Origin of the sequence: Paenibacillus sp. BSR1-1 (assembly GCF_030403775.1) — a bacterium.
Taxonomy (GTDB): domain Bacteria; phylum Bacillota; class Bacilli; order Bacillales; family Cytobacillaceae; genus Neobacillus.
In genome coordinates this window covers 229807-287477 of the sequence record NZ_JAQMWQ010000005.1, presented here as the reverse complement: position 1 = coordinate 287477, position 57671 = coordinate 229807, and the positions used below count along the sequence as shown (strand labels likewise).

65 protein-coding genes (2 of these 65 only partly in view) are annotated in these 57671 nt (G+C 38.1%); 13 read left to right on the top strand and 52 right to left on the bottom strand.

The genetic code is table 11. The annotated features are described in order from the left end of the window. A protein-coding gene (locus PH210_RS11535; RefSeq protein ID WP_289985475.1) for a DUF4397 domain-containing protein crosses the window boundary here: on the top strand, positions 1-41 show its 3' end. It extends 706 nt beyond the left edge of the window; 41 of the gene's 747 nt are visible here — the last part of the coding sequence; its start codon lies beyond the left edge, outside the window; its stop codon occupies positions 39-41. A 29-nt stretch (positions 42-70) separates the two neighbouring features. Here PH210_RS11535 and PH210_RS11530 read toward each other — a convergent pair whose 3' ends face one another. The 6 genes from PH210_RS11530 to PH210_RS11505 all read right to left on the bottom strand — a co-directional run bounded on the left by PH210_RS11530 (position 71) and on the right by PH210_RS11505 (position 6039). Continuing rightward, entirely contained in the window at positions 71-649 is a 579-nt protein-coding gene (locus PH210_RS11530) for a YpmS family protein (protein ID WP_289985473.1), read from the bottom strand. A 5-nt stretch (positions 650-654) separates the two neighbouring features. After that, positions 655-1479, bottom strand: coding sequence for an SGNH/GDSL hydrolase family protein (locus tag PH210_RS11525; protein ID WP_289985471.1), 825 nt, complete (start codon positions 1477-1479; stop codon positions 655-657). A gap of 109 nt (positions 1480-1588) precedes the next feature. Continuing rightward, positions 1589-2167 (bottom strand): SCO family protein, encoded by a 579-nt coding sequence (locus PH210_RS11520; RefSeq protein WP_289985469.1) that lies wholly within the window; start codon positions 2165-2167, stop codon positions 1589-1591. Between the two features lie 79 nt (positions 2168-2246). Continuing rightward, on the bottom strand, positions 2247-3404 hold the full coding sequence (locus tag PH210_RS11515) for a Ger(x)C family spore germination protein (RefSeq protein WP_289985467.1): 1158 nt from the start codon (positions 3402-3404) through the stop codon (positions 2247-2249). Next, positions 3388-4509, bottom strand: a complete 1122-nt coding sequence (locus tag PH210_RS11510) for a GerAB/ArcD/ProY family transporter (RefSeq protein ID WP_289985466.1) — start codon at positions 4507-4509, stop codon at positions 3388-3390. The genes PH210_RS11515 and PH210_RS11510 overlap by 17 nt, the downstream gene beginning before the upstream one ends. A gap of 12 nt (positions 4510-4521) precedes the next feature. Continuing rightward, on the bottom strand, positions 4522-6039 hold the full coding sequence (locus PH210_RS11505; protein ID WP_289985465.1) for a spore germination protein: 1518 nt from the start codon (positions 6037-6039) through the stop codon (positions 4522-4524). Positions 6040-6227: 188 nt separating this feature from the next. Here PH210_RS11505 and PH210_RS11500 point away from each other — a divergent pair, with 188 nt between their 5' ends. Beyond that, complete coding sequence (locus tag PH210_RS11500) at positions 6228-7115, top strand: MBL fold metallo-hydrolase (protein ID WP_289985463.1); 888 nt, start codon at positions 6228-6230, stop codon at positions 7113-7115. Positions 7116-7457: 342 nt separating this feature from the next. Here the strand turns inward: PH210_RS11500 and PH210_RS11495 are convergent, their stop codons facing one another. From PH210_RS11495 to PH210_RS11465, 7 genes are all read right to left on the bottom strand, one after another. Further along, on the bottom strand, positions 7458-8300 hold the full coding sequence (locus PH210_RS11495) for a DegV family protein (RefSeq protein WP_289985462.1): 843 nt from the start codon (positions 8298-8300) through the stop codon (positions 7458-7460). Positions 8301-8424: 124 nt separating this feature from the next. Further along, entirely contained in the window at positions 8425-8676 is a 252-nt protein-coding gene (locus tag PH210_RS11490) for a DUF2535 family protein (protein ID WP_289985506.1), read from the bottom strand. A gap of 368 nt (positions 8677-9044) precedes the next feature. After that, entirely contained in the window at positions 9045-9908 is an 864-nt protein-coding gene (locus PH210_RS11485) for a hypothetical protein (RefSeq protein WP_289985461.1), read from the bottom strand. Positions 9909-9969: 61 nt separating this feature from the next. Next, a complete protein-coding gene (locus PH210_RS11480; RefSeq protein WP_289985459.1) occupies positions 9970-10620 on the bottom strand; it encodes a TasA family protein in 651 nt (216 codons plus the stop codon). Positions 10621-10687: 67 nt separating this feature from the next. Next, positions 10688-11221, bottom strand: a complete 534-nt coding sequence (locus PH210_RS11475) for a TasA family protein (RefSeq protein WP_289985458.1) — start codon at positions 11219-11221, stop codon at positions 10688-10690. A 78-nt stretch (positions 11222-11299) separates the two neighbouring features. Next, on the bottom strand, positions 11300-11863 hold the full coding sequence (gene sipW / locus PH210_RS11470; protein WP_289985456.1) for a signal peptidase I SipW: 564 nt from the start codon (positions 11861-11863) through the stop codon (positions 11300-11302). 29 nt (positions 11864-11892) lie between these two features. Further along, the gene (locus PH210_RS11465) at positions 11893-12357 is read right to left on the bottom strand and encodes a hypothetical protein (RefSeq protein WP_289985455.1); all 465 of its coding nucleotides are present in this window, start codon (positions 12355-12357) and stop codon (positions 11893-11895) included. 397 nt (positions 12358-12754) lie between these two features. Here PH210_RS11465 and PH210_RS11460 point away from each other — a divergent pair, with 397 nt between their 5' ends. Continuing rightward, positions 12755-13102 carry a helix-turn-helix domain-containing protein gene (locus PH210_RS11460; protein ID WP_289985453.1) on the top strand — a complete coding sequence of 116 codons (348 nt, stop codon included), beginning with the start codon at positions 12755-12757 and terminating at the stop codon, positions 13100-13102. 54 nt (positions 13103-13156) lie between these two features. Here PH210_RS11460 and tatC read toward each other — a convergent pair whose 3' ends face one another. Together tatC and tatA are read right to left on the bottom strand one after the other, a co-directional pair. Further along, positions 13157-13888 (bottom strand): twin-arginine translocase subunit TatC, encoded by a 732-nt coding sequence (gene tatC, locus PH210_RS11455; RefSeq protein ID WP_289985452.1) that lies wholly within the window; start codon positions 13886-13888, stop codon positions 13157-13159. A 111-nt stretch (positions 13889-13999) separates the two neighbouring features. Then, a complete protein-coding gene (gene tatA / locus PH210_RS11450) occupies positions 14000-14194 on the bottom strand; it encodes a twin-arginine translocase TatA/TatE family subunit (RefSeq protein WP_289985451.1) in 195 nt (64 codons plus the stop codon). A 353-nt stretch (positions 14195-14547) separates the two neighbouring features. Between tatA and PH210_RS11445 the strand changes: the two genes are divergently transcribed. After that, positions 14548-14748, top strand: coding sequence for a hypothetical protein (locus tag PH210_RS11445; protein WP_483312098.1), 201 nt, complete (start codon positions 14548-14550; stop codon positions 14746-14748). Positions 14749-14798: 50 nt separating this feature from the next. On the opposite strand, the gene PH210_RS11440 is transcribed toward PH210_RS11445, so the two are convergent. The 3 genes from PH210_RS11440 to PH210_RS11430 form a co-directional block, all read right to left on the bottom strand. Next, complete coding sequence (locus PH210_RS11440) at positions 14799-15287, bottom strand: dihydrofolate reductase (protein WP_289985450.1); 489 nt, start codon at positions 15285-15287, stop codon at positions 14799-14801. Positions 15288-15320: 33 nt separating this feature from the next. Beyond that, on the bottom strand, positions 15321-16265 hold the full coding sequence (locus tag PH210_RS11435; protein ID WP_289985449.1) for a thymidylate synthase: 945 nt from the start codon (positions 16263-16265) through the stop codon (positions 15321-15323). A gap of 202 nt (positions 16266-16467) precedes the next feature. Then, on the bottom strand, positions 16468-17352 hold the full coding sequence (locus tag PH210_RS11430) for a LysR substrate-binding domain-containing protein (protein WP_289985447.1): 885 nt from the start codon (positions 17350-17352) through the stop codon (positions 16468-16470). A gap of 192 nt (positions 17353-17544) precedes the next feature. On the opposite strand from PH210_RS11430, the gene PH210_RS11425 reads away from it, so the two are divergent. Then, positions 17545-18513, top strand: coding sequence for a YeiH family protein (locus PH210_RS11425; RefSeq protein ID WP_289985503.1), 969 nt, complete (start codon positions 17545-17547; stop codon positions 18511-18513). Positions 18514-18631: 118 nt separating this feature from the next. Here the strand turns inward: PH210_RS11425 and PH210_RS11420 are convergent, their stop codons facing one another. The 22 genes from PH210_RS11420 to PH210_RS11315 form a co-directional block, all read right to left on the bottom strand. Beyond that, a complete protein-coding gene (locus tag PH210_RS11420; RefSeq protein ID WP_289985446.1) occupies positions 18632-19333 on the bottom strand; it encodes an anthrax toxin lethal factor-related metalloendopeptidase in 702 nt (233 codons plus the stop codon). 238 nt (positions 19334-19571) lie between these two features. Further along, the gene (locus PH210_RS11415) at positions 19572-20150 is read right to left on the bottom strand and encodes a TerD family protein (RefSeq protein ID WP_289985443.1); all 579 of its coding nucleotides are present in this window, start codon (positions 20148-20150) and stop codon (positions 19572-19574) included. Between the two features lie 13 nt (positions 20151-20163). Further along, complete coding sequence (locus PH210_RS11410; RefSeq protein ID WP_289985442.1) at positions 20164-20778, bottom strand: TerD family protein; 615 nt, start codon at positions 20776-20778, stop codon at positions 20164-20166. A 19-nt stretch (positions 20779-20797) separates the two neighbouring features. After that, positions 20798-21901 carry a toxic anion resistance protein gene (locus PH210_RS11405; protein ID WP_289985441.1) on the bottom strand — a complete coding sequence of 368 codons (1104 nt, stop codon included), beginning with the start codon at positions 21899-21901 and terminating at the stop codon, positions 20798-20800. 3 nt (positions 21902-21904) lie between these two features. After that, the gene (locus PH210_RS11400) at positions 21905-23545 is read right to left on the bottom strand and encodes a YceG family protein (protein WP_289985440.1); all 1641 of its coding nucleotides are present in this window, start codon (positions 23543-23545) and stop codon (positions 21905-21907) included. 432 nt (positions 23546-23977) lie between these two features. Then, positions 23978-24784 carry an HAD family hydrolase gene (locus tag PH210_RS11395; protein ID WP_289985439.1) on the bottom strand — a complete coding sequence of 269 codons (807 nt, stop codon included), beginning with the start codon at positions 24782-24784 and terminating at the stop codon, positions 23978-23980. After that, a complete protein-coding gene (locus PH210_RS11390) occupies positions 24781-25902 on the bottom strand; it encodes a cysteine protease StiP family protein (protein WP_289985438.1) in 1122 nt (373 codons plus the stop codon). The genes PH210_RS11395 and PH210_RS11390 overlap by 4 nt, the downstream gene beginning before the upstream one ends. Before the next feature lies 1 nt (position 25903). Next, positions 25904-27250 carry a phosphoribosyltransferase family protein gene (locus tag PH210_RS11385; RefSeq protein WP_289985437.1) on the bottom strand — a complete coding sequence of 449 codons (1347 nt, stop codon included), beginning with the start codon at positions 27248-27250 and terminating at the stop codon, positions 25904-25906. Then, positions 27192-28388 (bottom strand): HpcH/HpaI aldolase/citrate lyase family protein, encoded by a 1197-nt coding sequence (locus PH210_RS11380; protein WP_289985436.1) that lies wholly within the window; start codon positions 28386-28388, stop codon positions 27192-27194. The genes PH210_RS11385 and PH210_RS11380 overlap by 59 nt, the downstream gene beginning before the upstream one ends. 77 nt (positions 28389-28465) lie before the next feature. Continuing rightward, positions 28466-29245, bottom strand: a complete 780-nt coding sequence (locus PH210_RS11375) for a TerC family protein (protein ID WP_289985435.1) — start codon at positions 29243-29245, stop codon at positions 28466-28468. A 78-nt stretch (positions 29246-29323) separates the two neighbouring features. After that, complete coding sequence (locus PH210_RS11370; protein WP_289985434.1) at positions 29324-29905, bottom strand: TerD family protein; 582 nt, start codon at positions 29903-29905, stop codon at positions 29324-29326. Positions 29906-30010: 105 nt separating this feature from the next. Further along, on the bottom strand, positions 30011-30604 hold the full coding sequence (locus PH210_RS11365; protein ID WP_289985432.1) for a YpjP family protein: 594 nt from the start codon (positions 30602-30604) through the stop codon (positions 30011-30013). Between the two features lie 134 nt (positions 30605-30738). Further along, on the bottom strand, positions 30739-31512 hold the full coding sequence (locus tag PH210_RS11360) for a class I SAM-dependent methyltransferase (RefSeq protein WP_289985430.1): 774 nt from the start codon (positions 31510-31512) through the stop codon (positions 30739-30741). Positions 31513-31566: 54 nt separating this feature from the next. After that, positions 31567-32001 carry a BrxA/BrxB family bacilliredoxin gene (locus tag PH210_RS11355; RefSeq protein WP_289985429.1) on the bottom strand — a complete coding sequence of 145 codons (435 nt, stop codon included), beginning with the start codon at positions 31999-32001 and terminating at the stop codon, positions 31567-31569. Positions 32002-32073: 72 nt separating this feature from the next. Beyond that, complete coding sequence (locus PH210_RS11350) at positions 32074-33210, bottom strand: conserved virulence factor C family protein (protein WP_289985428.1); 1137 nt, start codon at positions 33208-33210, stop codon at positions 32074-32076. A 234-nt stretch (positions 33211-33444) separates the two neighbouring features. Continuing rightward, positions 33445-35334, bottom strand: a complete 1890-nt coding sequence (locus PH210_RS11345) for an ABC-F family ATP-binding cassette domain-containing protein (RefSeq protein ID WP_289985426.1) — start codon at positions 35332-35334, stop codon at positions 33445-33447. After that, positions 35331-35972, bottom strand: a complete 642-nt coding sequence (locus tag PH210_RS11340) for an HD domain-containing protein (protein WP_289985424.1) — start codon at positions 35970-35972, stop codon at positions 35331-35333. Before PH210_RS11340 ends, PH210_RS11345 begins: the two co-directional genes overlap by 4 nt. A gap of 73 nt (positions 35973-36045) precedes the next feature. Continuing rightward, positions 36046-36201, bottom strand: a complete 156-nt coding sequence (locus tag PH210_RS11335; RefSeq protein ID WP_289985423.1) for a hypothetical protein — start codon at positions 36199-36201, stop codon at positions 36046-36048. Between the two features lie 60 nt (positions 36202-36261). Next, positions 36262-37110: a DegV family protein gene (locus tag PH210_RS11330; RefSeq protein ID WP_289985422.1), complete on the bottom strand. Its 849-nt coding sequence runs from the start codon at positions 37108-37110 to the stop codon at positions 36262-36264. A gap of 195 nt (positions 37111-37305) precedes the next feature. Then, the gene (locus PH210_RS11325) at positions 37306-37797 is read right to left on the bottom strand and encodes a glutathione peroxidase (protein WP_289985419.1); all 492 of its coding nucleotides are present in this window, start codon (positions 37795-37797) and stop codon (positions 37306-37308) included. A 3-nt stretch (positions 37798-37800) separates the two neighbouring features. After that, complete coding sequence (locus tag PH210_RS11320; protein WP_289985418.1) at positions 37801-38337, bottom strand: hypothetical protein; 537 nt, start codon at positions 38335-38337, stop codon at positions 37801-37803. A 14-nt stretch (positions 38338-38351) separates the two neighbouring features. After that, positions 38352-40034 carry a formate--tetrahydrofolate ligase gene (locus PH210_RS11315; protein WP_483312097.1) on the bottom strand — a complete coding sequence of 561 codons (1683 nt, stop codon included), beginning with the start codon at positions 40032-40034 and terminating at the stop codon, positions 38352-38354. Between the two features lie 226 nt (positions 40035-40260). Here PH210_RS11315 and metA point away from each other — a divergent pair, with 226 nt between their 5' ends. Both metA and PH210_RS11305 read left to right on the top strand, forming a co-directional pair. After that, positions 40261-41169, top strand: coding sequence for a homoserine O-acetyltransferase MetA (gene metA / locus PH210_RS11310; RefSeq protein WP_289985414.1), 909 nt, complete (start codon positions 40261-40263; stop codon positions 41167-41169). A gap of 80 nt (positions 41170-41249) precedes the next feature. Continuing rightward, positions 41250-41462 carry a DUF3892 domain-containing protein gene (locus tag PH210_RS11305; protein WP_289985412.1) on the top strand — a complete coding sequence of 71 codons (213 nt, stop codon included), beginning with the start codon at positions 41250-41252 and terminating at the stop codon, positions 41460-41462. A 29-nt stretch (positions 41463-41491) separates the two neighbouring features. Here PH210_RS11305 and mntR read toward each other — a convergent pair whose 3' ends face one another. From mntR to PH210_RS11290, 3 genes are all read right to left on the bottom strand, one after another. Continuing rightward, a complete protein-coding gene (mntR, locus tag PH210_RS11300; RefSeq protein ID WP_223593366.1) occupies positions 41492-41914 on the bottom strand; it encodes a transcriptional regulator MntR in 423 nt (140 codons plus the stop codon). A 94-nt stretch (positions 41915-42008) separates the two neighbouring features. Continuing rightward, positions 42009-44177, bottom strand: coding sequence for a DNA topoisomerase III (locus PH210_RS11295; protein WP_289985411.1), 2169 nt, complete (start codon positions 44175-44177; stop codon positions 42009-42011). A gap of 136 nt (positions 44178-44313) precedes the next feature. Next, a complete protein-coding gene (locus PH210_RS11290; protein ID WP_289985409.1) occupies positions 44314-44571 on the bottom strand; it encodes a hypothetical protein in 258 nt (85 codons plus the stop codon). Positions 44572-44780: 209 nt separating this feature from the next. Between PH210_RS11290 and cspD the strand changes: the two genes are divergently transcribed. After that, positions 44781-44981, top strand: coding sequence for a cold-shock protein CspD (gene cspD / locus PH210_RS11285; RefSeq protein ID WP_026563856.1), 201 nt, complete (start codon positions 44781-44783; stop codon positions 44979-44981). Between the two features lie 44 nt (positions 44982-45025). Here the strand turns inward: cspD and PH210_RS11280 are convergent, their stop codons facing one another. Both PH210_RS11280 and PH210_RS11275 read right to left on the bottom strand, forming a co-directional pair. After that, on the bottom strand, positions 45026-45214 hold the full coding sequence (locus PH210_RS11280) for a zinc-finger domain-containing protein (RefSeq protein WP_289985402.1): 189 nt from the start codon (positions 45212-45214) through the stop codon (positions 45026-45028). A gap of 21 nt (positions 45215-45235) precedes the next feature. Then, complete coding sequence (locus PH210_RS11275; RefSeq protein ID WP_289985401.1) at positions 45236-45892, bottom strand: reverse transcriptase-like protein; 657 nt, start codon at positions 45890-45892, stop codon at positions 45236-45238. Positions 45893-46040: 148 nt separating this feature from the next. Here PH210_RS11275 and PH210_RS11270 point away from each other — a divergent pair, with 148 nt between their 5' ends. Further along, the gene (locus PH210_RS11270; protein ID WP_289985398.1) at positions 46041-46457 is read left to right on the top strand and encodes an RNase H family protein; all 417 of its coding nucleotides are present in this window, start codon (positions 46041-46043) and stop codon (positions 46455-46457) included. Further along, entirely contained in the window at positions 46454-47374 is a 921-nt protein-coding gene (locus tag PH210_RS11265) for a DMT family transporter (protein ID WP_289985397.1), read from the top strand. The genes PH210_RS11270 and PH210_RS11265 overlap by 4 nt, the downstream gene beginning before the upstream one ends. Before the next feature lie 57 nt (positions 47375-47431). Here PH210_RS11265 and PH210_RS11260 read toward each other — a convergent pair whose 3' ends face one another. Then, positions 47432-47701, bottom strand: coding sequence for a DUF6123 family protein (locus PH210_RS11260; protein ID WP_289985396.1), 270 nt, complete (start codon positions 47699-47701; stop codon positions 47432-47434). Positions 47702-47741: 40 nt separating this feature from the next. Then, the gene (locus tag PH210_RS11255) at positions 47742-48233 is read right to left on the bottom strand and encodes a divergent PAP2 family protein (protein ID WP_223593380.1); all 492 of its coding nucleotides are present in this window, start codon (positions 48231-48233) and stop codon (positions 47742-47744) included. Positions 48234-48316: 83 nt separating this feature from the next. Between PH210_RS11255 and sspL the strand changes: the two genes are divergently transcribed. Continuing rightward, positions 48317-48454, top strand: a complete 138-nt coding sequence (gene sspL / locus PH210_RS11250) for a small, acid-soluble spore protein L (RefSeq protein ID WP_289985394.1) — start codon at positions 48317-48319, stop codon at positions 48452-48454. Between the two features lie 50 nt (positions 48455-48504). On the opposite strand, the gene PH210_RS11245 is transcribed toward sspL, so the two are convergent. The 5 genes from PH210_RS11245 to PH210_RS11225 form a co-directional block, all read right to left on the bottom strand. Further along, on the bottom strand, positions 48505-49401 hold the full coding sequence (locus tag PH210_RS11245) for a 5'-3' exonuclease (protein WP_289985393.1): 897 nt from the start codon (positions 49399-49401) through the stop codon (positions 48505-48507). A gap of 70 nt (positions 49402-49471) precedes the next feature. Beyond that, positions 49472-50299, bottom strand: coding sequence for a sulfurtransferase (locus PH210_RS11240; protein WP_289985391.1), 828 nt, complete (start codon positions 50297-50299; stop codon positions 49472-49474). 21 nt (positions 50300-50320) lie between these two features. Beyond that, the gene (locus PH210_RS11235) at positions 50321-53986 is read right to left on the bottom strand and encodes a dynamin family protein (RefSeq protein ID WP_289985389.1); all 3666 of its coding nucleotides are present in this window, start codon (positions 53984-53986) and stop codon (positions 50321-50323) included. Between the two features lie 1121 nt (positions 53987-55107). Continuing rightward, positions 55108-55677: an isoprenylcysteine carboxyl methyltransferase family protein gene (locus tag PH210_RS11230; RefSeq protein WP_289985387.1), complete on the bottom strand. Its 570-nt coding sequence runs from the start codon at positions 55675-55677 to the stop codon at positions 55108-55110. After that, positions 55678-56766: a type III polyketide synthase gene (locus PH210_RS11225; protein WP_289985385.1), complete on the bottom strand. Its 1089-nt coding sequence runs from the start codon at positions 56764-56766 to the stop codon at positions 55678-55680. It abuts the gene before it with no gap. 659 nt (positions 56767-57425) lie between these two features. Between PH210_RS11225 and PH210_RS11220 the strand changes: the two genes are divergently transcribed. Next, complete coding sequence (locus PH210_RS11220; RefSeq protein ID WP_289985383.1) at positions 57426-57575, top strand: cytochrome c oxidase subunit 2A; 150 nt, start codon at positions 57426-57428, stop codon at positions 57573-57575. A 20-nt stretch (positions 57576-57595) separates the two neighbouring features. Beyond that, positions 57596-57671: the 5' portion of a cytochrome c oxidase subunit II gene (locus PH210_RS11215; RefSeq protein ID WP_289985381.1), read on the top strand. The gene runs 401 nt beyond the window's last position; only the first 76 of its 477 coding nucleotides appear in the window; its start codon is at positions 57596-57598; its stop codon lies beyond the right edge, outside the window.

Sequence of the window (57671 nt, the reverse complement as noted above, 5' to 3'; positions counted from 1 at the left end):
AAGATTCTGAACTACAATATATTACTTTAAAAGATGAATGAACAAAAAATAAGGTGCCCTCGCAAGGCACCTATTTCACGGGAACTAATATCGTAAAGGCGATATCATCCTTTTTTAAATTGAATTTTTTCACTTTAATTTTGAGATCACTCTTAAGCTTCAAATTTTGCATGTTCACATACACTTTTTTTTCATTGGGGCGAATGTCTACTCCCATTGGCAGTTTATAGTTTTCACGAATAAAGTTCAGCACATAGGAAATAGGGAGATTTAAGCGTCCGATCGACATCGTCTTTTGTTTTAAGACTAAGTCACCATTATTAAGCGACTTCGGTTCAAAAGTTAATTTCAAATTAATTTCTTCACTAAAAAATGGCAGGATTCCGTATAACTCCACTTCATCACCCAACACAACCCGATAATCTATCCGAGAATCGGCTGCTTCCTCCTGCAAGTAATGATTGATCAACCGATTTAAATCATTTTTGTTTGAATTGACATGGAAAGAAACATAATCTCCACTTGGAACCTTTAATTTTCCGTTCTCCTTATCATCTGGCGGAATCATTATCAGCGACAGCACGATAATGGCGCACAGAAGGTTAATTCCTAACAAGAGGAGAAAACCTATTTTCCATTTATTTTTCATAAAATCTAATTCTCCTCTGTACTAACCATATAAGGCTTCTTTTCAAGGTCAGGGATAACTTGTTCACCGAAGGTTTCGTTCAACCTTTCGGCAATCAATTCATAGCCTTTATCATTTGGATGAAAATTATCAGTATACAATAAATTTTCATCTGCATTTAAAAACACATCTTCAATGGGAACAAAATAGGCATTGGGATAATGAGTAATTACCGTTCTTCCAGCATTATTCCAATCAGAGACAATCGTATCCATTTCTTCAATATCAGGAAACCATTTTGAGAAGGGATTATATAATCCGACTAACACAATTGAGGCATTCGGATTCTCCTGGACAATGGTTTCGAAAATTTGGGTTAAATGCTTCTGATATGATTCTTTTTCCTTATTAAAAATAGAAAGCTGCAGGTTGGAAAGATTGTCCCTAACCACTTTCATAACATCGTTTCCGCCAATCGTAATAACCACCACATCTGCCCTTTGCAGAACCGACTTCATTTCTGGTGATTGAAGCCTCTTTAACAATTGGGTAGTACGATTGCCTTTGACACCATAATTATAGAAATCCACTTCTTGTATTCCTTTTTCTTTTTCCAGTAACGTGTCTAAATAGGGCAGGTAACCACCTTGCTTTGTACTATCCCCGACACCTTGCGTTAGTGAATCACCAGCTGACAGCACCGTTAATTTCCGCGGTAAAAAATTAGCAGGAACAGGCTCAAAGACTTCCGCCGCGGTTTGCTTAGCCGGATGGAGTGTCATATGATTAGACCCAGAACATGAAGATAAAAATAAGGCCGAGAGAATTAGAGGGGTGAAAAACTTTTTCATCTTTATTCACCTTCCTTCTAAATTATTGTTATTATAACACGATGAGAAAAATTCAAAACAAATATGCCTAATTTCCTTTTACGGCATAAAAATAGACCTCCTTAGAGATCTATTGCAATGTTTTGATATTATCGATGATTTCATCATATGGAACATCCTTAAAACCCGAATACGACTTTTTAATCTTTCCATCAGGCCCCACTAGGTAAAAATAGGTTTGATGGATGACCTGATCACCTTCTACTGGTTTTTTTACTAATGTCTTAAAGGTATTCATGGCATATTTCTCAATATAATCTTGAGAATAACCTGTTAAGAGCGTCCAGTTATTTAGGTCCGCTCCATATTGTTTTGCATAATTAGCAAGCTTTTCAGGTGTATCCACCGTTGGGTCTACACTAAAAGAGACAAACTCGACATTTTTTAAGCCTTCGTCTTTAACCATTTTTTGCAGCTTGGTCATATTGGCGGTCATTGGCGGGCAAACATCTGCACAATTCGTAAACACAAAATCCGCAACCCAGATCTTCCCTTTTAAATCCTTCAAACCAAAGGACTTATTGTCATGGCTGGTAGCAGAAAAATCTTTTACTGGCCAATTAACAGCACCCTCTATTTCTTTTTTCCCACATGCTGACAGTAAAAACATAAAAACAATTAGAACGATAACCGATAACTTGAGCTTCATTATTTCACCTACAACCTTTTCTTTTCCATTACGTGAATAGTTTAACAAAGAATAGAAAAAGAAGAAAGGAAAAGGCGCATTAATCGATGACGCCGGTTTTAACAATCCTATTTTTTACTTGCACATCAAAGCTTGCTCGCTTATATATTTCTCTCCATTCCTTTTTGGAAAGATTTTTCCCGCGTAAATGGGCCTTATATTCATTTCCAATTCCAACCGGATCAACGTCTAGTTTTTGAAAATACTTCATTAATCCGTTAATGTCCTTTTCCATCGCCTGATTTAATTTCTTTTCAATAAACTTAATCGAGGATGGATTGGAATAATCTAATGGTTCAGTCGATTCTAGCAAGCGTGAATCAAGTTTTACCTCTACCTTAAATTTTAGAGTTTTCTTGTCTATCAATTTGAGCTTAGCATGACTGTTGATACTATCAATGTCAATAAACAATTTGCTGTAAACATCTCGAATCGAGTGCTCTCCTTTTTTCAATCGAATCCTTTCAAAATCTGAACGTTTAAATCCAAGTTCATGTGTCCCTGCGTTGAACTTATCGGATAAAATTTTTAAATAAAAGTGCTCTTTTGGGCCAAGCTCGGCAATATATTGGTCATCCTTAAAAAGGGCTAAACCTTTAATGATTACATCACGATTTTGAACTTTTAAAACAGGCAGCACCGGGTCTTTCCCGATATCATAATAATTATGATTGAATTCCTGCAGGGTGGGTGAAAGAATTTGCTCACTTTCAACATTTTGTTTGATTAAATTATACAGGTAGGTTCCGAGGCTTATTTTAGAATTTGTTTTGTCGATATCCATTATCTCTTTAGCGGAGCCATCCGCTACTGTTAAATAAACCATATTTCCGACGGTAGAGTCACGATTGAGTGCATCTACTAGCTGAATGACTCCTTTCTTAGCGAGTTCTTTACTATAGATAACACATCGCATTTGTCCTGTAACAAGCTTTTGATTGGATTGCAGATTCTGACCTTGTCTTAAACCTCTACTCGTATTCGCTGTTGTGGTAATCATCTTTGTAATGTTTTGTGCCATTGGATCAAACTGATGAACGACCACCGTCCCTCTAATCACATTTTTCTTTTCCAAATCATAACCTACCGCTGTTACGAGGCCCAATTTTTCAAGCTGTTTTTGCTCAACACAGCCAGGAACAAATAAGACACATAAAATCAAGACGGTGAAGAAAATTCGTTTACGAACCTTGAGCATTAGCCGCCTTCCTCCTCATAAACCTTTTCTTCATTAATACGATGGCAGACAGCATCACCGGATAACAAAATGCCAGGACAAATCCCATTTTTGCGACATAATCTGTCACAGTATTCATTTGACTCCGAGTATGAACAAAAAAAGCCAGAGCCCAGCCAAGAATACCAATGATCCAAATTCCATGTTTCTGCTTCATTTTGATGACCCTGCTAAATCCTTTTGATGCCGCCCAAAGGTACGCACTCATATTGGGTAAAATAATTAACATCCAAAAGGAAACGGCAATAAATTCAAATCTCTCTAAGTTAGGTAGGCGTACAATTTTAAACATCGATAAAACAGGCCAAATGGTACGTGCCAAACTATCTTCTGCAAAGAACATAATGGAAACTAGAGTAACAACGGTAAAAAGGATGGTTGTATATAAATTTCCTATTTGCGCATACAGCAGAGTACTTTTTTTATCCTTGATAAAAGGATAGAAAAACATTAATAATTCAAATCCCATCATTGATAGGGAGGAACCGTATATGCCTTTAATTAGGTGCTTTACATCAATATTTAAAATAGGAAATAAGTGCGTCGTATCAGCATATTTCATTGGTACAATGAGAATGGCGCCAAGCCACAGGGTACCTAAAACACCCAAAAAAGCAAATCCGATCACAATTCTAACTCCTCCTTGAACGGCATAAACAGACAAAGCAATTAGGACAAGAGAGAGCTGCCAGGTTGGCAAATTAGGAAAGATCCACACCTGGACAATCTCGATATAATTCATAAAAATAGTGAAAAAACAGGCCGATAAGTAGATCATATAAACGATGTTCAAAAAGTTGCCGATCCATCTTCCATATATGTCAACTTGAATTCCATATAAATCCGCACTGTCATATTGTTTAAGCATGATAAACATGGCCCAAATGACAATGCCCGTAATCACCCCCGCGAGAAACACGGAAATCCAGGCATCATGTTTAGAATCTAAATAAACAATTCGCGGAAGTCCAACAACTCCCACCCCGGTTTGCACTTTATGAATAAAAAACATAAGGAGATAGGCATTAAATAACAGGCCTAATCTTGGATGTAAATCTACCTTCATTTTGTACCGCTCCTATTCATCTACATCCTTTTTTTCTTTTGCCTTTTTGAAAGGAAACCGATCATTATCTTTGGGCTGATTTGTTGCTGGCCTTTTGGAGAGATACTCAAGGGGATACCTGAACATACTGTAACCTAAATCCGAAAGTCTTAGTGGATAGGCTGGAGATAAATAAGGCCGTCCCAACGAGTCTAGTTTTAATAGATGAATCATGAAAAAACAAAAGGCAACCATTATCCCAATCCCACCCCAAAAACCGGCCATAATAATAATCGGAAACCGGATAATCCGAATAGCCGTACCCATTAAATAACTAGGTGTTGTAAACGATCCAAGGGCACTAAGGGCAATAATAATAATTAAAATATTACTCGTAAATCCCGCATCCACTGCCGCCTGCCCGATGACGATACCACCAACAATACCCATCGTCTGACCCACTTTAGTAGGCAGCCTCGCTCCCGCCTCTCTTAACATCTCGATAATAAATTCCAGCAATAATGCCTCAAATACAGGCGGGAAAGGGACATTGGCCCTTGATTGCCCTAAAGATACAAGCAATGGAGAAGGAATGACTTCATAATGGTACGTTAATACGGATACATATGCCGGCGTCAAAAGCACGGATAAAAAAATAGCTGTTAGACGGAGCATCCGCAAGAAAAAAGCCATATTCCAGCGCATATAAATATCTTCGGTTGATTCAAAAAAGGTAAAAAAAGGCGTAGGTCCATAAAGGGCTGCAGGACTGCGATCCATTAGAACCGCTACTTTACCGCTTAATAAACCAATCGAAATTCGATCAGGCAATTCAGTTGTCATTAACTGCGGAAATACCGACCAGCTATTGTTTTCAATCAATTGGCCAAGAACCGTGGTATCTGGAATATAGTCAACCTTTAAATTTGAAATTCTCTGTCTAAAGGTTTCTACATTGTTTGGATCAGCGATATCCTTAATATAAACAATCTTAATTCTTGCTTTTACTCTTGTACTAACTTCAATATCCTCAAAGCATAATTTCGCATCCTTAACATTACTCCGCAATATATTCACATTAATCGGAAGGGACTCTGTAAACGATATTTTGGGACCATAAACCAGTGCTTCTGTTTCGGCCTTTTCCAGGGACCTTTCAGCTGTCTTGCTTACGTTTGCCAGCAGTCCACATGGTTCACCCTCAACATAAATGTAGACACTTCCTTCGATAATAGACTCGACAATTTCTTTTAGTTGATTGGAAGCAGATAATTGAGCAATCGGAAGAATTTGCGCTACCTCTTCTAACGTCATATTCTTTGTAAAGTTTGTTTGCAACGATTGAAGGATAAATTCATCAAGGCTGGATTTATCAATTAAACTACTTAAAAAACTTGTTAATATCTTTTTCCCATCTTTTTTTATCGTTCGAAAACTGATATCAGAACAGGAGGCAAGTTCCTCTTCTAATTGTTTTTTTAGTTCATCGACATTTAAACTATGCGATTTATGTTCCTCTGCCTGCTTTCTATCTGATCTCCATTTGAACATAGTCAACACCTTTAGTCCGTCTGTTTTTTTTATTTTTACCAAAAAAACAAATTATACCCAAAAGAAAACCGATGATACATTTCATGAGTTAGAAAGGTTTCATTCAGAAAATGGATATGGTATTATGAATGAGTATTCATTCATGTTTTTGGAAAATTGGAACCTTTTCACTAATGGAGGTGTTAATCATGAAGCGTTTTGGACCAATCATGGTTTTAGAAGGCCCAAATACAAGCAAGGTCCCTTATTCCCGAAGCTTATTCATCAATGATTCCGAAAAGCTTTTGATCGATACCGGAGCAGACCCGAACCTTTTAAAAGAGATTTATGAGGATTACGGACTGGACTTAATTATCAATACGCATTACCATCCCGATCACACTCGCTTCAACCACGTTTTTACGGACATCACAAAATGGATTAACCCCATCGAATATGAAACGTCACGGTCTATTGAAGGAGTGGCGAAGGCGAATGGCGTTTATCAAGAATGGGGTCCGATTGGTGTGGAGAAATGGAAAAAGAATCTCCCGCAGGAATGGGTGAAAAACCTCGGAGAAATATCGGGGACCTATGATTATGAAGTAGAATATCGCTTTGGAAAAGTAAAGATACATTTTCTTCATACACCTGGTCATACAAGCGGGCTTTCGTGCCCTTACTTCCCGGAGCATGGCGTTGTATTTACGAGTGACTATGACATGACTTCATTTGGTCCATGGTATAACGGTACGGATGGGAATATTGAAGATTTCATCGCTTCCGGTAAACGATTGCTGTCCCTTGATGCTGACACCTATATTACCGGCCATCAAAAAGGGATTTTTTCTAAGCAGGACTTTCAAGCGGCGATGGATAAATTCCTTGCCATAATTGACCGGCGCGATCAAACCATTGAGAAATATGTACGGGAAGGACTTTCGTTTGAGGAACTCACAAGCATTGGAATTTTCTACCCCAAAAAAAGTTTGGAAAATACTATTTTTAAAACATGGGAACGAAGCGGGATACGGAAACATCTGGACAGATTAGGGTTGACGGTTCCTGAAGCTTCTGAAAAAGTGGTAAATGGTTGATTGATTTTTCATTGTGGCGCTAGGATGGGTTGGGTTGGTAACATTAAGATTCGATTCGCAAATAAAATTCGAGTTTTCGCAAATATTACTGGATTATTCGCAAATAAAAGTTTTTCTGGTGAGATCTTAACGGTTTTTACATGCAAATTTCATATTTTTTAATCCATGAAAAATGATATCGGCGAATTTTTCGTATTTATCAGCGGTTCTGGCCACTTTATCAGCGAATTTACAAATTTATCAGCGAATCTAGCCATTTTATCAGCGAATTAAAAAATCTAGCATCTAGTACCAAATAAAGAGTATGTCAAAAAAGCTAAGCTTTTTTGACATACTCTTTTATTATTCATAATAATACATTAACGCAAGAGCACCTGGGCCGGTATGGGTACTAACAATTGGGCCGGTATAATCTATTTCTATATCGTGATAACCAGTTAATTCAATTATGCTATTTTTTATTTTTGTAGACAGTTCATGTGCTTCTGCATGAGCAATTCCAACACCGCGAATCGTCTTCCCTTTTACATCCTCGGCAAACTGCTTGACCATAAATTTGACAACCTGGGAATGACTGCGCACTTTAGTTACGGGGTTATATTCTGCTCCCTCAAGTGAAGCAATAGGTTTGATATTTAAGAGAGAGCCAATGAATGCCTTTCCTTTGCCAATCCGGCCGCCTTTCACCAAATTCTCTAGCGTATCTACCATTATATATAACTTCGTATGCTCGCGAACCGATTGTAAACGTTCAAGGATTTCCTCCACACTTTTACCCTGTTTGGCCATTTCGGCAGCTTCTTTTACTTGAAAGGATAAAGCCTTGGAAATAAATTGCGAATCGACCACCGTCACTTTTGCCTCTGACATCTGGGCCGCACTTTCTGCTGAGCGAACCGTGCCGCTCATTTTTCCTGTCATGTGGATGGATATGACTTCATAGCCTTCTTTCCCAAGATGGTCGTATACCTCTAAAAAGGCACCTACTGGAGGCTGCGAACTTTTCGGCAATTCATTTGCATCGCTCATATTTTCAATAAATTCAACCGGATCTAATTCCACCCGATCTAAATACGTTTCTCCATTAATCGTTATCGATAACGGCACAATGACAATCCCTAGTTGTTCGGCCGTTTCAGTGGAAATGTCTAACGTTGAATCGGTTACAATTTTAATCTTGCTCATTTGTTCACTTCCCTAATGTTACTGCTTTGTATTATACAGGTTTCGGGGATTGATTGGAACAAAATCACGGGTTTTATGTTGTTTTGACACAAAAAGAACACCGGTTACCCGATGCTCCCTTACATTAAGCATTATTCTTTAATTCTGGCACGTTAAATAATTGTTCATAATCCGGCCATTTCATGACCTTCTTCATGTAGTCTTTAAAGGAATAGCATTTTTTCGGGCTTGGCTCCTTGTAGATTGACGTAATATACGTCTGTAAACGGACTTGGATCATAAATTTATAAGTGCTATCTTCCCCCAATACAGGAATTTCGACAACTTTAACCTTCTGTCCAATATCATTTTTGAACTCTAGGCTTTTGAATAACAAAATATCAATCCTCTTTTTCACCCGTTTGACTATATTATACATCTTTTACATCCCGAAATGTGTCTAATTATGCTTGGGCAGAAAAATAATTTGTGAATTTTTCAAATGTGATTTGTTTTAATTAGGAATAATGGAGGGGTGTTATTACGGTGACGGTCTGCATCTAGGAGCTTGGCTTTGGTGAGGTCTTGATTGCAGTAGGGACAGAGCCATTTGCCGGAGTCCAAGCTGCTGAAGGAGGGTTTGCGGCATTTTGGGCAGATTTTTTTATACATTTTCGGCAGCTCCTTTTCTAGTTTCTAAAGTGATATTAATATCCTATTAAATTATTGATACAAATAAGACCTTGAAATTAGATTCAAGGTCTTCTATGGTGCATTTGAACGGTTACCATTTTGTAACACTTGGAAGGTTTTTTTACAATATTCTTTGTTATCCACATAAACTGTTGCTGTATACCATTGATCATTCACTACTGGATAATCAAAGGTGGAGAAGCGAGCATGGTAATGTGGTGGGTTAACCTTTTGGAAATCTAACGATCCATCTTTAGGAACAAAAACATACTTAAGTACTCCGCCTTTAGAAGAAGGACCAGTCACCTCTAATCGAACATTTTGTAATAGTTCTTCTTCTAAATTTCCATACTCATCTCTCAAATGAAATTTAATGGGAACAGTTGATTTTTGTTGAAGAGTAAAATTCCGATTTGAGAATGGAGGTTCATAACATTGATCCCCTATTGGTATCTGTTCTTCATGGCCAATTGCTGAAAAATCAAAAGCTACTTTTGTAGACTTTCCCTGAAGTTCATTTCCTGTATCAATCGGCAATTCGGCAGTAAATGTTAAAGAATCATTACCACCAATTTCTATAGTCCCTAGAGGAAAACTAAGAAATCCTTTTAATGTACCTTCATAAAGACGCCCGTCACTATCAGATACCTTTAACAAAATCTTATTATATAAATCTACGTCTCCAGATTCCTGTCTAGAACTCACTGAATAGTTGAAGTCTAGGTTACCATTATTGTTTACTTTTAGAATCGAAGTCTTCTTATCACCTGGTGCCATATTTTCCGCTATAAGAAAACCTTCTGCAGGTGTTGTGGATATATCGACATTATATTCTGTTTCATTTGCTTGAGTGCCTCTAACATGTATTAAAGATACAATGAGGATTGTAATTAGTATAATTATTATTCCAGAAAGTATATATTTGTAATTTCTCATAAAAGTCCCTCGCAATACCTAAACCGCGAATAAATTATCCGCGGTTCATACTAGGATTCTATTAATTATTCCTTAGCTGTTCAGCATAAAAAGAAAAATCAAAAACGAAAGTTTGCCCCATAATATCATTATCAGCAGATTCATCTAATGTCGCTTCAAATGTTATATTTGCAGGTCCACCAGGATAAATTGCAAATGGTGCTGAAATGTTAACCCACCCATTTAACAATCCACTTAAAGGACCGTTATAAAGAACTCTATTCTGAGCTGGATACATTATTTTAATATTCATTTTATTAATAAATTGATTATATCCGACGCCACTATTTGTTGCACCAGTACTAATATCGGCCTTAAGTTTAGTTACTTTTGCATCTAGGGAACCTTTATTAAATAAATTCATTGCACGTAAAACATGGTCACCAGGTGCCCAACCTCCGACAGCATCACTTCCTGGTGGTGCTAATGGTACTCCAGATTTATCATAGGGATATTTCCCTGTTGGATCTGAAGTTGATGAATAAAACATAGGGCCAGGAATAGTATCCCCTAAATCACGAGTTTGATCTAAATCAATTGTTCCAGAAGTAAAGTTATTGTTATTATTTGTAGCGGAATCTGTAAAAATTGCGTAAGTTGCGCCACCAGCAATTAAACTTATTCCTAGCAAACCACTTGCCGAAAATAACGCTAGTCTTCTTTTTAGATTCATTATTTTCACCTTTCTAAACAATAAGAGTGGCTATGCCACCCTTATGATTTGTTTGGTAGTTTTAGAATTAATTATTTCTAGTTTGCTCGGCTGCTACAGAGAAGTCATAGGTGGCAGATTTAGCTTGATATGTGTTTCCTGCATTAATCGGCATTTTATACTCAACAGTAAAGGTTTCAGATGCACCACTATTTAATACTCTATCAGTTAGTTTTGTCACTTCTGCTCCTGTGCTATCTTTTAAAGTTACTGCTAAAGGATTAGACTCTCCTGGATCTGCTACACTATCATTATCTGGATCATTACTTGCTAAGAACCCATTTAAAGCTTGGGTAATATTATAGCGAAGTTGTAATGAACCATCATTTTTTACTGTAATTGTTTTAGTGCCTTCATCACCCGGGGCGATATCCGTAAGACTAACATGTTTTGCACCAGAATAAGCTGAATCAGTTAAATTAATATCAAGTGTTCCTGATGTGAAAGTGTTTTGGGCATTTGTTGCTGAATCACTAAAAATTGCAAATGTTCCTCCACCGATTAATGCTGCTCCTAAAGCAGTTGTTACTAGTGCTGCACCCATTTTTTTCTTTAAACTCATTTCGTTTTCCTCCTCTTTCTCCTACCCTGTTATGTATAGGGTTAATAAAATTTTTATGTGAACTCCTTAATTGGAGATTCAACCAGCTGGGGTTTGTTTTTTTGTTTCGATTTTGGAAATTGCTCTCCAGATGCTGAAGACTGACCAAAGAACCATAAGAACTCCAGGAACAATTAATAGATAGATAGCACCAGTTTTTGATTGAATAAAAGCCATTATTTTTCCTATAATCGGGATTGTGAATCCTTTATACTCGGCAACCACATTTCCTGCAGTTACTGGTGATGGATCTTTTGAATCGTTGTTATCACCTTTTGTAATGTATTGAACTGTTGTATCTACTTTTTGAACGTCAATAATTCTATGGGTGATTAATGTATTCGGATTATCCGCTGCTTTAAAAGTGATGACATCACCTTTTTTAAAATTAGTTGGGGCACTTACTGGCTTTACTGCAATTATTGAACCTGTTTTTATCCCAGGTTCCATGGATCCTGATAATACCGTCATAATTTCATATCCGAAAACCTTTGGAGTTCCACCATTTATTTTTGCGGATATGACTGCTATAATCATGCAAATTAATAAACCATAAATGATAACCGATGAAATTCTACTTGCCCATTTTTTTAATGACTTCATTCTGTTGAACCACCTTACTTTATTAAGTTTTATTTATTATTTACATTGATTTTCTGGCTAACGGTTACAGGTCTTCCTTCTATTAAAAGTTCACTTCCGTTTTTAACAGCTTCATGGTTCTGGAAAGCAACAAACATGTAAAACCCTGATTTTAATGGTTTTGTAGAAGAGTATGTAAGCTTGACAGCTGATCCTTTGGATACCATTTTTGGAATGACACCCGTTGCAAAAACTAATTCACCAGTTTCACCTTGAGGACTCACAGGGTTACCATTAGCGCTATAGTAAACATAATACTTTGAGGCTACTGCCATATTTTCTGAACCGACATTCTGGATATAAGCATAAATTCCATTACCATCCCCACCAACTTCTGTAAATGAGAGTAAACTTTTATCGAACCATGTACCTGCCTTGAAGCTAGATTTATTTTGTGCCTGACTGATGAAGAGTGCATTAGTGGTTGTGGAAGGTAAGTTTAGCGTGGTGAACATAAATAAATACCAAACCAGCCCTACATTCCAAACTACCAGAAGTTTCTTATGCTTCTTTCTTAATTTCCTTAATCGAGTAGATCTAATGGTTCTCCCTCCCTTATCATCCGTTCTTATAACTTTATTAATTAAGAAGTCCCTAACTTAGTTATTCTGAACGATTCGGGATTTTTTCGTTCTCAGTAGCGAACTTATAAATTGAGTATATGACAAAATACCCAACTTGAAAAACCCCAAATTCGCCCATTTTCCCTTAATAACGAACGATTTTCCAGCTTTTTCTTTTAGTTTCTCGAAATATCTCACTTTCTTGTACTTTATAAAGTAAAATACATTCTTTATAATGTACTTATACATCAAGATTAAAATTAGATTAAAAATCAAAGGGGAATAAAAAATGATCGGGATTAAGATTAAGGAGATGAGGCAGGAAAAGGGTTATTCTATTAGTGAGCTAGCGAATTTAGCAGATGTATCAAAATCGTATTTAAGTCATATTGAAAGAGGATTGCAGTCCAATCCTTCTCTCCAATTCTTATACAAGGTCGCAAAAGCATTGGGGACGAATCTTGAATATTTATTGGAGAAGGGACAAACAGAAGATGATGCCCCCATTGAATTAGATGATGAATGGGTCGTACTAATAAGAAGTGCTGTGGAGGATGGACTAAAAAAAGAAGACTTCCGGGAATATCTTAACTATATTAAATTTCAATCCTGGATGAAGGAACAATTGAACGAGTAAAAGACGTAAAAAAGACCTTAAGAGAGGAAATCCACTCCCTTAAGGTCTTTTGATTTATGCTTCTACTAATTCTTCTTCCTGCAGCTTTTTCAACCGTTTACGGTGAACAAACTTGGATAAATTGATACTGACTTCGTAAAGCAATAATAGTGGCAGTGTTACCACAAAGTCAGACATAAAGTCAGGCGGTGTGATGACAACCGCAATAATAATTAAAACGAAATACGCATACTTTCGGATTTTTGAGAGCACAAACGGATTGATGATTCCTAATGAAGTTAAGAACATAACCACCACTGGTAGCTCAAACAAAACTCCAAAAGGAAGAGTCATATTCATAATAAAACTAAAATACCGTTCTGCAGTAAAATTCGTGACAAACATGCCCTGCCCCATATTCACGAGGAATTCTAAAACCATCGGGTAGATGACAAAATAGCCAAAGGCCAGTCCACTAATAAATAAGAAAAATAATGCAGGTACATACGATAATGTAACCCTTTGTTCATTCGGTTTTAGCGCAGGTTTTACAAATAACCAAATTTGTAATGCTAAAACAGGAATCGTCGCAGCAACAGCCACAACTGTTGCGAGCATAAAATAAATCCACATGATGTCACTTGGTCCAAGAACCTGAAGTTTTTGATCCCCGACAAACCATTTATAGATATCATCTACGTAAATAAAGGCACCAATAAAAAAGACCGCAAAGGCTACTACCGTTATGATAATCCTTTTGCGCAATTCCTCTAAATGGTCTACTAAGTGTAATTCTTTATCTTCCATGTACTTCCCCTGCCAATTTCAAAGGTAAATATGATTACTTATTACGGTTTCACTCATACATATAGTTATAATTATCGAGAAGAAAAAGGTGCAAGACGCATATCTTACACCTTATTTTGATAACTTTTCTTTTTCGTCCGTAATATCTTCCATTACATCTTCTGTTAATTCACGAGTTGATTTTTTAAATTCTTTAAGTGTTTGTCCAAAAGCACGACCAATCTCAGGTAGTTTCTTTGGTCCGAAAATAATCAGTGCTAACACTAAAATTAAAATTAGTCCTGGAACTCCGATATTTGAAAACATGGAATTACATCCCCTTTAACTTTTGTAATTACTACTACGATTATAGTATTGAAAAATCGATTTGGGTAAATTTTATGCAATATTTCATATTAAATTCACAATATCCAAAAAAATATTGTATTTGTGATAATTACCATTTGCTAAGCTTAAAAAAGCTCTCCTTAGACAATTTAACAATAACCACTTTTATAGTCAATGGCATTTTACTTAATAGAATTTTTAAAATATTTTGTCAACTATATTTATTTTGCATATAATCTGAGCAATAGGAACATATACTATTGGAAATTTGTATGGGAATGGATGTGAGTTGGTTGGAATTTTCACTTTGTAGTTTTGACGGGGCTCTCCCAGTGGAAGTAACTATTGATGATGACAATGGAAGATACACGATTCGTAAAAGCGATCGCAGTGGAGAATATTTTAATAGCTCAAAAGAATTAATCGCCTGGGTCAAAGCACATTTCCGTGAAGAAGAATTTTGCCATCCACATGAATTTAGGGGTATGCTTTCAAAAATGACAGAGTATGAAGTTAATGGATCTTATTTTTAAAATAATGGTCAGAAGAAAGCACCAGCGTTGAGCTGATGCTTATTTTTATGCTATTCTTTTCTGTCATAAATCCGAAATTCATAATCGTAAGGATTTTTTTCATCCCTCATCCCTTTTTCACAGGAAATAAGTTCCCACTGTTCATGATCGAATTCAGGGAAAAAGGTATCCCCGGCAAATTCTTCGAAAATATGGGTGAGATATAGTCGGTCTACATATGGAAATGTCTCGTTAAATATTTCCGCCCCGCCAATAACAAAAATTTCATCACTTTGTTCACGGCAGTATTTAACAAACTCGTCGACTGAGGTAAAAACGGTACACCCTTCGGATTCGTAACCTTTTTGACGGGTGATGATGATATTCTCCCGGCCGGGAAGTACCCTGCCGATGGATTCGTGCGTTTTCCTGCCCATGGCAATCGGGTGCCCCATCGTAACCCGCTTAAAAAACTTTAAATCCTCCGGCAGATGCCAAGGCAATTGATTGTCTTTGCCGATTACTCTATTTTCGTCCATGGCAACAATAAATGAAATCAAGTGCTGTCCCCTCCTTTGTTATTGATAATCATGTTAAACAGCAACCTCAGCTTTAATATGTGGATGCGGATTATAACCTGTGATTTCAAAATCTTCAAGTTTATAATCGAAAATCGATGACGGTTTAGTGAGAATCCTTAATTGTGGTAATTCTCTTGTCTCACGGGATAATTGTAACTTGGCCTGATCTATATGATTAAGATACAAATGTACATCTCCACCAGTAAAAATTAATTCCCCTACTTCGAGGCCGCATTGCTGGGCAACCATATGTGTTAACAGTGCGTAACTTGCAATGTTGAAGGGAAGACCTAGGAAGGTATCGACTGATCTTTGCTGCCACATACACGATAGCTTGCCTTCTGCTACATAAAATTGAAAGGCATAATGACAAGGAGGCAGTTTCATATCATCCACTTCACCAGCATTCCAGGCATTGACAAGCAGCCGTCTAGAATTTGGGTTTTGTTTAATCTCGTTTACGACCTGTTCAATTTGATCGACAATCTCTCCGTTCTTCTTTTCCCATTTTCGCCATTGGGATCCGTATACTGGGCCAAGCTCTCCATATTTTTCGGAAAACTGATCATCCTCTATGATTCGTTTCTTGAAATTTTCCATCTCTTGTTCATACAGTTTTTTAAATTCCTCATCATCTTGACTTCTTATTCCAAAGTCAGTCATATCAGGTCCTTGGTATTCATCGCTTTCAACCCATTTCTTAAACGGCCATTCATTCCAAATATTATTGTTGTGTTCAAGTAAATAACGGATATTGGTGTCCCCTTTTAAAAACCATAATAGTTCACTAGCCACCAATCGAAAAGGCACACGTTTAGTTGTTAAGAGCGGGAATCCTTTGCTTAAATCAAATCGGATTTGCCGGCCAAATACAGACAAAGTACCAGTTCCTGTACGATCCCCTTTTTGCACACCATTTTCTAGTAAATCTTCGAGTAACTCTAAATAATCTCTCATTCATAAATTCCCCTCTGTATGTAATTTTCATTTTTTTATTGAGTTAATATATCTTTCAGTAAAAAATTTTATATTAATGATATTAGATTATTAACCGGAATGAATTCAAGATAAATGTATAAAAAAAGAGAATACATTTTGAAACAAAGGCCTAAAAAATAAGACAAACCCCAGTAACAAAGGCTTCATCCGTTGATTATTATTAATTTTTTAAATAATTTTCTATTAACTCAATAAACAAATTCATTGATTTTGTATGCAATTCAGTAGATTCAGTTATAACCGAAAAATTCCTCTTAATTGGTGTTCCTTTTACCAATAATGCTCGAATGGTACCCATTAATCTTTCTTTTTTAAAAGTAAGTTCAGATAAGTAACTAATCCCAAGCCCTGCTTCAACTGCTTCTTTAATGAGCTGAGTGCTGCCAAATTCCATCAACGTTTGAGGAGTTATTTGTAAAGCTTGAAATAATTTTTCTGTTGCATCTCTTGTTCCAGAACCCTCTTCACGGACAATCCAATTTTCTTGTTCCAACTGTTCTAGTGAAACTTCCAAATTGGAGAAATTATGATGATTCCCACTTGCCACGATATACATTTGATCTGTTGAAACAGTTTTAATAGCTAAATTCCGCTGGGATATTTCCCCTTCCACAATCCCTACATCAATTTCGTGACCGATGATTGCTTTAGCAATATCTCTTGTGTTGCCAATCTGAACTGAAGGGATGATATTAGGAAATAGATTCTTCATTCTTGCAAGTATATGTGGTAACACATATTCTCCAAAAGTATAGCTCGCACCGATTTTTAATGGTCCCGTTGGCTCGTTATTTAATTCATTCACAAGCATCGTCATTCGTTTATATAAAGCATTTATTTCTTTTGCATGTCTGTAGACAATGTTTCCGGCTTTAGTAAGCTCCACACTTTTATTTGTCCGCAGAAGGAGTTTTGCTCCGATATATTTTTCTAATTGTTGTATTTGCTGACTGACAGCAGGCTGGGTCATATGAAGCTCTTCCGCTGCTCGGGAAAAATTTCTTTTATCAGCTACAGAGATAAATACAGCTAATAGTTGATCCACTTTGTTTCCCCTCCTTTATATCGTATTTACTTATTATAACTATAATAATCATTTATTTTCCTTATTGTAAATCATTCGATACGATAATATTAGAAAATGTAAATAAGGGGATGAAAATAATTGGAACAAAAGTCTATAATCAGTTCCAGTCCTAACAACTATAAAAAAGCTGAAAAGAAGCTATACGTTTCAATGATATTAGGAATTGGTTTTACATTTATCATAGCCGTGGTTGGTTTCATTTTGGCAGGACTGCCAGGTCTAAATCACATTGGACCACTTGCGTGTGCCATTTTACTTGCTGTGGTTTATCGACAGGTTTTTGGATATCCGGAAAGGTTAAGAACTGGTATTCAATTTTCATCAAAAAAACTATTACGCTTGGCCATCATCCTTTATGGTTTAAAGCTTAACATGGTCGTCATTTTCCATCAGGGGTTACCCCTTTTGCTAAGAGGCACCGGAACGATCATTTTTTCCATTGTAGTAATGATGATCCTTGCAAAATGGCTGAAAGCAGATTTAAATCTATCTTTATTATTAGGTGTTGGAACAGGGATTTGTGGTGCTGCTGCGATTGGCGCTGTTTCGCCAATAATTAAAGCAAAAGAAGATGATACCGCCATGGGGGTTGGCATCATCGCATTAGTTGGCACAGTATTTTCAATTATCTATACGGTATTAATTCCTTTAATATCTATGAGTCCTATAGACTACGGAAATTGGGTAGGAATCAGCCTCCATGAGATTGGCCATGTAGCTTTAGCCGCAGCCCCCGCAGGCCAGGATGCACTGGCTCACGCATTGCTTGCCAAACTCACACGCGTATTCTTATTAATTCCGGTTTGTTTTATCCTTTTGCTTTGGATGAAAAAGAAGGGAAAAATAGAGAGAGAGGCAAAATTCGAGTTTCCATGGTTTTTAATTGGGTTTATCCTTATGAGTTTTGTGGGGAGCTACATCATTGGCCAAGAAATTTTACAATCTAAGAAGGTAATGTCTGATATTGCAGCTGTCACGTCATTTCTTTTAACCATGTCTATGACCGGCTTAGGATTAAATATTAGCTTAAAAGAATTACGTACGAAAGCCATCCGTCCATTTATTGCCACTATTATTACTTCTTTTCTATTGTCTTTTCTAACGTATATGTTAGTTTAGATTTTTATGGAGACAACAAGAAAAAAGCAAAACTAAATAATTCTTTGATAGGAAAATAGAAGCACGAACTTATCCAAGGTTTATGCTTCTATTTCTATTCAATTTTCATTTAAAAAAATTAGTTTAAATTCTTTATAAAATGATACGTTTCTGGAGCTTTGAATCGAAGGAGCTCTTTCGTCTTATTGTTTAAATAGTACATTGCAAAGCTTTCAGCAAAATATTCTTCCGGGTATAGGAAATAGCTGTTGCCAGGAAAAATCAGATTGTGTTCCTTTTCCCATATATCATGAAATTTGGTGGTGCCGCTAATGTCATTGTAAACATATCGGTCAATGGAATGGGCCATTTCATGGAGCTCTAGGTTAACTGATCCATGTCCTTTCCCCTTTTCGCTTGCCCCAATCTTCACCAGAACAACTTTTGAACCGCCGATTCCAGGGACGTCATCCCACGTAACGTTGTTTTGATAGCCGCGTGGTGTCTGCCCCGCCAAATAGCTTGCTGTAGGGTTGTCGGTTAGTTTCCCTGTGAACAGCTTAAGATTAATGCCTTGGTTATTGATTTTATCTAAAATAGTAACTGGAAGCGAACCCATTCTTGTTATGATAGCGGAAGCTTCTTTTTGGTCGAATGGCTGTTTCGGAAGTATGATAATTTGATTTAATTGATCTAATGATTTATTTGTTGTAAGAGATTGATAGAGGATAGAATTTTTCGGATAATCCACAAGTCTAACACCGTCAATTGCCGCCTGGGATGTGGTATTTATGGATAGGAACAAGCACATCATGATGATAGCAATAATCCATTTACGCATGCAAATTCCCCCAATATGTCTATTATTGTTATTAGTTGAATTATAACATGGTAAATAGTTTGCTAGATTCGGAATTTTATAGGTAAAAATAGGGATTATTACGATTATAAGTTTTTATGGGGAGGGATAGTTCATTAACCGTAATAGCAAAAATTTAGTCCCCGCGGGCAATGAACCGCCATTCATCATCTAAAAAAACAAAAAGCCGCCAAATCGGCAGCTTTCCATCTCAATAAAATTAAACTTCCAACCCAAAGTTCCGGCATAGTGCAGCTAGTCCACCAGAGAAGCCGCTGCCGACTGCGTTGAATTTCCATTCGCCGTTATGGCGGTAAAGCTCACAAATGACGACAGCCGTTTCTACGGAGAAATCCTCGCCAAGGTCGAAACGCAGGATCTCGCGATTCGTTTCTTCATCGACTACGCGGGCAAAGGCATTGCTGACCTGCCCGAAGTTCTGGTTCCTTGCTTCGGCATCATGGATAGTGACCGTAATCGCAATCCGGCTAACATGCGTTGGTACCTTGCTAAAGTCAATCTTGATTTGCTCGTCGTCGCCATCGCCTTCACCAGTGCGGTTATCGCCGGTATGTTCAACAGAACCGGAAGTGTGAACTAAGTTATTGTAAAAAATAAAATCTAAATCCTGTGTCACCCTGCTGTTTGCATCTGTTAAAAACGCTGAAGCATCCAAATCGAAATCATGGCCGCCATGATAACGGTTCGTATCCCAGCCAAGACCGATAATGACCTTCGTTAAACCCGGATTTGTTTTCGTTAAATCAATTCTTTGTCCTTTTGATAAGTTGATGCCCAAAAGTATCACCTCATTATGAATATGAACGAACTACTTCGCTTAGGCTGGCTGCATTTGTGCCGCTGCCGATTGCCGCAAACTTCCACTCATTGTTGTTGCGGTAAATTTCACCTGTAACAAGGCATGTCAGACCGCTATAATTATCGGATAAATTATATTTGATTAACTCTTGATTGTTGGTTGGATTTACAACTCTGATAAAAGCATTGCGGATCATGCCAAAATGCTGTTTTCTTTTTACGCAGTCGTAAATATTTACTACGAAAACCAGCTTTTGAATATGAGAAGGTACTCTGCTTAAGTCGATCATGATTTGCTCGTCATCGCCATCGCCGGCACCAGTCAAGTTGTCGCCGGAGTGCTGAACGCTGCCGTCATTGCTTTTTAAATTGCCAAAATAAATCACATCTTTATTGTTTTGCAATTTGTCATTGGCACCAAGCATGATCACAGATGCGTCACAGTCCACGTTAGCAGAACTGCCTCCGCCTCCAAATAAGGAGCCTAACAGACCACCGCCGCCAGAGCTTTGCACAGGGTCCCAGCCTAATCCTACCATGATTTTCGCTAGTCCTGGATTCCCCTTTGTTAAATCCACCCTTTGACCTTTTTGTAAATTAATTGCCATATCAATCACCTCATAAAAATTATTGTTGTTTCATTTTCTTGAAATTATCTTGAAGCTGCTCTAACCGCTTTGTTCCCTCTATACGCATGCGTTTGTTTTCTTCTTCAATCGCCTTTGTTTCCTGCATTCCCTTGATGATGATGTTCCACGATTCTTCGATTGTTTCAATTTTGATGCTCGGGCCGCCGGCAAGCCTTGCGATATCCGTGCTTTGCTGCGAAATGTTTTGTGCGTTTTTCAGGAGCATTTCATTGGTGCGGCGGTCCAACTCACTCATCGAATCAGCTACAAGCTTTTGCCTTTTTGCCGCCACGGCCTGAATTAAGCCATTTTTAAAAATTGGAATCGTTGTCACAAAGGCTGAATTGATCTTTCCAATCAGTTTCGTATTACCCCTTTGTAATAACCGGATTTGCGGTGCCGTTTGCAACGCTACCATTTTAGCCATTTCTAGATCATAAACACGCTGTTCTAAAAGCTCGATGGCATTCCGAAGAGAATCTAGCTGCATGGAAGCCAGCTGATCTCCTGCGGCAGCGCGGGCTTCAAGCTGTGGCAGCTGGTTATTTTTCAGTTCCTCTACCTTGATTTCCCCAGCCACGACGTATTTTTCAAGCGTTAAGTAAAATTGATAGTTTTGTTCATACATTTGTTCGAGCATTGTGGTCGATTCGACCATTTCTTGGCGGTATTTTGAAATTTCAACATAGACCTTATCAATTTCCGATCCCATGGTTTGATATTTGCCAAAAATCTTCTCGATCATCTTTTCGCCTTTTTTGAACAGCTTACCAAAAAGACCGGGAGATGATTTTTGAAAATCTTTAGGATCAAAACGGTCCATGATACGGCCCAACTGTTTGAGCAGCTCCCCGGAATCCTCCACCTTTGTTGTCCGCATATTGGCGAGGATTTGATCGGAAAAGCGTGAGACTTGTACCGCTGGCTCTTTCCCAAACTCTAAAACTTGAATCTGGTCGCGTTCATCAATGGTGCGTGCCAAATTTTGAATTTCAGGCTCTTTGCGAAGAGCGAGCTTAATATCGGATACTTTTGTTTCTGTTAATACGTCTTCGGCGGTTGCCGGCGTTAAGCCGCTTGAAGGATTTGGCGATGAATTCACTCATTAATCTCCCCTTAAATTTTTTAAGATTCCTTGAAATAGACCTTTTTTAAAAAGAGAAGGCTCTTTATATTCCAAATCAAATACCATGTCTTCGAGCCAGTGTTTATCAAATAATCGGTCATCGAGATAATTTTCGATATCATTGTGCCCAGTGGGATTATACAAAACAATATCTACCCCAAATTGATTAAGTAGAAGTAATAAGGCTGCATCAGCTCTTGAAAGCATACCAGTTAATTCATTGTTGAAAATAATTATTTTTGGAACATGCTGGGAATAGTCAAACTTCTCCAATAACTGAATTACGTTCTTCGGGATAAACATTGCCTGCGTAAACAGAAAAATTTTAACATCTTCCATGCTTTCCATTGGCAAAGGCTTTAAATCAGGCTCATGGCAGATTTCACGGATTGCATTTGCCATTCCTTTTTGCAGTCCTGTTGGTAAAAAAGAATAGGGCCAGTAATGGGATTGCATCACCATATCCGGGCTTATTAAGCCATCCCGGCCCATTGCGTTTCGGTAATGGTAGCGAAAATCGCTATTGTTTGAGGTCGCAATAGGCAGCTGGCGAATAAGAAGACTGTGGTCGAATTGGCTAAGCGATTGTATCCGTTCCCAATATTCTTTTCGATTTTTACTAACACCAAGGACTTTGGCGAAAACGGACGGGATTATGACCTGTCCATTTTCGACTGAAAAATCTGGGCGGATCATTGCCAGTTCCTTACTAAGGATAAACAATTCATCATAAGTCGTTTTTAGCGTAATGGATGACGGAGTATACTCCCTTAACTGCCAAGGCTTATAAAGACCCGATCCCTCTTGATTCAGGATCGTTTCAATCTCTTTTGAAGCCCGGTATGCAATGGTCGTTTTCCGGCTCCGTTTTTCTTTTGGAAACGGTTCTGCAGGCTGCTGGTTTGGATATTGATGGGTGAAGACTGGTTCCTGAATCATACCACCCAATACATCTTTACCTTCTGGATGAAAAATTACAATGTCACAGCCTAGCTTTGCTAAATAAAATAAAAAATATTGATGACTCTTTTTAAAATCGCCGTACCACAAAAACTTTGGCATTTCTTTTTCGGGATTGGCCTTTTCGAGAACAGGCTGCAAATGATTAACAGACCATTTGACCACATCTACGAGAACCCGCCTTAGCTCGTGATTTTTCAATCCGTCATTCTCCATACCTGCGTATAATTCCAGCATTGCGATCATGGCTTCTCTCAGCTTTCGATGAATAGCTGGGTCCATTGATTTTAGTAAAAGCTGGTCTCCATCCATAAAAGCGGTAAAACGATTGATCGAAAGCTTCTGTTCTTGATGAATATTCAACACTTTTTGAATCGCCTGAAAGTGGACATTGTTGATGGATTTATCAAGTGAGTCTTCACTTAACAACTGCAAGCCCCAATCATGCACATTCACGTATTCAAAAAGCTGGTTATAGTATTCATCTGTATCAATGGGTACGCCAAGGAATTTCGCTAGGACCTGCCCAATTTGAATCGTTCCATTTTCTAATAAATATTCCGGCCGTTCCGGTAACATTTTCTTTAATAATCCGTGCCAATTTTCAAATGAAAGGGCCCCAATTGGTCGGACGATTAACTGATTGTATGATGGGTGCATTCATGATCCCTTCCTCTGAAAGCGAAAGATTTTTCAAACTTAGCAAATTATGTAAGGTTACTATTTCATCATATCACAGTTATAAAAATGGTTCATTTCTTTATACGAAAGTGTTCGAAAAATGTTTCATTTTTAGAGCAATTTCCACCTTTTTCACCTTTTTCCTTGTCCCTACATATTATTTGAGTACTCAAACTTAAGTAGGTGACAGTATGCGTTTTTTATATAAGCGGCCGAAGATAGAACTAATCGATGAGGAAATCAATGACGTCCTCGAAGTGATGAGTGCAAGCGCTTTTATTTATCTAGATTTACTTGTGTTCAGTTTAATCTTTACGCTTCTGCTTGTTCCTGTACTTCATTCGATAGGACTGTCCATAATATTTTTTATTTCTTGCTTTAGTCTTTTTTCTTCCCTCTATTATTTTGTTTTCACTCGGATATTAAAGTAAAACAGCGCTTTAAAAACTGATGGAGAATTTCTTCCCCCGCCAATGCACCAGAGTTTGTGGTTAACGTTAGTCCGGTTTTCTTGGACACGCAGGCTACTTCACCATGATTAGGGACAAATCGATATTGGCAGATATCTAAAAAGTCCAAATCTAAAAGCGAGTCACCAGCGCCGGCAATCGCCTTCATTCCTTCCCGCTGACAAATATATTCAAGGGCTGCGCCTTTTCGAATGGCCATTGGCATAAAGTAAAGCTTCTTCCCTTGCAAGGAAATTCTCCAGCCATATTTTGCGGCCAATTCATTTAATTCACTTTTGGCAAAGGAATCAGGGAAACTATCTAGTATGTAATAGAAAAATAGATTTTCCACTTGCTTTAATTGCCCTTCGAAATGGTACCCCTCACGCTGAACAACCGCTAACAATTCTTCTAGAGAAGCCGAATCCATTGCTAACTTTTGAAAAATATGTTTTGACCATTCCTCTAATTGTTCCCCTTGATGTAAAATAGTGGCACCATTTGTGGTAATCGCATATTTCAGCTGGAAATCTTCGGTAAAAATCGTAAATCGATTAAATTGTTCTGTCGTTCTTGTGGTCACGGGGATAAATACACTATGACGGATAAGCTCTTTTAAAGTGGAAAAAGAGGATTCCGTCATATAGGCAACCCACCTGCCATCTTTTTTTTCGACAGGTTTAAGACACATTCCTTCGGGAATCCCAAGCTCATCAAGCGCTCTTTTTGAATAAACAAGTGTCCGGTCAAGATCAGATGCAAAAATCATCTGTTTTTCTCCTTCACTGATTTGATTAGACCGCAGCATAAATAGTTCAAGCCAGGGTATTCGACTACTTCGACACCCTTTTCTTTTGCCAACATGAGAATATGCTGGACGAAAGGGCTGGATGAATCACGCATCAATATTTTCCATGGCACCCTTCTAAGCAATACCCTGGTCGTTTCGCCAACTCCTGGTTTAATATAATGGGTGCTTTCAATCGCAAATTCAGCCTGGATTTTCTTTACATCCTTCATCCCTAAAAAACCGGCATCCATATTTTCCTGTCTCTTTTTCAATGAGAGTTCATGCGCTTCTTCAGAAATACTCGTAAATTCATCATCTATTAACCTAATAAATTCATTTGATACGTCCTCTGCTTGAAGCTCCTTGTAAAATTTTACCCCATGAAAATCTTCTGGACCAATGTATTGATCATTTAAAACCGTTCGGCTTACAAGACCCGATACCGTTGAATTTAAACAAGCGCTCGGTATTAAAAAATCCTCTCTTGTTCCAAAAAGCTTGGTGCAATAACCTGGGTCGGCCATGACCGCAAGCGTATCATCAAGGGCAATTCCATATTTTTGCTCAAAATCCTGACAGGCCTTTGTCAGTTCGATTGAAATCGCGCCTTTTCCGGTCCAGCCATCCACAAATTGAATGATTCCATCCGGATGTTCGTTAAGGATATAGTGAATGGCATTTTCGTCCATTCCGCGGTCACGAATAATCGATATACTATAATGCTTAAGAGACACATTGTAACGCCTTTTTAGATACCGCTTAATGAGAATTCCGACTGGAGTTCCTGCACGTGCCAGAGAAACGAGAACCGTTCTTTCTCCCTTTAATTCGTAGATTAGTTCCGCTACAATGCCAATACACAACGCTACTTTCCGTTTATACTCATAGAGGGTTTTCCAAAATAAATCAACATACTCCTTTGGCGGCTGGTACTCGATTGGCAATGATTCACTATAATGACCGCCTGATTGTATCCTAACTTCCCGGTTTTTGGTCGAATCCTCAAGCTTAATGGCACTTAAATCCTTTAATAAGAAAAGAACATCATCTTCTCGATAAGTTCCAATAACCGCTGGCTTTTTAATCGTTTTCTGCATGTTATTCACCTCTTGCATTAGAAAAAAAGACGACCTTCACAGACTCAATTTGTAATGGTGCTAATCCGTCCAAGAACGGCTGAAGATTCTTTAATTCTATTTCTCTTTCAAAAAATATAAATAATTCATCATAAAATCCAGGCGGGATATTATAGACAAAATGGGTGACATCCCAATCTTCAGGATTAGGAAAGGTGAGACCAAATCTTGCTCCATACCCTTCTTGATTTTTGATATAAATAGGGCTCCTGGTAGTGGATTGATAGGAAATGCCCTTCCCCATACCCGCTGCTAATTTCATGGGCAGATACATGAATTCTCCTGTTCCGAGACAAAGCGTGTTTTGACCTGAGCGTTTATCTTTTAAAAATTTTGCTGCTTTGGCCATTTTTTGTTGATTCCTAAGTTGTTGGGCATTGTTTAACCCGAATCGTCCTGTATCATTTATATATGGAACATTTATTCTGTCATGAAAAGGGCTTGGTTTAAAATATTGGGCTAATCGTACCTTCTCAATCGACATCTCGATTTGATTCTCCCGATTAAATTCATGCGATTGTTCCTCCAACCCCTTCAACTGATGGACCAGTACGGTTCCGGATAAAAGACTAACCACCTTAATCTTAATATCCAGTTCTTTCTCTAGCCGAAAAAATTCCGCTTTGTTCTCGTCTGAACGCCAATCCAAAATCGATACAACTGTGTATTCCTTACGTGGAAATTGTTCGTGAATCGAGCGAATAATATTAATGGCTGTCTTTCCTGTCGTCATTTCATCATCAACAAGAATGATCTCCCTATTATTTTGAAGAAGTTCCGGAGCAACATAACAGCGGTGTGAAGTTGCATGTGAGTGCTCTTCTTCAAAGGTAATCCCAGGTGTTTGATTTTCTATCTCTTCTCTTGTCGTATGGAAATAATCGGCATTTTGAAAGCAAGAAAAAAATGCGTGTCCTAGGGCAGTCGCCGTTTCCGCAAACCCTATCACAATCGGATTAATATGTGGCGGAATAAATGGCTGATCTATGAACTCCCCCCCCTGTTGAAAGGAGAGTAATAGACGTTCCTTCTCCCGGCATTCCAAACCTTTTATTGATTCTAAAAATCTAACCGCTAGAAGTGCCGCTGTGGTCAACCCCTTATTGGCATCAATAGGCAAATGTTTTCCAAGCACTTTGCTTACAAACAAAAACGTGCGTTTTTTATTAATCCTTGCTGCCATTGTAAAAAGATCGTCAATAGGTAATTGATATGGATTTTCTGTAACTTCAATTTCCACATTAATCGAGTCAAGGATGTGAAACGTATACTTCTTTTTTGATAAGGTCAATGTTTGTGAATTCTTCATGTAACACCCCGTAAAGCTGTGATTTTAATAGGATTTTCTTGGCCCAATAAAAATGAGGTTTAATCTCGTTCATTTTATTAGCAAACTCGCTTTTCATGACCCCAATTTCACCCGTTGCCGCCTTTACAACATTACTCGCATCAATAAACTCCTCGTAGGTAACCACATTTAGCGCTTGGACAATCTTGATATGAGAGGGATGAATAATTGTTTTTCCTGTTAAGCCGTTGGCGATATCCATAATGGTTTCCCTAATTAGTCCATCCAAATGATTATCGATTAATTTAGCTCTCCATTTAAGCCCTTCATCCCCATAGCGTTCACGAAATGGGGTTTGTCTGAGCTGAGGTTTCAGCATTCTATTTTTAGCCGAAAAATATTCCCAAACAGGGCCAGAAACAACATATGGATTGTCAAAACGTTCAAAAACATTAATAATATCAGTTATGCAATCTCTTAATACCGCAATATCGTAAACTGTCGTATCAGCACTCCGGCGGATCCCATATAATCCACAAAAATCAGTCGCTCCAATCCGAATATTTAAAACATTTTCCTTATAGCGGTCTACCTGCTGTTTTATCGATAATAATTCTTCCATCCTTGTTTCTTTTTGAATAATCCTTGCTGTTTCAAGTATGGGCATAGCGTAAAATGGATGCTCCCCAGAATGAAGCCGCTGCACCTCGCTTAATAATTCTTCACCATTCTCAGCATTAAATTTGGGGAGTACAACACCTGTTAGAAGTCGAATGGCATCGCCCAGCTGTTCCGTTACACGTTTGAGCTGCTCAAGATCCCTAATCCGTACAAACATAAGCGGCAAATCTTCAAAGTTTAAAAAACCTTTATAAAACTCTCCGAATAAATTTAACAGCTCCCTAATCAGCAGTTTTTCAGCACGAAGTACTTCCTTGTCCCCTACCGCATCCTCAAGGTCAATCACAAGTGAAGTTAACCCGTTGTGCTTCTTTGAGAGAATTTCTTGATGTATATTCGGCCGTGTTGCAGGCATATAGAGGGTGGCACCCAGACCATAGGATAACAGCTCACGCCTTGAATACTTGCTAAAGCTTTGCGGCTTTAAATAAAAATACTGTTCCATTTCATTTTCATAAAAATATGTAAAAAATCTCATTAGTTAATACCTCTCTTTAAAGGTAAAAAATAAGGGAGACGGACTCTCGTCAGCTCCCTAATATTAAATCAACTATGTTATGAATTACGTTCTTTGGTGCCTTCTTTATTCTTATTCATGAAGTGTACAATAAATGTCGCTCCAAATGTTACCAGTAAGATGATAAAGAAGTAAAGTGACTCAATATGAATATCAAAGACACCGAGGAACATCTTAATGGAAATAATAAGAATTAAGATATAAGCGGATGTTTCCAGCTCAGGTACTTTATCAATTAGGGTTAAGAATACACCGGCCACACCCCGCATCATTAACACACCCAGCATACCGCCAACTAATAATACCCACACTTCGTTACTCACTCCAAATGCGGCAAGGACGCTGTCAACGGAGAAGGCAATATCCATTAATTCAACAGAGGCTACTGTTCCCCAAAAGGTACCAAACATGCGGATCAATAACCCTTTTTGGTTAATTCCTTCTGCCCCCTCTTCACCGTCATCTTCTCCACCCTTTTGTTTATCAATAAAATACTTAATTGATAACCATGCAAGGTATGCGGCGCCAAGGACCTTCACCCACCATAGCTCAATGAGGTAAACCCCGATTCCAATTGCGATAAAACGGAAAATATAAGCCCCAATTAAACCATAAAATAATGCCTTTTTCCGCTTCTCAGGCGGCAAATGCTTAACCATGACGGCTAAAACAAGGGCGTTATCCGCTGAAAGTAAACCTTCTAAAATAATAAGAGTACCAATAAGTCCCCAGCTGACTGGATCGGTTAATACTTTTCCCCACATATCCAAATCAAAAAATTGAGCATATGTGTCAATTATTCCCTGCAAAACTGACATTAAAGAAATTCCTCCTAGTAAGTAAACAAAATTTTGTAAAAAGACCCAGCCGGGCGCCGGGTCTCTTCATTTTTAAATTTAGCCAACCTGTAATCCAAAGTCGGTTGCAAGTGCTGCTAAACCGCCTTGGTAGCCGCTGCCAATTGCACTGAATTTCCACTCACCATTGTGGCGGTATAATTCCCCTACAACGATAGCTGTTTCAATGGAGAAATCTTCACCTAAATCATAACGAATAAGTTCTTCCCCTGTAGCTTCATTAAAAATGCGGGCATATGAATTAGAAACCTGGCCAAAGTTTTGGTTGCGGCTGGCCGCATCATGAATGGTAATCGTAAAAGCGATACGCTGTACGTTTGCAGGAATAGCTGTTAAATTGATGGTAATTTGCTCATCGTCCCCATCACCTGCACCTGTGCGGTTATCTCCTGTATGTACAACGGCACCATTTGCTCCTTGAGGGTTATTGTAGAAAACGAAGTCAGTTTCGTTCGTTACTTTTCCATTTTCCCCGAGCAAAAATACTGATGAGTCCAAGTCAAAATCATTTCCGCCATCGTATTTATTCGTGTCCCATCCAAGTCCAACCACAACATTTGTTAGTCCTGGATTTGTTTTTGTTAAATCAACCTTTTGCCCTTTTGATAAACTTATTGCCATTTTTCATTCCTCCATTTTAGGTAATAGTCTATTTACGAGTCTGTCTTAAAAAAGTTTCATTTATAATATAAATTTTTTTTTGGCTATTTAGCAAATGTACTCGAGTTAACTCATCCATTTTGGCGGAGTATTTTTATCCCAATAAATGGATCCTAATTCATAATGATTTTGAAACTCATCATGGTGGGTATGATAATGAAAATTAAACCAATAACCTGCCTGCGGCGGATTATCTCTTCGAACATGGAATCGTAGAATATCTTTTCCATCAATAGCATTTTTTATATTAAATATTTTTTCCGAATGTCCCGTTCCTGGATGCTCAGTGATCGCAAGATTTTTTAAATCCTCTTCAGGAAATTGGTCAGCAGTTTGATTCAGGGCGATTTCAATATTGGGTAAAATGATTTCACGAAATTCATCTTCGATAACAGGTTTAATCTTGCTGCCAAACTTTTGATATGATTGTAATTCTGCCTGCTTCAATAAATTTTGCATAAACTTGTCTCTATCAAACTCTGATTCTTCTAAATAAGCGGTCGTTTGCGAGAAACTGTTTGTTCCTGATGGAGACTCAAAGACATCCCGCTCGCTCAAGCTGTTTCCATTTACGGAATTCATCAGCTGTGTCGGCGTGACGAGACCGAAAGTTAAAATAGACACTGTGACAAAAAGTGATTTACGAAGCCATTTTTTCATATTTTTCACCTAAATTCTATTGAGAATTTTGTAGATGTATATTAGCCTATACAACTATTATACTTCCATTTTCACAAAAATGGAAAAGAACAGATTTTGAATATTGAAAAACTGAGACCGGTTCTAGTCTCAGTTTATTTTTCAATATACCCAAAATGAAATTTGGCATTTTGTCTGTGAAACACTTGAAAACCGTATCTTTCGAAGCGGCTGCTTCTATAATGATCTTTAAGGATCACCCGAAATTTGGCCACCCGTAAAGCCTCTTCCATCGTTTCTTCATCCAAACCGTTATATATGGCAAAATGGGCTAGCGCCTTAATTCCAACTGATCCTATAATACTTTCTTCAAACATAGGATCAAAATATACACAGTCCACAGAGTCATCACTTAGGCCCTTTAAATAGTCAAGTGAAGCTGCTTGAATGACAGTGATTCTTTCCATTGCTTCATTCATTTGAGGAATCCCGGTATCCCAGGTTTTAAGGCCCTCTTTTACAATATAGGCCATGTATTTTTGCCCTTCAATTCCCGTAACAGAACCTTCTTTGCCAACAAGAAAACTTGCGACAATAGAATCGGATGCTAGTCCTAATGTGCAATCTAAGACGGTCATTCCCTTTGATAGCTTTGCTGCCTCGGCAAATGGATCATGCTCACCGCGCATTAAACGTTTGATCCGAAACATAGCTGAATTGGGATGGAAGAAAAAAGGTTCATGTTCCTCTTTTTGAAATAATTCAAGCCGTTCTTTTCCAACCACCAGGCAATCACTATCCCATTTTTCTTGTAAAAGCTGGACCGACTTTTTATTTCTTGGACGATAGGGAACTTCGAGTGTCGCGGCAATGTCCATTGCCTTTTCATTTAATTGCTGTGTTGTTCTTCCTGAAGTAGTAACAAACATTTCTTACCTCTTTATGGTTTAATTATAAAAAAAGGATGTCAATTGACATCCACATTAGCAGTTTGCTTCAAAAGCAGACTTTAAATTTTCCATAATAACTTCAAGCGGCATGCCTTCGATATCATGACGCGGAATAAAGTGAACGACCTTATTGTCCTTTAACAGGGCCATCGATGGTGAGGAAGGCTCAATCCCTTCGAAATATTCACGCATTTTTGCAGTTGCATCCTTATCCTGTCCGGCAAAGACGGTCACTAAATGTTCAGGCTTTTTGTCACTATTTAATACAGCTTGAGTTGCTGCCGGGCGTGCTAAGCCTGCCGCACATCCACAGACAGAATTGACAACCACTAGTGAAGTGCCTTTAACATTTTCCATGAAATTTTCTACTTCTTCTGCCGTAGGAAGCTCCTGAAAACCTGCCTGTGTTAACTCTTGACGCATCGGTAAAACCATCTGTCTCATATATTCTTCATATGCCATTGACATAATAATCCCTCCATTTATAAGCTTTCCAGTGTTAGAATACTATATTTTCTCTTCCTAATGCAATTTTGAAAATCAGTTTTCAGATTTTCTTGCTTCGGTCATTTGCTTCCAGACAGACCCTCTGGCTTCTTCCCCGCCTTCGATTCGTTCAATCGCCATTTTGATTTGCATGCTGACTTCAAATTCCGAGTCATTTTCAGCATCCTTTAAAGCTGGCAGGGCCCTTTCATCCCCTTCTTCATATAAAAACATCGCCGCCCGCCATCGGACTAATTTACTTGTGTCTTTTAGTGCAGCCACCATTTCATCGGCAGCTTCAGGGAATCCCAAGTCCGATAAACAATCTCCCGCTGTTCTGCGAACCGTGACGGTCTTATCCTTCAGGGCCTTATATAATAGCGGCAATACGGCACGGTCTTTTATCATTCCAAGATAGACAGTGGCTAGTCTGCGAATGGATGGCTTCTCATCCCCTAATGCCTTTTCTAGGACTGGTAAATCCTCGAACACCGGATCATCCATTTGCTCTAGCAGCTGATAGCGTACCTGCCAGTCGGTATTAGCCAGCGCTTCAAGTGTTACCTTTTTCCGGGTGAGTGTAGGTTTTATTTTCGTTATAGAATCTTTTTGCTGAGCACTTTCAACTAGTGCTTCCAATCGTTCATGAGGATAGGCGGCAATTAATTCTTCCACTACATCCTGGCCTATTTGGTCGAAGTCTCCGTAACGAACACCCTGGTCAGCCCATTTTCTTAATAAAATATAGTTTTCGTCAGGGAGCTGCGCCTTTTCTCTTGCCTTTAAAAAGTATTCAGGCATTCCAAATCGTTTTTCAGTCGAGCCATCGGTTAACTTCACTTGGAGCGGAATATCCTTAAACATTTGGACTTCGACTTTTATTTCACCGAAATGCTCATTTATTTGGTTTTCTGTCTGAGCGGATTCGGCTGCAGCTTCTCCAAACGACTGACGGACCTGAGGGAGCAATACCTTCCAGTCAAATTTGGCATTCCTTTCAACCGCCAGGAAATCAGCAACGTGATACACACCCTTGATTCCTTCAATTTGAAGGATTGACTGAATGACAGGAGGAGCCTCTAAAGATGTTTCTTTTTTATAATTATGGCTTTTCCCCATTGGCAGTTCTTGATCTAAAATAATTTTCATTGTATTTGGACTTGGCGTTGGTTCGATCGCCTTAATTTTCAACACAATCACCTTATTCTTAATGTTATCTCTATCAAGTTTAACACAACGGTGGTCGTTCATTCATGGGGGATGCTCTTATTTTTGGTGAGAAATGCGGTTTCGCGAGTAAATTACCTTTTTCGGCGAGTAAACTTAAAAGTTTCGCGGGTAAATCGTAAATTTCCGCGAGTAAACAGAAAATACCCGTACCTTATATTCCATTCACCACAAAAAAGCACGCCAGAGGCGCACTTTTTATTCATTTTCCGCAAGCTCAGCTAAATATGACCATCTTTCAATTAAATATTCGAGTTTTTCATTCAATTCAGCTTCCTGCTTCATTAAATCCTGGGCTTTGGTGAAATCGCTGCCCGACTTGCCTAATTCCTCCGAAACTTCTTCAAGCTTTGCCTCGGTTTTAGCTATGACCTCATCAATTTCTTCCCATTCTTTTTTCTCTTTAAAGGACATTCTTTTCTTTTTTTCCTTTTCAGGAGCTTTAGGAGCTGGTGCCGAAACTTTCACAGTTTTCACTGCTTCTAGAGTGGTTTCTTTCTCTAGATATTCCGTGTAATTTCCATAAAAGGAATCTATGATACCTTCACCACGTAAAACAAGCAGCTGCTCTGCCACTTTATCGAGGAAATAGCGGTCATGGGAAACGGTGATTACCACACCAGGAAATTCTTCGAGATAGTCTTCAAGGACAGTTAAGGTTTGTGTATCTAAATCATTGGTCGGCTCGTCTAGTAAGAGAACGTTAGGTGCAGTCATTAAAAGCTTCAACAGGTAAAGACGACGCTTTTCCCCACCAGACAACTTTCGAATCGGTGTTCCATGGGTAAATGGCGGAAATAAGAATCGTTCAAGCATTTGGGCCGCGGAGATGGTCTTGCCATCCGATGTTTCTACAATCTCGGCCGTTTCCTTAATGTACTCAATCATCCGTTTACTTTCATCCATGTCTTCGCTTTCCTGAGTATAATAAGCGATTTTCACGGTCTGTCCCATGATGAATTCACCTTCATCAAGCGGAATTCTCTGGGCGAGAATATTTAAAAGGGTTGATTTTCCCGCTCCATTCCTGCCAATGATCCCAATTCGATCGCCAGGCTTCACTAATAAATCAAAATGATTTAAGATTGTTTTTTCTGCATAGCGCTTGGACCCATCCTTCAGTTCAAAAACCTGTTTGCCAAGTCTGCTGCCATTTAACGAAATATCAAGCTTTTCACTGGATGGCTTTCCTGATGCAACCTTTTCATCTAGCTCTTCAAACCGCTGAATACGCGCCTTTTGCTTCGTTGTTCTTGCTTTGGCGCCGCGCCGGATCCACTCAAGCTCCCGCCGGAAAAGGTTTTTTCTTTTTTCAAAGGTCGCTGCTTCATTTTCTTCCCGAATCGCTTTAGCTTCTAAAAAAGCCGCATAATTTCCTTTGTAGCTATATAAATTGCCGCCGTCTAATTCAAACATCCGATTGGCAACCCGGTCTAAAAAGTAGCGGTCATGTGTAACCAGCAAAATGGAACCTGAGTATCTGCTTAAATATTCCTCCAGCCATTTAACGGAATCAAAATCCAGATGGTTTGTAGGCTCATCAAGGATAAGTAAATCCGGTTCAGCAATCAAAACCTGTGCTAAGGCGACACGTTTTTTCTGACCGCCAGAAAGCTCACCAATTTTCTTTGTAAAGTCCTCGATTCCCAGCTTCATTAATATCGACTTAGCATTCGTACTCGCATCCCAAGCATTTAACGCATCCATTTGCTTTTGCAATTGAAATAGTTGTTCTTGAACTTTTGCATCAGATGGAAATTGCTCCAGTTCCATTAGTGTTTTTTCGTATTCCCGCATTAACTTTAAGATGGGCGCTTCTCCATGAAAGACTTGTTCTAGCACAGACTTGTCCACATCCAATTCGGGCTGCTGGTCTAAATAAGCAATGGAATAATCCTTTGCAGTGATAATTTTACCTTCGTCAGCAACGTCCACACCTGCAATAATTTTTAATAAAGAAGATTTGCCTGTCCCGTTTATCCCGATTAATCCTACCCGTTCCTTTTCACTAATCGTGAAGGATATATCGTTAAAGAGCTGTTTCTCCCCATAGGTTTTTGACACATTTTCAACTGTTAGCATTTTCATGAGCCTTGCCCATCCCATTCTTGGTAAAATTGTTCTAAAAATAAGACCATCATTTGGTGACGGCCAGCAGCCATATTTTTGGCAGCTTCTGTATTTAATAGGTCTCTTAATTTCAATAGTTTTTCGTAGAAATGATGGATGCTAGTCGATTTTCCTTTTCGATATTCTTCCAAACTCATTTCTTTTCTTACGGTAATACTAGGATCGTAAATAGGCTGTCCCTTTTTCCCTCCATAGGCAAACGCTCTGGCAATTCCAATTGCCCCGATGGCATCCAATCGATCAGCATCCTGTACAATCTTAGCTTCAATTGATTCTAAGGTGGTTTTTCTTCCGCCTTTATATGAAATCGATTCGATAATTTTTACGATATGATTTTTGTCGGAATCCGTTAATGAGACAGACTCTAAAAAGGTTTCAAGTTTTTGCTTCCCTTTTTCCGTACTTTCATTTAATTTTTCATCAGGTATATCATGGAGAAGCGCAGCCATTTCGATGATAAACGGATCTCCAGCTTGTTCTTCCTTGCAAATATGTAAAGCGTTCCGACGGACACGATCGACATGGAACCAATCATGGCCTGTTGCATCTTCACCTAATTCATGTCGAACAAATTCTTCGGTTTCTTTTATGACCATTTAAAGCACCTTCCTTCACCCATGTTATTTTATCATGAAAAACAAACAAAAAATAACCCCGAATGTTTCGAGGTTATTTTTTGTTTGCTTGACGTCCGCTTTTTTTCTGGCTTTGTGAACTAGTATTTCCAATTTGAAAGTCACTGCCTAGCTCAATATCATTTCGGTTATCCTGTTTTTCAATTTGAGCTCTTGTTTGATTTGGATTCTGCCTTCCTTGTTTACTCATGGCCAATCCCCCTTCTGCTTAGATTGCTTGCAATCCTAGTATGCTCTAGTAGGGGAAAAGTTATTTCATGGCATTATGCCAGCTGATTCCAAGGGTATTTTCACCTGCATGGACGCCAATGACTGCACCTAATGGGCAACAAATTACGTTTAAGTCAGGAAATTGCTTACCAATTTCAGCTTTCCATTCCTCCGCATATTCTTCATGAAGACCATAAAGAATATAAACCTCTTTAAATTGTTGCTTCTCATACGCTATCCTGAAGTAGTCAAGGATTTTTTCCTTTGCTTTTTTCTCGCTTCGGACCTTTTCCTTTACGTTCAGGGCACCATCTTCAATTGATATGATGGGCTTTACGTTTAACAAACTTCCCAGGAAAAATTGGACACCTGTCATTCTTCCGCCACGATGAAGCTGCTCCAGGCTTCCAACCAAAACATACGTTTCATTCGTATCCCTAATTCTGCTCATTTCCTCAAGGACATCTTCAAGTCCAATGCCCTCTTCAAGCAGATTCATCCCTTTTTTGAGTAAAGCTGACATAGGATAGGTAAGAATTTTCGAATCAAAGGTTGTTACCGGAATATTTACAAGTTTTGCTGCCTGTTCACTTGAGGATACTGTACCACTTAGTTTGCCTGATAGATGGATACTGACGATTTGATCATAATCTTTTTCAAGCTGTTCATATAAAGCCTGGAATGCACCAATTGATGGCTGTGAGGTGGTGGGAGGATTTTTTAAATGTTTCAATCTTTCAAATAACTGGGTTGGAGTCAAATCAATACCATCTGCATACACCTCACCATCCAATATTATCGATAATGGAATGGAGTACACATCTGGATGATTTATTAATTCACTATCTAAATAGGCTGTGCTATCGGTTACCCATGCTGTTTTGACCAAGACCATCTCCCCCTATTTTTAGTATGTGGTCATAATACTAAGTTAAAACCATCGTACCCTTATTTTTGAATATTGTAAATATTTAATATTACGCTGTGTTAAAATAGTCAGTTGATTTCCGTTCCAATCAACTGGGTTAAAAAATCAATAGTGACCTTTAGCACAGCCTAATAATAAAAAATAAAAACCGGCTGATTAGACCGGTTTTACTGAAAGTAATGTCTCTATATCTTTTGCGATTTCGCTTGGTTTTGTCTGAGGAGCAAAACGCTTTATGACTTTTCCATTTGAATCCACTAAAAATTTGGTGAAGTTCCACTTTATTGTATTAATGCCCAACAACCCAGGAGTTTGCTCCCTGATGTATCTAAACAATGGATGGGTATATACCCCGTTAACATCCACCTTCGCGAACATCGGGAACGTTACACCATAATTTAATTCGCAAAAGGATTTAATCTCTTCTTCACTGCCAGGGTCTTGATTCATAAATTGATTGCAAGGAAACCCAAGGATTTCTAACCCTTTATCCCTATAGTTTTCATATAGACTTTGCAGCTCTTTAAATTGAGGGGTGAAACCACATTTGCTTGCCGTGTTTACAATCAGTACTACTTTCCCTTCAAATTGCTTGAGCGAAATTTCTTGTCCATCAATCGTTTTAGCGCTAAACTGATAAATTGTCATCCTTTACCCCCTATTTTCTGGCGTCACAAATGCCTGCAGCTTTTCCATTGTAGTGACCATAAAATCAGCCATTTCAATCAAATCATCCATTTGCTCTTCACCAATTATTCTTTCAAAATCAAGCGTAATAGTATTTTTGATTTTTCTAGGTTTGTCTAAAGGATTATATTCTATAGATTGAGTAATTTTCCTCTTTTCGCCCCAAATGTCTAAAAATATTGTTTCAATCGCTTGAAAATCAGCTGAAGTATCCAAAAGTTCGAGGAAAAATTGTAATTTAACATAGCTCCCGGCAAGCTTTTCCGGCAGGGAGTTGGGCAAAAGCTCCGCAGCCAGGTTAACAAGCTTTGATTCCATTTCAATTTTGGCAGTTACGGAACCTGCTGGCAATTGAAAGGATAGGTCAAACGAACGCGACATTTTCGCCATATTAATGATATCATTTCGGTCTGTAATAATGATTTCACCGCTTAGGTCAAAATCATAAAATGCACCTTCAATAACTACTTTCATATTATCAAAGGCAGTCGGATCAAACATCTTTTTTCTCTCCTTTAGAAAAGGCCTAACGCATTCCCGTTTTCATCCACGTCCATATTCAAGGCTGCTGGCTTTTTGGGCAGTCCAGGCATTGTCATTACTTCCCCTGTTAAAGCAACGATAAATCCAGCACCAATTGATGGTTTAAACTCCCGGACCGTTACGGTAAAATCCACTGGTCTCCCTAATTTGGAAGGGTCGTCAGATAAGGAATATTGTGATTTTGCCATACAGACAGCCAGATTGGACCAGCCGAATTTTTCAAAATCCAGCAATTGTTTTTTCGCTTTTGGGGAGAATTCAACATCCTTTCCTCCATATACCTGCTGGACGATTGTTCTTACCTTTTTATCGATGGAATCAGAGAGGTCATATAACGAGTGGAAATTATTTTCCTCCTTTTCAATGACGGTTAAAATTTTTTCAGCGAGCTCAATACCGCCTTCCCCGCCCTTTTCCCAAACCTCTGTCAAGGCAACCGGAACGTTTTCGCGTTGACACCACTCTAACAATGTCTCAACCTCTTGGTCGGTATCGGTGATAAATTTGTTGATTGCCACCACAATTGGCAGTCCAAAGCTTTTAATGGTTTCAATGTGTTTCTGCAGGTTCGCAAATCCAAGTGTTAGGGCCGGAATGTTTTCTTTCGATAATTCCGTTTTCGCAACACCGCCATGCATTTTCAAGGCCCGGATTGTTGCTACAATGACAACCGCTTCCGGTTTTATGTTAGCACTTCTAGATTTTATATGTAAAAATTTCTCAGCTCCTAAGTCAGCACCAAAGCCAGCTTCGGTAATGACATAATCGGCAAGTTTGGCAGCAGCCGTCGTTGCAATCACACTATTGCAGCCATGGGCAATATTGGCGAAAGGCCCGCCGTGAATCAGGGCAGGTGTATGTTCAATGGTTTGAACCAGGTTTGGTTTAACCGCATCCTTTAATAACAAGGTTAAAGCTCCTTCAACACCTAAATCACCGACCGTTACTGGTTCCTTATTGTAGTTATAGGCAACAACCATTCGGGATAACCGTAACTTTAAATCCTTTAAATCAGTGGCTAAACAAAGTACTGCCATAATTTCCGAGGCAACAGTAATATCAAAGCCGTCTTCTCTTGGGACACCCTGCAGAGGACCGCCAAGGCCGATTATCACTTTTCTTAATGCTCTGTCGTTCAAATCCAAAGCGCGTTTCCAAACAATTCTCCGCTGATCGATCCCCAGTTCATTTCCTTGTTGGAGATGGTTATCTATAAGAGCCGCAAGGGCATTATTTGCCGTCGTTATCGCATGTAGGTCTCCAGTAAAATGCAAATTAATATCTTCCATCGGAAGAACCTGTGAATATCCGCCGCCAGTAGCCCCGCCTTTTATTCCCATTGTTGGCCCTAATGAAGGCTCGCGCATCGCAATCATGGCTTTCTTGCCAATCCGATTGAATGCATCTCCCAATCCAACAGTTACGGTTGATTTACCTTCTCCCGCGGGCGTAGGATTAATCGAAGTCACAAGAATTATTTTTCCACTTTCTTTGGTCTTAATTTTGGTTAAAGCTTCATTCGAAATTTTCGCCTTATATTTTCCAAAAAGCTCTAGATCATCTTCTTCTAAACCAATTTTTTTGGCAATCTCGATAATTGGCTGCATTTTTGATTCTTGGGCAATTTCAATGTCTGACTTAACTGTTGTTTTCATTACCACCCTAATCCCCCACATTCAGCATTTAGAATATAACTACGACTTCATTGTATCAAAAATGCGCTTTCAAACCGAATGTTAATTATGAACAAATTATTATCTTTTCTGAATTTATAATATATGTTTATAATAAGAATAATGAATTTTTTAAATATTCATTGACGGACAACGGTGAACCGTTGTATTAATAAATGTATCATTTAATACTAAAGGGGTTGGTCATTTGCCTATTAACATTCCTAAACTGCTGCCTGCAAGGGAAATTTTGGAGCAGGAAAATATTTTTATCATGGACAATGAGCGTGCTACAAGTCAGGACATCAGGCCATTAAATATACTTATATTAAATTTAATGCCTGAAAAGGAAAAAGCAGAAACACAGCTGCTAAGATTATTGGGGAATTCACCCCTTCAGGTGAATGTTAAGTTTTTAAAAACAGACTCTTATGAGTCTACCAATACAAGTAAACAGCATCTTGAACAGTTTTACACAACCTTTCCGCAAATTCAAAACCAGAAATTTGACGGAATGATCATTACTGGTGCTCCAGTTGAACTTTTAGAGTTTGATCAAGTAAAGTATTGGTCTGAACTTAAAGAAATTATGGATTGGACCAATAAAAATGTAACCTCCACTTTACATATTTGCTGGGGAGCGCAGGCAGCACTTTACTATCATTATGATATTGAAAAATTTGAATTGTCTCGTAAATGTTCTGGCATTTATGCTCATCGGATTTTCGAACAAAATGATATCTTACTTAGAGGGTTTGATGATCAGTTCTATGCTCCTCATTCCCGGTATACAGATGTATCCGTTGAAGCGATTAAAAGGAATCCAAAACTAAAGCTCCTGGCTGCTTCCGAGCAGGCTGGTGCCTTATTAATTGCTTCAAGAGATAGAAAGCATGTTATGATTACTGGTCATTTAGAATATGAATCTGATTCACTTGCACAGGAATACGATCGCGATCTAAACAAAGGATTAGAGATTCATATGCCTGAAAATTACTTTCCAAACAATGACCCAACCCAGCCGCCTATTAACCGTTGGCGTTCCCATGGCCACCTATTCTTTTCAAATTGGCTTAATTATTATGTCTATCAGGAAACCCCATTTAATTGGGATTAGAAAGCATCGGCGTTTGCCGGTGCTTTTTGGTTTATTTTGCGTATGATATAGAAAGAATATAGCGAAAAGGAGGAATAATCGTGGAGACAATAGTCGCATTGCATCGTAATCATTTTGGTGAAATTATCAGCTTTGTCACTTCAGAAGGGCGGATTATATCCTATCGGAAGGCTTTAGTCGAGGCAGAATCGGGTCAAATCGATGGAATATTATCCGTTCAGGGTGCTGATGGAACAGTATCGTTAACCCCAGAGTCCACTCAGTCATTCGACGATTATCCGAATTTATTTTAAAAGCACCCGGCTCAGGCCAGGTGCTTCTTTTAATTTTGTTCGTTTTGTTTTTGAATTTCTTTTAATGCTTCCACGCGGTTCGGGTTTTCTTCAAAAAACTGAACCAAGTCCCCAATACGATCGATGGAATCCCAGCTTAAATGATGCTCGATCCCCTCAACATCTGTATAGATGTTTTCATCTTTAACTCCTATAATTTTAAGAAACTGTTCAAGAAGTTCGTGTCTAAAAACAAGGCGCTTGCCAATTTTATTACCTTTTGGAGTTAAACTGAGTCCTCTATATTTTTCATACACCAAATATTCATCTTTATCCAGCTTTTGAACCATTTTTGTTACTGAGGAGGGATGTACAGATAACGCTTCGGCTATATCAGAGACTCTCGCGTATCCTTTTTCTTCAATTAAATTATAAATTTGTTCAATATAATCTTCCATGCTCGGTGTTGGCATCCCTTACCCTCCATTGTCTATCATCATTAAAAGTTTACTATAGATAAAAACGAGTGACAAGGCTATTTATCTCTGAAACAGATCCCATCGGAATTTATTTTGGTACAGGCTCAGCAAAAATAAATTTAATTTTTTGCTCCTTTTCATCGAGATAAAGCTTTGCATTAAAGGTTTTATCTTTATTTGTAAATCCTTCTATCAGGTCTGTTGATCCTTCTTTAAGAAGCATTTTAATATTCTTTTGGGTTATGTTCTTTCCAAGGATTTTTTTCGAAATGGTAAAATCACACTTATTATTTTTATAATTTGAACAGCCATAAAAGCTGCCTTTATCGACAACGGAGCCATCACATTTCTTACAGGGTCCTAGTTTTGTAAAGGTTCTGGTCTTCATCGATTTCTTTCCAGGAGTAAAATTTTCCCTAACGTCATCTGAAAAAGTCCAATTATTAGCTTGACCAGTTCCGGATGTTATTAGGTGCAAAACCATTTTTTTCGTCTGTTCCATAAACTGCTTCGGTGAAGCGGAGCCGTCTGATATTTCCTTCAGCTTTTGCTCCCACTTAGCTGTCATTTCCGGTGAAGCAAGTACCTCTTGACCAATGGCACCGATTAATATTTTGGCCTTGGCGGTGGCATACACCAAATTTTTGGTTACTTCAATATAATGCCGATCCTTCAGCATCGTAATAATACCTGCTCTAGTTGCTTCTGTCCCAAGTCCTTCCGTCTTCGCTAAAATTTTCTCTAATTCTTTATCCTCGATATGTTTGCCAGCTGTTTTCATTAAGGTTATTAACTGGCCTTCTGTATATCGCTTGGGCGGCTGTGTTTGGCTCTCTTTTACCTCTACTTTTTCGGTGATTCCCTGCTCGCCTTTTGCCAGCTGCGGCAGGGCAGGGTCATTATCATGGTCCTTTGGTTTTAAAACCTTTCTCCAGCCTTCTTCAATTTGAACCTTCCCCTTCGAGATAAACTCTGCTCGTCCATCTACAAGGGTTGTTACCGTAGTATATTCGAAAATGGCTTTTTTGTAATGAATCGCTAATAAACTTTTCACTACTAAGTCATAAATTTTCCGCTCGTCCGGATCTAACTTTTCCATAGTTGGAATTTGCTCAGTTGGAATGATGGCATAGTGATCGGTCACTTTTTTTTCATTTACATACCGTTTATTATCTGCAATCGAGGAAATCGGCAATGGGAAAAAGCCTTGATAGTCTTTAAGCTGCCCTAATTTATTAAGAATTTCCGGGAAGGTGCCCGCTTCTTCTTTTGTCACATAACGTGAATCAGAGCGCGGGTAAGAAACATTTCCTTTTTGGTAGAGTTTTTGCAGAACATCCAGCGTTTTTTTCGGCGGGAATTTAAATAATTTATTAGCCTCTGCCTGTAAAGTAGAAAGATTATATAAAAGGGGCGGGTAAAATTCTTTTCGCTCGGAGATTACGTCCGCGACTTCAGCCGGTTTTCCTTGGCAAAATGCTGCAACCTTTTCGGCCAACTCCTTTTTATTTACACGAGTTTCACCATCATTCAGCCATTTCCCAATGTATCTTTTTTCATTTATTAAGAAATGTGCAAGAACCTCCCAAAACGGTTCAGCCTTAAAATTTTCTATTTCTAATTCCCTCTTAACGATTAAAGCTAATGTAGGTGTCTGGACTCTTCCAACCGAAAATACATCGGAAAAACCTTGTTTTTGAAGAAGCAGGCTGTAAAGTCTAGATGCATTCATTCCAACCACCCAGTCAGCACATGCACGTGTATAGGCTTCAAAAAATAAGCTTCGTGTATCGTTTTCATCGAGCAGTTTTTTAAACCCTTCTCGAATGGCATTTGCAGTTAAGGATGAAATCCAAAGCCTTTTCATTGGCTTATGGCATTGGGTTAGTCTTAAAATATTACGGATAATTAACTCCCCTTCACGCCCCGCATCACCGGCATGAATAATTTCCGTTACCGCAGGATTTGAAACAAGCTTTTTAATAATCGCAAACTGTTTTGATTTATCTTTCGTGACTTCATATTCAAACTGATCTGGAATGATTGGCAAATTATCCAAGGACCATTTTTTCCAGCCAGGCTGATATTTTTCCGGAGGAACTAATTGGCAAATATGTCCAATTGCCCATGTTACATAGGCACCATTTGGAAAAAGTTCATTCGAAAAAATTTCAATAAAGCCGTTTTGCTTTTTATGCTTAAAGATGGACGCCAGAGTTGAACCTTGATCTGGTTTTTCAGCAATAATTAGCTTCATAATCATTGTCCCCTTTTTTTATAAAACATCTCCGCTATCATTTTACCTATTTCGAACTATCCTCGTAAAGTAATAATCATATCCATAAAAAAACCTTTCCGGTTAGAGGCCCGAAAAGGTTGACGTTTATCCATGACTATTGAATATACCAATTTTCTTCTGAAATAATATTTGAAACGGTTAATATAAATGATGGAATCCTTTCTACATTAAACACAATCGCTCCAATATTCCTGTTAAACATGATAAATGCATCTCCATGCGAGAAAGTGGCAAGTTTATGACTCATTTGCTGCAAGGACATAAAGATTGCCTGTTTCTCGTCTGCTTCAATCATTATCTGTGGTGAGAATCTTAAGATCCATTCATCTCCGTCAATCGAAAATCGATACATGATTTCCCCACCCAATCATGTAAAATTTATTAATTAAACATATGAAAAAGTAGGAATTTTATGTTATGAATTGGATAAAAAAACGCTGTCATTCCTTGACTGTCCATTTCCCTTATTGTATATTTAAAGCATCATGTATCCGAACATGATAATATTCATCTTTGGCACCAATAAAGGGGTGTCTTGAAAGGCTTAGGAGGAAGAAGTACATGCAAAACGGTAAAGTAAAATGGTTTAACAATGAAAAAGGTTTTGGTTTTATCGAAGTTGAAGGCGGCGACGATGTATTCGTACACTTCAGCGCTATCACAGGCGAAGGCTTCAAATCATTAGAAGAAGGCCAAGAAGTTTCTTTCGAAATCGTTGAAGGAAACCGTGGACCACAAGCAGCTAACGTTGTAAAACTATAATCCTAATAACAACCATTCAAAGGCTGACGATTTCGTCAGCCTTTTTAATTCGTCAGTTTTTTCCCATACTCCTGCAGCTTTTCTCCAACGGTGCATTGTGAAATACAAAAACGGTGCGCTGCCCTCCGACCGCCCTCTTTTTTCAAATATTGATGCAAAAAGCAGCCTTCACAGTAATGATTAATCATGTTTTCGACCTGACTTAAAAGTTCTTTTCTGGCTTGATCCTTCACTAATTCCGTACACCCCCAATGCTATAGGATTAATGTTTTGGCAAAGATTTCTTTTCCTTCTAGTGCTTGGGTAGCCAACTTATCTGCCTCTTTATTTTCTTTTCTTGGAATGACCGTATATTTAGGTATGAGACCAAGTGCTTTGATTTTTTCCTCGATTCGATCCAGCCAGCGGTTTAACGTTGCTTCATAGCACGGCCAATCCCCTTCCAGCTGCTTTAACACAACCTGCGAGTCCCCCTTAAATTCACAGGATAAATGTTTAACACCTAAATCCTCTAAAATATTTAAAGCATAATAAAAAGCAGCATATTCGGCTTCATTGTTAGTTTCCATTTCATTAAATCGCTCATTAGCTCGGATCCGGTATTTCTTCTTCCCCTGCTTAAAGAAGATAACTGCTCCGAGACCAGCTTCATTTGTTTCCTTTTGAAAGCCCCCGTCAAAAAATACAATAATGTCATGTGGGTCCTCTTCAATTTCTGTTAACAGTTTTCTCATTTCCTTTAATATCCAAGAAGTTCCTGTTTCATCATAAAAATACAAATCCGTTATTTTTCCAGAGCGCTCCAAATCCTCACCTATCTGAATGGCTGTTTCGCCTGAGACCCATTCAGATGAGAACTGGACCTTTTCATTACTTTTTAATTTATGATACCACTCAAGCCTATATTTCATTGTTTTCAGTCCTTCATAAAAATTTCAGTCACCATTATATATATTCTTTTTTATCATACCCACTTGTGCCATATAAAAAATATTTTCCTGCATGACTGTTTTAAAATATGATAAACTTTCATTATTACATTGTTGGAGGAAACGTAAATTGATTGAGGTCTACATTGATGGAGCCAGTGCCGGTAATCCTGGTCCTAGCGGTGCAGGTATTTTCATTAAAGGAAATGGAATAGTTGAAAAATATTCAATTCCCCTTGGTGTTATGTCAAATCATGAAGCGGAATTTCACGCTTTTATTAAAGCGTTAGAGATTTGCCTAGAAAAGGGATTTGCTGACGCTGTTATTTCCTTTCGGACTGACTCCGAATTGGTTAACAAGGCTGTTGAAAAAGAATTTGTTAAAAACAAGCTTTATTCTCCTTTGCTTGAAACGGCATTACAGTTTGCTAAACGGATTGATTTATTTTTTATGAAGTGGATACCAAGTGCTGAAAACAAAACAGCTGATGAGCTTGCCAGACAGGCAATTCAAAGAAATGAATTTGGGGAGCAATCAACACCATGACAAAACCTATCTATGCAGATTTAAGTTTGCTTCTTGTCACTTTAATTTGGGGAACTACTTTTGTATTAGTCCAGAATGCCATCGACTTTCTCTCTCCCTTTGCTTTTAACGGAATTCGTTTCTTCATTGCAGCAATATTACTAATTATTTGCCTGCTTATTTTTGAGAGAAAGCAATTACAATTTTTGGACTTCAAATTAATTAAATCGGGAGTATTAATTGGATTTTGGCTGTTCCTTGGATATGTAACTCAAACAATCGGCCTATTATACACCACCACCTCAAAGGCTGGATTTATCACTGGATTAAGCGTCGTATTGGTTCCGTTATTTTCAATGTTTTTATTAAAGCAAATGCCGAGCCGGAATGCGGTATTAGGTGTGATTACCGCTACACTTGGCTTATTCCTGCTGACAATGACGGATGTAAGTTCCTTAAATATTGGTGATGGATTAGTTTTTATTTGTGCGATTAGCTTTGCCATGCATATTATTTTTACTGGTAAATTTTCAAGCAAGTATCCATCACTATTATTAACGGTCATTCAGATTACAACCGTTGCCGTTTTATCGATGGTCTCTTCATTTCTATTTGAGGATTGGCAAAGTTCTTTTAACATGACAAATTTATTATCGAATTCAGTTATCGTTGCATTAATTATCACAAGTGTTTTTGCCACTGCCATGGCCTTTTTTATTCAAACAAATTTTCAAAAATATACGTCAGCAACCAGGGTTGCTTTAATTTTCGCAATGGAGCCGGTTTTTGCTGCAATCGCTGGCTACCTATGGGCAGATGAACGCCTGTCCGTCAGTGCATTGTTTGGCTGCATACTTATTTTTATGGGAATGATCTTTGCAGAGATGCCGGTTAACAAACTCCCTTTCCTTAAAAAAAATAAGAGTATCGAAGGATGAAAAAAACTCCCTTTTCCATTTTGAAAGGGAGTTTTTCTGTATCTTTGCGAAAAGAGCCTATAAAGCAAGAAGTTCTTTTTCTTTAATGAACTTTATGGCGCCGCTTCTTGTTTTAATCCTATTTGCAGCTAATGTTTCCAGCAATGAAACATAAAAACTGCCATCAAAGCTTTTCTGCGCCTTTAAAGTTAGTTCAATTGCCGTATTGATGACTTCATCGGAAGCATTAGTATAATGTTTCCCGAAAAAAATAAAGCCAATGGCATCCTCTTGAAATTGAAATCCCTTTCCTTTCAAGAAGTGTAAATAATCTTCTACCGTCCGCATTTACGTTCCATCCCTCTCCCTGCAGTCTAAAAGCGTCCCTTTAGAATCTTAACGTAAATTTGGGGATTTTTCTATTCTTTTTTGTACATTTATGGCCTAAAATTCCCACTAGAACCCCTAGAAGTGCTCCGCCAATTACTTCTTCTGGCTCATGACCTAACATTTCTTTCAGCTTTTTGGGTTTCTCTTCTTTAAATTCTACACTTTCATCTTTTTGTATCTTTTCAATTAAATCATTCATTGAGTTTACCTTTAAGGTGAGCTCCCCTGTTTGCCTTCTAACCCCTTGGGCATCGTACATGACGATCAGCCCATAAACAAGGGATAGGGCAAAATCTACCGTTGGCAGACCACGCTGCAGGGCAATATACGTTGTTAAGGTTGATACGCCCGCTGAATGAGAACTAGGCATCCCGCCTGTCCCAAAAAAAAGCTCTGGACGCCATTCCTTCTTTTTAAAATAGTGGATAGGAATTTTCACACCCTGTGCCAGTGCAATGCTAAAAAGGGCTAAATAAACACCTTTGTTCATTTTATCACCTCTGCCTTTATTGTTAGAAAGGCTGAGTTTTATTATTCCTAATGGAGATACTAACCAAGCAGGAGGTGATGGATATGGGTAAAAAAGTCGGAGCTAGTCGTGGTGTTAAAGCACCCGGTGTTAATCCACAAGGTTACGGTCAGGATGCAGAATTTGCTGAGGAACCGAAAAGTAAATTAGAAAATGCAGCCAAGAAGAAAAATACAAAATAATATAAATCTGGCTGCCCACAGACAGGCAGCCAGATTAACTTTACTTGTTTTTAGGAAACATATGCTTCATCCAGCGGCAGCAAACGCTGCACGCCGCGAAGCTCTAATTCCATTAATTTATTTAATGCTTTTTCTTTTTCAATTCTAAGTCCAGCTTCTTCTAAGGTACAGCTTACGGGAACATCACATTTAATTTCTGCGAGCCTTCTCGAAAGGTGAAGCATTTCTAAATCCTGTTCAATTTTAGTTTTGTTAGATTTAGACAGCTGGTCCAAGTTTGCAATAATTCCCTCGACATGATCAAATTCCTGAAGTAGCTTTAATGCTGTCTTTTCACCAATTCCTTTAACTCCCGGATAATTATCACTAGGGTCACCCATTAAAGCTTTTAAATCAATCATCTGCCTTGGTGTAATTCCTTTTTCCTCCCAGAAGGTTTGCGGCGTGTGTACATGGTAATTTCCATAACCTTTTTTCAACAAGATGACTGAGATACTCTCATCAAGGAGTTGAAGGATATCCTGATCACCCGTCAAAATCGAAACATGTGCATATTCTTTGGTTTGATTGGCAATGGTTCCGATGCAATCATCTGCTTCATACCCTTCTAGTCCAATATTAGGTATGTCAAATGAGGCAACGACCTCTTTTACTAGATCAAATTGCGGGATGAGCTCAACAGGAGCCTCGCCGCGATTCCCTTTATATGCATCAAATAATTCTGTTCGGAAGGTTTTACTGCCCATATCCCAACAAACGGCAAGGTGGGTTGGTTTAAAAGAAGATACGGCTGTAAATAAATGCTTTACGAAACCATGGATTCCATTTGTAGGAATTCCTTTAGAATTTATCATAAATTGTCCTGATACCGCCGTTGCATAAAACGCACGGAATAACAAGGCCATTCCATCAACTAGCATAAGTGAAGGCTTTTGAATATTGTTCATTTTTGACCTCCTAAAATTGTTGGTTGAAAAACAACACGTTCTCCATTATAACATAATCTGAGGTCAAAAATTATTCTATTTTATTTTCTTTATAGGAAATCCAATCGCTAAAACTTCCAACGTAAAGCTTTACATTGTTATACCCGGCTTCCCTTAAAGCGAGGAAGTTGGGAGTTGCAGTTACGCCAGAGCCGCAGTAAACAATAATTTTCTTGTCTTCTCCAACATCCGAGAACCGCTCTTTTTGTTCTTCCTCCCTTTTAAAGCTTCCATTATTTAAACCGGCCATCCAAGGTTTATTTATTGCCCCTGGAATATGGCCTGCTTTCTTATCAATGGGTTCTTCAATGCCTAAATACCGCTTTTCTTCACGTGAATCAATTATAACGACATTTTCGTTTTTCCCTAAAGCTGCTTCTTTCACTTCTTCAATGTCCGCCATTATTTCCGGCTTTAATTGGATGTTAAACTTTTCTTTTTCAAAGGACGGCAGCACCACAGTTGTTGGATAATTTGCTTCTACCCACTGTTTAAAGCCCCCATCTAGTACATATACCTGTTCATGTCCAAGATAATGGAGGAGCCACCAAAACCGGCCAGCAAATGCACCTTCACCATTATCATAGACGACAATTACCTTTTCATTATCTATTCCTGCAGTTTCCAGTTTGTCGACTAATTCCGCTAATTCTGGCAGGGGGTGGCGTCCGCCATGGTCTCGGGCAGGACTTGATAGATCTTTTTCCAGATCAAAATAGACAGCGCCAGGCAAATGGCCAGCTAAATATTCTGTTCTTCCTTTTTCAGGATCAGCTAATGAAAACCGGCAATCAACAATTCTTACACTACTATCTTGTAAATTTTTGTATAACCATTCTTTATCCAGGATAAACTTCAAAATCTTCCCCCCATTTTCATATTATTTTTGTAATTGCTTCTGAATATTGGTCAAAAGTTCAATGGAGATTCCGCCTTCTAGTGCAGCAAGGAGGCCTTGATAATAATCCATCACTTGCTCCTCCATTTGATTTAACAAACGACTAAATTCAGTTGTTAATTTCCTCTCATAATGTCCCTTTAAAAGATTCGTTTCCTGCTTTAGATAGTCATCTGCAAGAGGATTTAATGTATTATAAAGCTCTTCACTCATCCACTTCTTTTCATTTTTTTCAAAAAATGATTTTGGATTTTTAAAATACGACAATGCTTTAGAAAAATGTTGATTATTTAAGCTAATTAACGCTGTTTGAAAATCAATATCCTCACCATGTACTATTTCAAACGTTGAAAAGGATAGGTCTTGATTTATTTCAAGAAATTCCCTGGTGATAGCAGATTGATAATCCACAAAAAGTTTTTCGATAAACCTGTCTAATCTTACAGTTGTGGCCCTCATTTCCTGAGCCAAGTCAAAGCCCAGACTTTCTAAAAATTCATCCAGTGCACCCTGCAATGCCCTTTTCAAATTTCGGCCATCATCTCTTAGGGTTGAGGGATTAAATGCTTCTTTAAAGAAATCGCCAAATCTTAAAAATACTCGTTGTTTGATGTAATAAACTAATTCTTCAGCCTCTTGATATAAACGATTTTGAATAGCCTCAGGTGTTTGTTGTTCAAACACTCCCTGAATGACCGCCTTTTGTTTTTCAATCTCAAGACGTTTTTGTTCCTTAATTGACTTGTCTTCATTTGAATTTTGAATTAGCTTGTTCACTAACCCCTGAACACGAGATAATTCTGCTTCCGCAGATGAAATAGTCATTTCTGTAAGATCATTGGTAATAAAATGATAAAACGCATCTTCAAAATTCGCCATTCCAGAGCTTCTATCATGTGTCGGATTGGTTTTCTCTTTTAATGAAAGAAGACTCGATAAGGAATAGAGGTGCGGATTTCTTATGCCATATTTAACAAGCTGTTCACCTACATAAGAGGCAACTGCATCCTTCTCTGCCTCATTTTCAGCAAGGTCAATGGCATTTATCAAAAAGAACATCTTATCCATTTGGAATGATTCTTTGACACGCCCGAGCTGGATCAGAAATTCCCGGTCTGCTTTTGAAAAAGCATGGTTGTAATATGTGACAAACAGGATTGCATCTGAATTTTTGATATAATCAAATGCGACACCTGTATGACGGGCATTAATGGAGTCTGCTCCTGGCGTGTCCACAAGAGTAATGCCTCTGCGTGTTAACTCACAATCATAATAAAGCTCAATCCATTCGACATAACAGGATTTTTCCTCTTTTGCAACAAACTCTTGAAACTCGGTTAAATCAGTTTCCATGATGGTCCCAAGTTGATTAACAAATGTGTCATAGCCTTTATTAAAAGCTTGTAAAAAAGCAAAATGGGTCTTTTCCAAAACTCCTGCTTGACCTTCCCCAAGCATAACTTGATCTATTCTCTTGGAAGCCTCCGCAAAATCGTCAGCATGAAACTCAAAAACCTTCAAAGAACGATTTACATCCTCGAGCATGGTGCTTTTTTCTTTAAACTTCACTAATACCGTTCCATGAGGAATTTCATCTGTTACTGGCTTGATTTTATTAATGGCAGCCGTTGTCGGATTTGGCGAAACTGGCAGCACTTTTTCCCCCATCAAGGCATTGGCAAAAGAAGATTTTCCTGCACTAAATGCACCGAATAAGGCAACGGTAAATCCCTTATTATTTAATCTATTTGCTTTTTCGACTAATTCTAGTGAAAGCTTATTAAATCCTGGCAGAGTTTGAATCTGCTTTGAAGCATGATGCAATCGATCAATGGTTACTTGCAAACGATTTTCTGCATTTGGCTGTAATGATTTTACTTCTTTAAGAGGAAGAATCTCTGCCTGGACTGAAGGGGCAGGCATGCTGTTGTTGTTTTTAGCAACAGCTGTTTCTCCTTCAGATTTGATTAATTCGTATTCTTCTACTTCCCTTTGGTTGAACAAGTGATAAAAATCTTCCTTTAGACCTTCTGATTTTGTCAGCTTCTCCGAAATGAGTTTTTCGATCCTCATCAAGTTTTGTTCGGAATTGGTTATTTCTGATATGGCGTTTACGTATTTCTCGACATTGCTAAATTCCTCTTCGAACTGATTCTTTAATTTGATATTTTGTTCCGTTAAGGAATCTAAGTATCGAGCTTTAAATTCACTTAATTGATTTCTCGCAATCTTCTTTATTTCATTTGCGACATCGTCTGTGTAATGGAGAAGATATTCTCCTGACAAGCGGGCACCTGCCTTAACTGTTTTCTGTAATATTTCAAGCGGTACAGGAATCGAAAATCCCTGAGCCAAACTTAGTAGTTCACCTTGATCAAGCTTGGTTTCCTTCAAGGTCCGCAGTAAATATTCCCGTAGATGCCACTCAAGCTGTGATTTAGTTTTATCAAGAATATCTTGATAAAAGCGGTCCAACCTAGCTTCCCTTTCCTCTTGGGTTTTTTGTTTAGAGAAGAGGAAACCAACCTTAAATTCCGGCTGACACGATTCTAAATAGCCCTCCGCCAAATTCCTTGTTTGAAACGGCATGAGATAGGCATTTTTCATAATTTGCGCTATTTCATGATCGAAATTTTTTTCCTTGTCACCTACTCCTTCTTTTAATTTCTTTAAATCAGAAGTGATATTTTGATAGGATGCTGACAAAGTCTGCTTATCATGATCGGGTAACTCATTTAATAGATCCATTGCTGGAGCAAGCTTTTCTTCTTCTGCTTTTTTTATCTCATTTAAATGGTCTTGAGTTATTTTCTTCAAAGAATGAAAAATAGATGGGAGCAGAAATTGATCTTTTGCCGCTAATCTTTCAGCAATGAATTCCTGTAGATCGTGAAATTCATTAAATGGGTTGTCTTTATATTTTAAGGAAGTATAAAAAATCCTCGCAGGCTTTACCCCCCATGAAGCAAAGGAATCGACAACACTTTTTTGGAATTCTGAAAAACTTAATTCTTCATCTTTATGCTTATCGATTTGGTTGATGACCAAATATACTTCTTTGCCTGCTTCGGTAAGTTCTTTTGTAAACAAAAAGTTTAATTCCGCTTGAACATGATTATAGTCCATCACATAAAAAATTAAATCGGCGAGATGAATCGCTGATTCGGTTGCTATTCGGTGAGCATCATCAGCTGAATCGATACCAGGAGTGTCCATAATTACCGTATTAGGCGGTAAATGAGAATCACTGTGGCTAATCTCAATTCCCTCAATTTGGTCTCCGTCTTTGCAATAGTTTTTGACCAATTCATAATCATAGGGGGCTAAATAAAGCCTTGGTTTTTCATTTTTGAAAAACACCTTGGCGTATTCCTCCCCAGATTTTACTTTCACTAAGTTGGCGCTTGTTGGTATTGGACTTGATGGCAGCAAATTTTCGCCGACGACCTGGTTGATCATCGTCGATTTTCCGGCAGAAAAATGTCCGCAAAAGGCAATCGTGAATTCACGATTTTCTAATTTTTGGGCCAGTTGTTTCACCTTTTCTGCTTGCTGCTGATCCTCTTGTCCCAATAAATATTCATATATAGAAACAGTTTTTTCCTTTAGTGTTTCTATCGTTTCATTTGGATTGGCTATTTTAACCATATTCTTATATACCCCTTAACAACATAATAATAAGTTTTATTTTATACGATAATTCAAACTTTTCCTATCTTGACACTAGAAAAAACAAAAAAAACAAGGCAATCCCCTTGGACAAACTTGCGAAAATCTTTGTATAGCCTTTTATTTCATTCACTAACTTATTTTAAAAAAATATTAATTTTAGGTCTTTCAACATGTCTGTTGATTTGCGCTCCAGGCGCTTCGCTTTCCGCGGGCGTGCCGGGGAGCCTCCTCGGCGCTTTGGCGCCTGTGGGGTCTCCCCTGCCCCGTACTCCCGCAGGAGTCTTCGCGCCTTCCGCTCCAATCAACCGAGTGTTTTCAATAAAGACCTTCTACTATTATTAAATAAAATGAATAAGTGGTGAATTAAATGTTTACTCCAAAGAGACTAGCCAAAGTGAATATAAATTTGCGTTATTGATGAATTTGTTACAGATGACTACCTTCTTGGCTTGATTTTTATAAATATTGGTTTTTCATCTCTTTTGAAAATGCACGTCCTTATTATAGCGATTATAACGCACGCTCTACTGATCCACTTATTTTTTTTATAAATGAAGATTATTTTTTATCTTTAAGGCATTCGTTCTGAACGTCAATCAGAAAGGAAAAAATTGTGCGAATCTTCCCAGATCAATCGCTGCACGAGCTTCGCTACAGTCGGTTAAGGGGATTAAAAAATTTAAGCAAACATGCCCTACCCAATGCCAAAATAAAAAAAGATTTAAACATACTTTGCTATTCTAGAAAAAGTGTGTGGAAATTCTTTAGGTTAATTTGCCTCCCCGCGGAAAGCGAGTGCCCGTAGCGGAAATCAACACCAAATGCAGGGACAATCAATTAACTAACCATAGGTAATTTAGATTCAGACAAAAAAACCAAGGCTTTCACCTTGGTTTTTTTTAAATCCTATTAATGTGTAACATTTTTTAAAACGTGCTTCATGACAAATGCATAAATTAAAACGGTTCCGCCCACAAAAGCAAAAGTCATATGTAACACCTTCCTTATCAGACTCTCTGCTGAGAATGATTTTCATCGTTAATTAAATAATAACATAGCTGATAATGATTTTCAATATCTCTTATGAATTGTCACAATTATTTATCAAACTTGGGAATAAAACGATGGCAGTCCTTAAAGGTTCCTTCATATTCTGTTATACTTTTTAGGGCATTTTCTTCCTCGCGAATTCGGATAGCCAGCATAATGGCATTAAAAATCGTAAAAAGACAGGCTGTCAAATAGGCAGAAAATAAGGTTGGAATAACTAAAAATTCGATTGTGACTACAAAATAATTCGGATGCCTTATATAACGGTATGGGCCTTTTCGAATGGCTGGAGCATCAGGTAGCACAATTATCTTTGTATTCCAAAATCTCCCTAATGAGGCGATTACCCATATTCTAAAAAACTGGGCAAGAACAAATATCATGAGAACCCAAGGCCACACAGTAGAGAATCCTCGATTGAATAACAGCTTTTCCAATAATAAACTGATAAAAAACAAGCTGTGCATCAGCACCATAAATCGGTAATGTTTTTCGCCAAATTCAATGGCTCCTCGCTTCTTCATCCAAGATTCATTATTTTTCGCAACCAGGACTTCCACAATCCGTTGAAGTATGATGAAGCTAAAAAAAAGTATAAAAGGAAGGAAATCCTTCATTTAATACCACCTCAATAGAAGTAATTCTGAGCTAAATCCTGGACCAAGGGCGGTGCAGAGCCCAATAGATCCTTCAGAAATATCCATTTCCATATAACGCTTTAAAACATATAAAACGGTTGCCGAGGACATATTCCCATACTGTTTTAATACTTCAAGTGATACTTCCGTCATTTTAGAGGGAATTTCTAATGACTTAACATAGGCATCAATTACTTTTTTTCCACCTGGATGGGCGATAAAATAGTCAATTTGCTCAATGGTCAATTCGTTCTCCTCCAAAAATCCACTTACATTAGGCTTTAGCCAATCTTCAATGATATGTGGGATATCACGTGAGAATACGACATACAATCCAGAATTTTTAACATCCCAGCCCATCACGTCCAAAGAATTAGGCATCAACATGGATTGTGTGGTGAGGATCATCGGTGATGTCACCTTTTTCCTAATAACCTCCATGTTCACGTTATCACCACAAACCAATGCACAAGCAACGCCATCGGCAAATAGAGAAGTCCCGATTAAATTGCTTTTGGATAGGTCGTTACGTTGGAAGGTTAGGCTGCACAACTCAACAGAAAGAACAAGAACTTTTGCGTTTGGAAAGGCCAAACAGTATTCAAATGCCCTAGATAAACCTGCAGCGCCTCCAGCACAGCCCAATCCCCAAATTGGAACCCTCTTAGTATGGGAACGAAATGGCAAGGTATTCATGATTCTTGCTTCAATGCTTGGTGTGGCGATACCAGTTGTCGAAATATAAAAAATAGCGTCAATTTCTTCATAAGGAATATTTTCCGTTAGAAAAACGCTATTATTTAAACACTTTTCGATGGCTTCGATACCAAGTGTGGTGGCAGACTCGATATATGTATTATTCTTTTCCTCAAAAGAATGATTCTCTTGGAACCATTCTATATCGTTTACAAAATGTCTTTTTTCAATTTGACCATTTTGAAACGCTTTTAATAATCGTTCAATATCCCTAAATGAATCACTAAAGAGCTCACGCGCGAATTTCGATGCTTGTTCTTGTTTAATTTCAAATGGGGGAATTGCCTCTGCAATGGAAATAATCGTAGGCATTATCATTCTCCTTCGACATATGTAAGGGTATTTTTTCCAGCAGACAAGAAAATTATGCGAGGAGGAAAATTGATAAAAAAAAGCTTCCCCTATTAGGAGAAGCAAACGTTTTGAAGGTTGTTGTTGTGCTCTCTTATTATAACTCGGAAATGGTTTTCGTACATTGCATAAACATTTCCAATTTACTGTTTATCCGGCTGCTTTTGAACTTCAATTTTAATTTTTTTATTGGCAACAGATCCGCAAATTTTGCAAATTTCTACCACATCGTAAAGAAGGCGGCAATTCTCACAATAATACTTTTCCACAAAAAACACGCTCTTTTCTGAAGGAAAATTAGGTATTTGATTTTATCTTATTTTCTGTTTTCTATTTTGTGACTACCTTTTAAATTTGTTCATTTTTTCACAAATTAGCTATTAATCAATTACTTTTATCACAGGATAGAAGTGATATTTCACATTTATGTCACAATTGCAAGCATGCCTTTGTGACATAAATCACTGTTACATCAAGTTTATAACATTAACATAGTAGATATCTAAGGAATGAACAATTTGTGAATTTCGAAATTTCATATTTTACTTTCAAAATTGTTTTGTATTATGAAAGAGAACTAATTAATTTATCATTTCATTATCTGAAGGGAGTGCAAGGAGATGGCAAAGGCGGAACTAAAAACAAAACATAAGACTGAAATAGAAGACAGCTCTTCTCTCAAGGGGACACTCGCATCTGTTTTCTTATTGGGATTCTTCATTATTATTACTTGGGTCAGTGTTTACTACTTATTCGTTGAACGTTTTTAAAATTTAAGGAGGAAACTATTATGCATATGCATAAATTTGAAAAAATTTGGCTGATTTTCGGTGTTGGCTGCTTGATCTTTTTTTTAACAACAGTAG

What these genes read in the sequence shown, in the direction of transcription:
- PH210_RS11335 (WP_289985423.1), bottom strand. Translation starts at nt 36,201, where the DNA reads ATGAGTAAACAAGGAAGGCAGAATCCAAATCAAACAAGAGCTCAAATT.
- PH210_RS11395 (WP_289985439.1), bottom strand. Translation starts at nt 24,784, where the DNA reads ATGATTTTTGCATCTGATCTTGACCGGACACTTGTTTATTCAAAAAGA.
- PH210_RS11475 (WP_289985458.1), bottom strand. Translation starts at nt 11,221, where the DNA reads ATGAGTTTAAAGAAAAAAATGGGTGCAGCACTAGTAACAACTGCTTTA.
- mntR (WP_223593366.1), bottom strand. Translation starts at nt 41,914, where the DNA reads ATGCCAACACCGAGCATGGAAGATTATATTGAACAAATTTATAATTTA.
- PH210_RS11225 (WP_289985385.1), bottom strand. Translation starts at nt 56,766, where the DNA reads ATGCCTACGATTATTTCCATTGCAGAGGCAATTCCCCCATTTGAAATT.
- PH210_RS11435 (WP_289985449.1), bottom strand. Translation starts at nt 16,265, where the DNA reads ATGAGAGATTATTTAGAGTTACTCGAAGATTTACTAGAAAATGGTGTG.
- PH210_RS11230 (WP_289985387.1), bottom strand. Translation starts at nt 55,677, where the DNA reads ATGAAGGATTTCCTTCCTTTTATACTTTTTTTTAGCTTCATCATACTT.
- PH210_RS11370 (WP_289985434.1), bottom strand. Translation starts at nt 29,905, where the DNA reads ATGGCAATAAGTTTATCAAAAGGGCAAAAGGTTGATTTAACAAAAACA.
- PH210_RS11505 (WP_289985465.1), bottom strand. Translation starts at nt 6,039, where the DNA reads ATGTTCAAATGGAGATCAGATAGAAAGCAGGCAGAGGAACATAAATCG.
- PH210_RS11260 (WP_289985396.1), bottom strand. Translation starts at nt 47,701, where the DNA reads ATGCGGACGGTAGAAGATTATTTACACTTCTTGAAAGGAAAGGGATTT.
- PH210_RS11390 (WP_289985438.1), bottom strand. Translation starts at nt 25,902, where the DNA reads ATGCAGAAAACGATTAAAAAGCCAGCGGTTATTGGAACTTATCGAGAA.
- PH210_RS11360 (WP_289985430.1), bottom strand. Translation starts at nt 31,512, where the DNA reads ATGTTTGTTACTACTTCAGGAAGAACAACACAGCAATTAAATGAAAAG.
- tatA (WP_289985451.1), bottom strand. Translation starts at nt 14,194, where the DNA reads ATGTTTTCAAATATCGGAGTTCCAGGACTAATTTTAATTTTAGTGTTA.
- PH210_RS11320 (WP_289985418.1), bottom strand. Translation starts at nt 38,337, where the DNA reads ATGTTTGATCCGACTGCCTTTGATAATATGAAAGTAGTTATTGAAGGT.
- PH210_RS11255 (WP_223593380.1), bottom strand. Translation starts at nt 48,233, where the DNA reads ATGAACAAAGGTGTTTATTTAGCCCTTTTTAGCATTGCACTGGCACAG.
- PH210_RS11235 (WP_289985389.1), bottom strand. Translation starts at nt 53,986, where the DNA reads ATGGTTAAAATAGCCAATCCAAATGAAACGATAGAAACACTAAAGGAA.
- PH210_RS11340 (WP_289985424.1), bottom strand. Translation starts at nt 35,972, where the DNA reads ATGGTCATAAAAGAAACCGAAGAATTTGTTCGACATGAATTAGGTGAA.
- PH210_RS11460 (WP_289985453.1), top strand. Translation starts at nt 12,755, where the DNA reads ATGATCGGGATTAAGATTAAGGAGATGAGGCAGGAAAAGGGTTATTCT.
- PH210_RS11375 (WP_289985435.1), bottom strand. Translation starts at nt 29,245, where the DNA reads ATGTCAGTTTTGCAGGGAATAATTGACACATATGCTCAATTTTTTGAT.
- PH210_RS11325 (WP_289985419.1), bottom strand. Translation starts at nt 37,797, where the DNA reads ATGACAATTTATCAGTTTAGCGCTAAAACGATTGATGGACAAGAAATT.
- PH210_RS11510 (WP_289985466.1), bottom strand. Translation starts at nt 4,509, where the DNA reads ATGAAGGTAGATTTACATCCAAGATTAGGCCTGTTATTTAATGCCTAT.
- PH210_RS11425 (WP_289985503.1), top strand. Translation starts at nt 17,545, where the DNA reads ATGATATTAGGAATTGGTTTTACATTTATCATAGCCGTGGTTGGTTTC.
- PH210_RS11355 (WP_289985429.1), bottom strand. Translation starts at nt 32,001, where the DNA reads ATGTCAATGGCATATGAAGAATATATGAGACAGATGGTTTTACCGATG.
- PH210_RS11520 (WP_289985469.1), bottom strand. Translation starts at nt 2,167, where the DNA reads ATGAAGCTCAAGTTATCGGTTATCGTTCTAATTGTTTTTATGTTTTTA.
- PH210_RS11485 (WP_289985461.1), bottom strand. Translation starts at nt 9,908, where the DNA reads ATGAGAAATTACAAATATATACTTTCTGGAATAATAATTATACTAATT.
- PH210_RS11275 (WP_289985401.1), bottom strand. Translation starts at nt 45,892, where the DNA reads ATGAAATATAGGCTTGAGTGGTATCATAAATTAAAAAGTAATGAAAAG.
- PH210_RS11495 (WP_289985462.1), bottom strand. Translation starts at nt 8,300, where the DNA reads ATGAGCAAGATTAAAATTGTAACCGATTCAACGTTAGACATTTCCACT.
- PH210_RS11465 (WP_289985455.1), bottom strand. Translation starts at nt 12,357, where the DNA reads ATGTTCACCACGCTAAACTTACCTTCCACAACCACTAATGCACTCTTC.
- PH210_RS11265 (WP_289985397.1), top strand. Translation starts at nt 46,454, where the DNA reads ATGACAAAACCTATCTATGCAGATTTAAGTTTGCTTCTTGTCACTTTA.
- PH210_RS11515 (WP_289985467.1), bottom strand. Translation starts at nt 3,404, where the DNA reads ATGCTCAAGGTTCGTAAACGAATTTTCTTCACCGTCTTGATTTTATGT.
- cspD (WP_026563856.1), top strand. Translation starts at nt 44,781, where the DNA reads ATGCAAAACGGTAAAGTAAAATGGTTTAACAATGAAAAAGGTTTTGGT.
- PH210_RS11380 (WP_289985436.1), bottom strand. Translation starts at nt 28,388, where the DNA reads ATGAGATTTTTTACATATTTTTATGAAAATGAAATGGAACAGTATTTT.
- PH210_RS11420 (WP_289985446.1), bottom strand. Translation starts at nt 19,333, where the DNA reads ATGCGTAAATGGATTATTGCTATCATCATGATGTGCTTGTTCCTATCC.
- PH210_RS11290 (WP_289985409.1), bottom strand. Translation starts at nt 44,571, where the DNA reads ATGTATCGATTTTCGATTGACGGAGATGAATGGATCTTAAGATTCTCA.
- tatC (WP_289985452.1), bottom strand. Translation starts at nt 13,888, where the DNA reads ATGGAAGATAAAGAATTACACTTAGTAGACCATTTAGAGGAATTGCGC.
- PH210_RS11345 (WP_289985426.1), bottom strand. Translation starts at nt 35,334, where the DNA reads ATGAAAATGCTAACAGTTGAAAATGTGTCAAAAACCTATGGGGAGAAA.
- PH210_RS11530 (WP_289985473.1), bottom strand. Translation starts at nt 649, where the DNA reads ATGAAAAATAAATGGAAAATAGGTTTTCTCCTCTTGTTAGGAATTAAC.
- PH210_RS11400 (WP_289985440.1), bottom strand. Translation starts at nt 23,545, where the DNA reads ATGCACCCATCATACAATCAGTTAATCGTCCGACCAATTGGGGCCCTT.
- PH210_RS11315 (WP_483312097.1), bottom strand. Translation starts at nt 40,034, where the DNA reads ATGAAAACAACAGTTAAGTCAGACATTGAAATTGCCCAAGAATCAAAA.
- PH210_RS11295 (WP_289985411.1), bottom strand. Translation starts at nt 44,177, where the DNA reads ATGAAGCTAATTATTGCTGAAAAACCAGATCAAGGTTCAACTCTGGCG.
- PH210_RS11410 (WP_289985442.1), bottom strand. Translation starts at nt 20,778, where the DNA reads ATGGCAATTAATTTACAAAAAGGTCAAAGGGTGGATTTAACAAAGGGG.
- PH210_RS11385 (WP_289985437.1), bottom strand. Translation starts at nt 27,250, where the DNA reads ATGAAGAATTCACAAACATTGACCTTATCAAAAAAGAAGTATACGTTT.
- PH210_RS11525 (WP_289985471.1), bottom strand. Translation starts at nt 1,479, where the DNA reads ATGAAAAAGTTTTTCACCCCTCTAATTCTCTCGGCCTTATTTTTATCT.
- PH210_RS11245 (WP_289985393.1), bottom strand. Translation starts at nt 49,401, where the DNA reads ATGAACAATATTCAAAAGCCTTCACTTATGCTAGTTGATGGAATGGCC.
- sspL (WP_289985394.1), top strand. Translation starts at nt 48,317, where the DNA reads ATGGGTAAAAAAGTCGGAGCTAGTCGTGGTGTTAAAGCACCCGGTGTT.
- PH210_RS11500 (WP_289985463.1), top strand. Translation starts at nt 6,228, where the DNA reads ATGAAGCGTTTTGGACCAATCATGGTTTTAGAAGGCCCAAATACAAGC.
- sipW (WP_289985456.1), bottom strand. Translation starts at nt 11,863, where the DNA reads ATGAAGTCATTAAAAAAATGGGCAAGTAGAATTTCATCGGTTATCATT.
- PH210_RS11365 (WP_289985432.1), bottom strand. Translation starts at nt 30,604, where the DNA reads ATGAAAAAATGGCTTCGTAAATCACTTTTTGTCACAGTGTCTATTTTA.
- PH210_RS11480 (WP_289985459.1), bottom strand. Translation starts at nt 10,620, where the DNA reads ATGAATCTAAAAAGAAGACTAGCGTTATTTTCGGCAAGTGGTTTGCTA.
- PH210_RS11220 (WP_289985383.1), top strand. Translation starts at nt 57,426, where the DNA reads ATGGCAAAGGCGGAACTAAAAACAAAACATAAGACTGAAATAGAAGAC.